At 69.6% G+C, this 54,817-nt stretch carries 56 protein-coding genes, 1 tRNA gene and 1 pseudogene (2 of these 58 cut by a window edge); 25 read left to right on the top strand and 33 right to left on the bottom strand.

What is annotated here, in order from left to right:
- Positions 1-1,148, bottom strand: the 5' portion of a protein-coding gene (gene fliF / locus HNR28_RS02000) for a flagellar basal-body MS-ring/collar protein FliF (RefSeq protein ID WP_184142476.1). The gene continues 559 nt to the left of window position 1, outside the view; only the first 1,148 of its 1,707 coding nucleotides appear in the window; it begins with the start codon at positions 1,146-1,148; its stop codon lies beyond the left edge, outside the window.
- Between the two features lie 332 nt (positions 1,149-1,480).
- Between fliF and fliE the strand changes: the two genes are divergently transcribed.
- Positions 1,481-1,813 (top strand): flagellar hook-basal body complex protein FliE, encoded by a 333-nt coding sequence (gene fliE, locus HNR28_RS01995; RefSeq protein WP_148304951.1) that lies wholly within the window; start codon positions 1,481-1,483, stop codon positions 1,811-1,813.
- Positions 1,814-1,840: 27 nt separating this feature from the next.
- Here the strand turns inward: fliE and HNR28_RS01990 are convergent, their stop codons facing one another.
- The 6 genes from HNR28_RS01990 to HNR28_RS01965 form a co-directional block, all read right to left on the bottom strand.
- On the bottom strand, positions 1,841-2,203 hold the full coding sequence (locus HNR28_RS01990; protein ID WP_151025633.1) for an EscU/YscU/HrcU family type III secretion system export apparatus switch protein: 363 nt from the start codon (positions 2,201-2,203) through the stop codon (positions 1,841-1,843).
- The gene (gene fliK, locus HNR28_RS01985) at positions 2,184-3,560 is read right to left on the bottom strand and encodes a flagellar hook-length control protein FliK (RefSeq protein ID WP_184142474.1); all 1,377 of its coding nucleotides are present in this window, start codon (positions 3,558-3,560) and stop codon (positions 2,184-2,186) included. Before fliK ends, HNR28_RS01990 begins: the two co-directional genes overlap by 20 nt.
- A gap of 34 nt (positions 3,561-3,594) precedes the next feature.
- Entirely contained in the window at positions 3,595-3,930 is a 336-nt protein-coding gene (locus HNR28_RS01980) for a flagellar protein FliT (RefSeq protein ID WP_052355806.1), read from the bottom strand.
- A gap of 14 nt (positions 3,931-3,944) precedes the next feature.
- A complete protein-coding gene (gene fliS / locus HNR28_RS01975) occupies positions 3,945-4,376 on the bottom strand; it encodes a flagellar export chaperone FliS (RefSeq protein ID WP_151025355.1) in 432 nt (143 codons plus the stop codon).
- Positions 4,377-4,397: 21 nt separating this feature from the next.
- Positions 4,398-5,771: a flagellar filament capping protein FliD gene (fliD, locus tag HNR28_RS01970; protein WP_043683091.1), complete on the bottom strand. Its 1,374-nt coding sequence runs from the start codon at positions 5,769-5,771 to the stop codon at positions 4,398-4,400.
- Positions 5,772-5,857: 86 nt separating this feature from the next.
- A complete protein-coding gene (locus HNR28_RS01965; RefSeq protein ID WP_242404191.1) occupies positions 5,858-6,244 on the bottom strand; it encodes a flagellar protein FlaG in 387 nt (128 codons plus the stop codon).
- Positions 6,245-6,513: 269 nt separating this feature from the next.
- Between HNR28_RS01965 and HNR28_RS01960 the strand changes: the two genes are divergently transcribed.
- The 7 genes from HNR28_RS01960 to trmD all read left to right on the top strand — a co-directional run bounded on the left by HNR28_RS01960 (position 6,514) and on the right by trmD (position 12,765).
- On the top strand, positions 6,514-7,266 hold the full coding sequence (locus HNR28_RS01960) for an RNA polymerase sigma factor FliA (RefSeq protein WP_043683086.1): 753 nt from the start codon (positions 6,514-6,516) through the stop codon (positions 7,264-7,266).
- Between the two features lie 107 nt (positions 7,267-7,373).
- Positions 7,374-7,784 (top strand): hemerythrin domain-containing protein, encoded by a 411-nt coding sequence (locus tag HNR28_RS01955; protein WP_043683084.1) that lies wholly within the window; start codon positions 7,374-7,376, stop codon positions 7,782-7,784.
- A 171-nt stretch (positions 7,785-7,955) separates the two neighbouring features.
- Entirely contained in the window at positions 7,956-10,580 is a 2,625-nt protein-coding gene (gene alaS, locus HNR28_RS01950; RefSeq protein WP_043683082.1) for an alanine--tRNA ligase, read from the top strand.
- Positions 10,581-10,596: 16 nt separating this feature from the next.
- Entirely contained in the window at positions 10,597-10,842 is a 246-nt protein-coding gene (locus tag HNR28_RS01945; RefSeq protein WP_043683079.1) for a sulfurtransferase TusA family protein, read from the top strand.
- Between the two features lie 109 nt (positions 10,843-10,951).
- Positions 10,952-11,212 (top strand): 30S ribosomal protein S16, encoded by a 261-nt coding sequence (rpsP, locus tag HNR28_RS01940; RefSeq protein WP_043683076.1) that lies wholly within the window; start codon positions 10,952-10,954, stop codon positions 11,210-11,212.
- A gap of 21 nt (positions 11,213-11,233) precedes the next feature.
- On the top strand, positions 11,234-11,857 hold the full coding sequence (gene rimM / locus HNR28_RS01935; RefSeq protein WP_043683073.1) for a ribosome maturation factor RimM: 624 nt from the start codon (positions 11,234-11,236) through the stop codon (positions 11,855-11,857).
- A gap of 92 nt (positions 11,858-11,949) precedes the next feature.
- Entirely contained in the window at positions 11,950-12,765 is an 816-nt protein-coding gene (trmD, locus tag HNR28_RS01930; RefSeq protein WP_052355805.1) for a tRNA (guanosine(37)-N1)-methyltransferase TrmD, read from the top strand.
- On the opposite strand, the gene HNR28_RS01925 is transcribed toward trmD, so the two are convergent.
- From HNR28_RS01925 to HNR28_RS18640, 3 genes are all read right to left on the bottom strand, one after another.
- Entirely contained in the window at positions 12,762-13,799 is a 1,038-nt protein-coding gene (locus HNR28_RS01925) for a PIG-L family deacetylase (RefSeq protein WP_052355804.1), read from the bottom strand. The two genes, trmD and HNR28_RS01925, sit on opposite strands and share 4 nt — an antisense overlap.
- Entirely contained in the window at positions 13,796-15,217 is a 1,422-nt protein-coding gene (locus HNR28_RS01920; protein WP_084330654.1) for a methyl-accepting chemotaxis protein, read from the bottom strand. Before HNR28_RS01920 ends, HNR28_RS01925 begins: the two co-directional genes overlap by 4 nt.
- A 206-nt stretch (positions 15,218-15,423) precedes the next feature.
- Positions 15,424-17,469 (bottom strand): methyl-accepting chemotaxis protein, encoded by a 2,046-nt coding sequence (locus HNR28_RS18640; RefSeq protein WP_170288489.1) that lies wholly within the window; start codon positions 17,467-17,469, stop codon positions 15,424-15,426.
- A 200-nt stretch (positions 17,470-17,669) separates the two neighbouring features.
- Here HNR28_RS18640 and HNR28_RS18225 point away from each other — a divergent pair.
- A pseudogene (locus tag HNR28_RS18225) lies at positions 17,670-18,578 on the top strand (HD-GYP domain-containing protein); the annotation flags it as partial.
- A gap of 509 nt (positions 18,579-19,087) precedes the next feature.
- Here HNR28_RS18225 and HNR28_RS01905 read toward each other — a convergent pair.
- The 5 genes from HNR28_RS01905 to HNR28_RS01885 all read right to left on the bottom strand — a co-directional run bounded on the left by HNR28_RS01905 (position 19,088) and on the right by HNR28_RS01885 (position 24,289).
- On the bottom strand, positions 19,088-20,326 hold the full coding sequence (locus tag HNR28_RS01905) for an MFS transporter (protein WP_211369322.1): 1,239 nt from the start codon (positions 20,324-20,326) through the stop codon (positions 19,088-19,090).
- 103 nt (positions 20,327-20,429) lie between these two features.
- Entirely contained in the window at positions 20,430-20,882 is a 453-nt protein-coding gene (locus tag HNR28_RS01900) for a MarR family winged helix-turn-helix transcriptional regulator (protein WP_043683071.1), read from the bottom strand.
- Positions 20,883-21,074: 192 nt separating this feature from the next.
- Positions 21,075-21,842 (bottom strand): SDR family NAD(P)-dependent oxidoreductase, encoded by a 768-nt coding sequence (locus HNR28_RS01895; protein ID WP_052355802.1) that lies wholly within the window; start codon positions 21,840-21,842, stop codon positions 21,075-21,077.
- Between the two features lie 78 nt (positions 21,843-21,920).
- Positions 21,921-22,859: an alpha/beta hydrolase family protein gene (locus HNR28_RS01890; RefSeq protein WP_043683068.1), complete on the bottom strand. Its 939-nt coding sequence runs from the start codon at positions 22,857-22,859 to the stop codon at positions 21,921-21,923.
- 8 nt (positions 22,860-22,867) lie between these two features.
- A complete protein-coding gene (locus HNR28_RS01885; protein ID WP_043683065.1) occupies positions 22,868-24,289 on the bottom strand; it encodes an aminotransferase-like domain-containing protein in 1,422 nt (473 codons plus the stop codon).
- Between the two features lie 290 nt (positions 24,290-24,579).
- Here HNR28_RS01885 and HNR28_RS01880 point away from each other — a divergent pair, with 290 nt between their 5' ends.
- From HNR28_RS01880 to HNR28_RS01865, 4 genes are read left to right on the top strand one after another with little or no spacing between them, the layout of a single operon-like run.
- The gene (locus HNR28_RS01880) at positions 24,580-25,194 is read left to right on the top strand and encodes a LysE family translocator (RefSeq protein ID WP_043686936.1); all 615 of its coding nucleotides are present in this window, start codon (positions 24,580-24,582) and stop codon (positions 25,192-25,194) included.
- Positions 25,195-25,244: 50 nt separating this feature from the next.
- The gene (locus HNR28_RS01875; protein ID WP_052355801.1) at positions 25,245-26,480 is read left to right on the top strand and encodes an MFS transporter; all 1,236 of its coding nucleotides are present in this window, start codon (positions 25,245-25,247) and stop codon (positions 26,478-26,480) included.
- Positions 26,477-26,620, top strand: a complete 144-nt coding sequence (locus tag HNR28_RS01870) for a hypothetical protein (RefSeq protein ID WP_158386285.1) — start codon at positions 26,477-26,479, stop codon at positions 26,618-26,620. The genes HNR28_RS01875 and HNR28_RS01870 overlap by 4 nt, the downstream gene beginning before the upstream one ends.
- 20 nt (positions 26,621-26,640) lie before the next feature.
- Positions 26,641-26,964 (top strand): hypothetical protein, encoded by a 324-nt coding sequence (locus HNR28_RS01865; RefSeq protein WP_148304950.1) that lies wholly within the window; start codon positions 26,641-26,643, stop codon positions 26,962-26,964.
- A 32-nt stretch (positions 26,965-26,996) separates the two neighbouring features.
- Here HNR28_RS01865 and HNR28_RS01860 read toward each other — a convergent pair whose 3' ends face one another.
- The 4 genes from HNR28_RS01860 to HNR28_RS01845 form a co-directional block, all read right to left on the bottom strand.
- On the bottom strand, positions 26,997-28,586 hold the full coding sequence (locus HNR28_RS01860) for an HVO_A0114 family putative DNA-binding protein (protein WP_170288490.1): 1,590 nt from the start codon (positions 28,584-28,586) through the stop codon (positions 26,997-26,999).
- The gene (locus tag HNR28_RS01855) at positions 28,579-28,902 is read right to left on the bottom strand and encodes a toxin-antitoxin system TumE family protein (RefSeq protein WP_151024953.1); all 324 of its coding nucleotides are present in this window, start codon (positions 28,900-28,902) and stop codon (positions 28,579-28,581) included. Before HNR28_RS01855 ends, HNR28_RS01860 begins: the two co-directional genes overlap by 8 nt.
- 166 nt (positions 28,903-29,068) lie before the next feature.
- Positions 29,069-29,144: transfer RNA gene (locus HNR28_RS01850), tRNA-Ala, on the bottom strand.
- Between the two features lie 67 nt (positions 29,145-29,211).
- Complete coding sequence (locus HNR28_RS01845) at positions 29,212-29,799, bottom strand: peroxidase-related enzyme (protein ID WP_043683055.1); 588 nt, start codon at positions 29,797-29,799, stop codon at positions 29,212-29,214.
- Between the two features lie 150 nt (positions 29,800-29,949).
- On the opposite strand from HNR28_RS01845, the gene HNR28_RS01840 reads away from it, so the two are divergent.
- Complete coding sequence (locus tag HNR28_RS01840) at positions 29,950-31,173, top strand: alpha/beta hydrolase family protein (protein ID WP_043683053.1); 1,224 nt, start codon at positions 29,950-29,952, stop codon at positions 31,171-31,173.
- 131 nt (positions 31,174-31,304) lie between these two features.
- Positions 31,305-32,648, top strand: coding sequence for an argininosuccinate synthase (gene argG / locus HNR28_RS01835; protein ID WP_043683050.1), 1,344 nt, complete (start codon positions 31,305-31,307; stop codon positions 32,646-32,648).
- Between the two features lie 107 nt (positions 32,649-32,755).
- Here argG and ada read toward each other — a convergent pair whose 3' ends face one another.
- The 3 genes from ada to HNR28_RS01820 form a co-directional block, all read right to left on the bottom strand.
- On the bottom strand, positions 32,756-33,706 hold the full coding sequence (ada, locus tag HNR28_RS01830; protein ID WP_084330651.1) for a bifunctional DNA-binding transcriptional regulator/O6-methylguanine-DNA methyltransferase Ada: 951 nt from the start codon (positions 33,704-33,706) through the stop codon (positions 32,756-32,758).
- 127 nt (positions 33,707-33,833) lie between these two features.
- On the bottom strand, positions 33,834-34,484 hold the full coding sequence (gene alkB, locus HNR28_RS01825) for a DNA oxidative demethylase AlkB (RefSeq protein WP_043683047.1): 651 nt from the start codon (positions 34,482-34,484) through the stop codon (positions 33,834-33,836).
- A gap of 201 nt (positions 34,485-34,685) precedes the next feature.
- Entirely contained in the window at positions 34,686-35,021 is a 336-nt protein-coding gene (locus HNR28_RS01820) for a DUF3579 domain-containing protein (protein ID WP_052355800.1), read from the bottom strand.
- A 187-nt stretch (positions 35,022-35,208) separates the two neighbouring features.
- Between HNR28_RS01820 and argF the strand changes: the two genes are divergently transcribed.
- A complete protein-coding gene (argF, locus tag HNR28_RS01815) occupies positions 35,209-36,147 on the top strand; it encodes an ornithine carbamoyltransferase (RefSeq protein WP_043683044.1) in 939 nt (312 codons plus the stop codon).
- Positions 36,148-36,374: 227 nt separating this feature from the next.
- Here the strand turns inward: argF and rpsT are convergent, their stop codons facing one another.
- The 9 genes from rpsT to HNR28_RS01770 all read right to left on the bottom strand — a co-directional run bounded on the left by rpsT (position 36,375) and on the right by HNR28_RS01770 (position 43,140).
- Positions 36,375-36,638 (bottom strand): 30S ribosomal protein S20, encoded by a 264-nt coding sequence (rpsT, locus tag HNR28_RS01810; protein ID WP_043683041.1) that lies wholly within the window; start codon positions 36,636-36,638, stop codon positions 36,375-36,377.
- A 46-nt stretch (positions 36,639-36,684) separates the two neighbouring features.
- Positions 36,685-38,241: a murein biosynthesis integral membrane protein MurJ gene (murJ, locus tag HNR28_RS01805; RefSeq protein WP_043683038.1), complete on the bottom strand. Its 1,557-nt coding sequence runs from the start codon at positions 38,239-38,241 to the stop codon at positions 36,685-36,687.
- Position 38,242: 1 nt separating this feature from the next.
- Positions 38,243-39,001, bottom strand: a complete 759-nt coding sequence (locus HNR28_RS01800; RefSeq protein ID WP_043683036.1) for a 3-hydroxyacyl-CoA dehydrogenase — start codon at positions 38,999-39,001, stop codon at positions 38,243-38,245.
- A gap of 18 nt (positions 39,002-39,019) precedes the next feature.
- Positions 39,020-39,688, bottom strand: a complete 669-nt coding sequence (gene adk, locus HNR28_RS01795; RefSeq protein ID WP_043683033.1) for an adenylate kinase — start codon at positions 39,686-39,688, stop codon at positions 39,020-39,022.
- A gap of 72 nt (positions 39,689-39,760) precedes the next feature.
- Positions 39,761-40,543, bottom strand: a complete 783-nt coding sequence (kdsB, locus tag HNR28_RS01790) for a 3-deoxy-manno-octulosonate cytidylyltransferase (RefSeq protein ID WP_043683030.1) — start codon at positions 40,541-40,543, stop codon at positions 39,761-39,763.
- Between the two features lie 67 nt (positions 40,544-40,610).
- Positions 40,611-40,820 (bottom strand): Trm112 family protein, encoded by a 210-nt coding sequence (locus HNR28_RS01785; protein WP_043683027.1) that lies wholly within the window; start codon positions 40,818-40,820, stop codon positions 40,611-40,613.
- Positions 40,821-40,977: 157 nt separating this feature from the next.
- On the bottom strand, positions 40,978-42,087 hold the full coding sequence (lpxK, locus tag HNR28_RS01780; RefSeq protein WP_184142471.1) for a tetraacyldisaccharide 4'-kinase: 1,110 nt from the start codon (positions 42,085-42,087) through the stop codon (positions 40,978-40,980).
- A gap of 34 nt (positions 42,088-42,121) precedes the next feature.
- The gene (locus HNR28_RS01775; RefSeq protein ID WP_043683021.1) at positions 42,122-42,535 is read right to left on the bottom strand and encodes an ExbD/TolR family protein; all 414 of its coding nucleotides are present in this window, start codon (positions 42,533-42,535) and stop codon (positions 42,122-42,124) included.
- On the bottom strand, positions 42,532-43,140 hold the full coding sequence (locus HNR28_RS01770; protein ID WP_043683018.1) for a MotA/TolQ/ExbB proton channel family protein: 609 nt from the start codon (positions 43,138-43,140) through the stop codon (positions 42,532-42,534). Before HNR28_RS01770 ends, HNR28_RS01775 begins: the two co-directional genes overlap by 4 nt.
- A gap of 437 nt (positions 43,141-43,577) precedes the next feature.
- Here HNR28_RS01770 and xseA point away from each other — a divergent pair, with 437 nt between their 5' ends.
- The 3 genes from xseA (at position 43,578) to HNR28_RS01755 (ending at position 46,942) form a co-directional block, all read left to right on the top strand.
- Positions 43,578-44,882 carry an exodeoxyribonuclease VII large subunit gene (gene xseA, locus HNR28_RS01765; protein WP_043683016.1) on the top strand — a complete coding sequence of 435 codons (1,305 nt, stop codon included), beginning with the start codon at positions 43,578-43,580 and terminating at the stop codon, positions 44,880-44,882.
- 110 nt (positions 44,883-44,992) lie between these two features.
- Positions 44,993-45,574 (top strand): superoxide dismutase [Fe], encoded by a 582-nt coding sequence (gene sodB / locus HNR28_RS01760; protein ID WP_043683013.1) that lies wholly within the window; start codon positions 44,993-44,995, stop codon positions 45,572-45,574.
- A 117-nt stretch (positions 45,575-45,691) separates the two neighbouring features.
- Positions 45,692-46,942, top strand: a complete 1,251-nt coding sequence (locus tag HNR28_RS01755; RefSeq protein ID WP_151024558.1) for an MFS transporter — start codon at positions 45,692-45,694, stop codon at positions 46,940-46,942.
- 8 nt (positions 46,943-46,950) lie between these two features.
- Here HNR28_RS01755 and HNR28_RS01750 read toward each other — a convergent pair whose 3' ends face one another.
- Both HNR28_RS01750 and HNR28_RS01745 read right to left on the bottom strand, forming a co-directional pair.
- Positions 46,951-47,334, bottom strand: coding sequence for a DUF192 domain-containing protein (locus HNR28_RS01750; protein ID WP_244978159.1), 384 nt, complete (start codon positions 47,332-47,334; stop codon positions 46,951-46,953).
- A 182-nt stretch (positions 47,335-47,516) separates the two neighbouring features.
- Positions 47,517-47,756: a cold-shock protein gene (locus HNR28_RS01745; protein WP_043683009.1), complete on the bottom strand. Its 240-nt coding sequence runs from the start codon at positions 47,754-47,756 to the stop codon at positions 47,517-47,519.
- A gap of 134 nt (positions 47,757-47,890) precedes the next feature.
- On the opposite strand from HNR28_RS01745, the gene clpS reads away from it, so the two are divergent.
- From clpS to putA, 6 genes are all read left to right on the top strand, one after another.
- A complete protein-coding gene (gene clpS, locus HNR28_RS01740; RefSeq protein WP_043683007.1) occupies positions 47,891-48,214 on the top strand; it encodes an ATP-dependent Clp protease adapter ClpS in 324 nt (107 codons plus the stop codon).
- 220 nt (positions 48,215-48,434) lie between these two features.
- Positions 48,435-50,753 carry an ATP-dependent Clp protease ATP-binding subunit ClpA gene (gene clpA / locus HNR28_RS01735; RefSeq protein WP_043683004.1) on the top strand — a complete coding sequence of 773 codons (2,319 nt, stop codon included), beginning with the start codon at positions 48,435-48,437 and terminating at the stop codon, positions 50,751-50,753.
- Positions 50,754-50,777: 24 nt separating this feature from the next.
- Positions 50,778-52,019 (top strand): paraquat-inducible protein A, encoded by a 1,242-nt coding sequence (locus tag HNR28_RS01730; RefSeq protein ID WP_043683001.1) that lies wholly within the window; start codon positions 50,778-50,780, stop codon positions 52,017-52,019.
- On the top strand, positions 52,009-53,733 hold the full coding sequence (locus HNR28_RS01725) for a PqiB family protein (protein WP_151024559.1): 1,725 nt from the start codon (positions 52,009-52,011) through the stop codon (positions 53,731-53,733). Before HNR28_RS01730 ends, HNR28_RS01725 begins: the two co-directional genes overlap by 11 nt.
- Positions 53,734-53,752: 19 nt before the next feature.
- Positions 53,753-54,475 (top strand): PqiC family protein, encoded by a 723-nt coding sequence (locus HNR28_RS01720; protein WP_151024560.1) that lies wholly within the window; start codon positions 53,753-53,755, stop codon positions 54,473-54,475.
- A gap of 107 nt (positions 54,476-54,582) precedes the next feature.
- Positions 54,583-54,817: the 5' end (the start) of a trifunctional transcriptional regulator/proline dehydrogenase/L-glutamate gamma-semialdehyde dehydrogenase gene (gene putA, locus HNR28_RS01715; RefSeq protein WP_151024561.1), read on the top strand. 3,554 nt of this gene lie beyond the right edge of the window; only the first 235 of its 3,789 coding nucleotides appear in the window; it begins with the start codon at positions 54,583-54,585; its stop codon lies off the right edge, out of view.

Below are 54,817 nucleotides of genomic sequence, written 5' to 3'. Positions count from 1 at the left end.
TTGACGGTGGCGTCGTTGCGCAGGGAGCCCTGGCGGGGGGCGGCGCCGGAGGCGACGGGCGTGCCGTTGATCGCGGTGGGGCCGCCGGCGGGCTGGGCCGCGGCGCCCTGCTGGGCGCCTGGCGCGCCAGTCTGGCCCTGCGCGCCCTGGGCCGGCGGGGTGGCCGGCGCCGTTTGGATCGCGGCCGTGGCGTTGGTCGGCGGTTCGTTCGACAGGGCGCCGGGGACGCCGGCGGGGGGCTGCATGCCGTTCTGCGCCGAGTCGCTGGTCTGCTTGCTGCGGATGGCGGCCGTGCCGGGCGTCTCGTTGGGGCGGTAGACCTCGGAGGTCTGCTCGCGCTGGGAGAAGTCCACGGCGGCGCTGACCTGGGCGCGCACGTTGCCCGGCCCGACGATGGGGTTGAGCAGGGTCAGGATGCGCTGGGCCGTGCGCTGTTCGATGTCGTTGATGAAGTTGCGCCGGGTGCCGTCCATGGCGGCTTCGCCGCCCGGCGAGGACATCAGGCGGCCGTCCTGGTCGACGATGGAGACCGATTCGGCATTGAGCTTGGGCACGCTGGAGGACACCAGCCAGGCGATCGCCGAGACCTGGGATTCGCTCAGGGTGCGCGACGGATAGAGCGTCAGCAGCACAGAGGCGGTGGGGGTTTCGCGCTCGCGCACGAACAGGGACTGGCGCGGGATGGCGAGGTGCACCCGGGCGGATTTGACCGGCTGCAGGGCCTCGATGGAGCGGGCGAGTTCGCCTTCGAGGGCGCGCTGGTAGGTGATCTGCTCAGAGAACTGGCTGGCGCCGAATTTCGGTTCGTCCAGCAGCTCGAAGCCCACGCTGCCGCCGCGCGGCAGGCCCTGTTCGGCCAGCTGCAGGCGCAGCGCGTAGACCTGGTCGGCCGGCACCAGGATGGTGGCGCCGTTGTCGGCGAACTTGTAGGGGACGTTGCGCTGGTTGAGGATGGAGACGATGGCGCCGCCGTCGCGTGCTTCCACGTTCGAGAACAGCGCGCGGTATTCCGGTTCGCGCATCCACAGGGCGGCGACGACGAACAGGGCCACGATCGCGGCGCCCAGGCCCAGCAGTACCGGCCGGGGCAGGGCAGCCATCCGCGCCAGGGCGGGGTTGCGGTTCATCCAGTCGGTAATGGGATTCATCGGATGGAAATTGCAGAGGGGGCCGCCAGGGCGCGCCCGGGCCAGAAACCGATGGTCTGGATGATGTGCATGCTGTTACGGCAGAATGATGGGATGTTGGCGGCCATTATGGCGGCGATTGGCGTTCGGGCAAGCCCTGAAAAACCCCGTTTTTGGGGCTTAGTTAGGATGATCCGTCCGGTGCGCGCGCCGGTTCGGGCAAACGGCGGAAGTATCCGTCCTTATCCCCGCTATTGCGGGGCTTGCCGCCGCGCGGCAGGCCGTATAGTACATCGTCGGCCCGACGTGTGATCGATGGCCGGCGTTTCCGTCTTCTTCCCGTTCCGTCCGCCATGATCACTTCCCAGGCTCTTGCCAGCGTCGAAAACCTGCTTGCCCAGATGCGCGCCGTGGCGCGCGAGTCCCAGGGATTGTCGGCGCAGCCGGCCGCCTCCACCGAGGGCGGCGGCTTCGCCGCCGAGCTGGCCCGCTCCCTGGACCGCGTGTCCCAGGCGCAGAATGCCGCCAATACCCAGGCGAAGGCCTTCGAACTGGGCGATCCGGACATTTCCCTGAGCAACGTGATGATCGACCTGCAAAAGGCCGGCCTGGCGTTCCAGGCGACGGTGCAGGTCCGCAACCGCCTGGTGGACGCCTACAAGGAAATCGCCAACATGGCCGTCTGACGACGGTTCAGACCGTCTGACGGCGGCTCAGAATGCGGGCGGCGGCCTGGACGCCGCTGCCGGCGCAGCCGCCGCAGGCTGCGGCGCTTCGTCGTCGGGGGCGCGCCGCACGACGCCGCCATCGGTGTCCAGCGCATACAGCCACGCCAGCAGTTCCGCGATGGCGACGTAGAGCTGGGGGGGAATGTGCGCGTCCAGGTCCACCTGCATCAGCAGGCCGACCAGTTCGGGCGATTCATGCACGTACAGGCCGTGTTCGCGCGCGGTGCGCACGATGGTGTCCGCCAGCGTGCCATAGCCTTTGGCCACGACCCGGGGTGCGGCATCCGCCGGATCGTAGGTGACGGCGACGGCGCTGGGCCGGTGGGGGTCAGGATGCGGCGATTTCATTTTCCCGGGGGGCCGGCATGGAGGTGTCGGGGTCGCCGTCGCGGGCCTGGACGGACAGCTGGCTGGCCTGCAGGCCGTGGGCCAGCAGCCGGGCGCGCAGCGGCTCGATGGCCTGCCCCAGCCGCTCGGCGGACTGGGGTGCCGTCAGCCGCATGACGAGCTGGTCGCCGGACAGGCTGAGGCGCGCCTCGACGTCTCCCAGGCTCGGCAAGTGCAGATTCAGGCGGGTGGACCAGTGGTCGCCCTCGAAATCCCGTTCGCCGTCTTCGTCCTGCGGGCGGCGGCGGACCTCCCATTGCATGCCGGCGCCCGGCCAGGCCTCGCCCTGCCAGACGAAGGCCTGGTTGGCGAGGACTTCGAGCTGCTGGCGCACCAGCAGCTGGGCCTGCGGATCGATGCCCGGCACGGGTGCGGTGTGGGTCTGGCCGGCGGCCGTGTGGGCCTGGGCGGCTTCCGGGCCGGCGCCGCCCGCCGCCGCGGCCGGCGCCCCGGGCGCAGGCGCCGCCTGCTGGGCATTCTGGGGCTGGGCGTTCTGGAGCAGGGCGTTCGGGGCGTGGTTCGGAGCGCTCCGGGCCGTGGGGAGGTTCTGGGCGGCGGCGTTCTGGGCCGTGGGGGCGGCGTCCCGGGGGGCGCCGCCCGCAGGCGTGGGATGGGGCGGGATGCGGCCCTGCGGCTCCTGGCGCAGATCCTGCGGCGTGGTCTTGCCCGCGGCCAGCTGCGTCAGATGGGATTCGTAGAACAGGCCGCTCGTCTGCACCGATTGCGACAGCGCCTGGGCGAAGCGGGCGGCCAGGGCGCCGGGCTGTCCCAGCGAGGTGGCCAGCTGGGCCCAGGTCTGGGTGACTCCGCCCGCCTGTGCGGACGAGCCGCCGGCCGTCGGTGCGCCCGTGCCCGTGCCGCCGGGCAGTCCGGAGGCGGCGGCGCCGGCGCCCGGGCGGCCGCCGGCATTGGGCAGCAGCGGCGATTGCCCGCGCACGGCCTGGCCGTCGTGGGGGAAGTGGTTCAGCAGCGCGAGAATGATGCGGGCGGCGTAGCCCAGGGTGGTCGGCGCGGACTGGGTGGTGCCATGGAAGGTCGTCCCGCGGCCCAGCAGGTTGTCCAGCCGCATGTCCCGCACGGCCTTGCCGACGGCGGCCTGCTGGCGGCCCTGCTGGTTGGCCTGGTCGACAGCTTCGCGGGGGTGGCGCTGGGCCGGATTCTGCAGCGCGCTGGGGTTTTCGGGGTTGGCCGGCTGCGGCACGGCCTGGGGGCCCGCGCCGGAGGCGAGGTTGGCCTGCTGGCCCAGCGTGGTGCCCAGTACGGCGTCCAGGCGCTGGATCAGCAGTGTGCCGAGGTTGGAGGGGGCCCCGATGCTCATGGCTGCGTGATTCCTGGGCGGGCGTGGCCGACCCTCAGTGCGGGCGCACCGTGCTGTAGTAGGCCTGCAGGACCGTGCGCTGGCGTTTGAACGTGCCCAGCAGGTGGCTCAGGCGTTCGAGTTCCGGGGCGATCAGCTGGCGGATCCGGGCGTCGTCTTCCAGGATGCGGGTGAGCAGTTCGCGCCGGGCGTTTTTCTGGTCGTCGTCCAGCGGGTCCAGTGTCTTCAGCCGCTCGACCGCGTCCTGGTAGCGGGCGCCGAGGGCCACCAGATCGTCCCATTCTTGAGTCTGGGCCTTGATCAGCATCTGGCCGGACAGGTCGGCGATTTCCTGGTAGCGCTCGAGGATGGATGCGTGCGGCGTGCTCAATGGCGGGATTCCGGTCAGTGGCTGGGGGGCGGATCGCTGAATTGAGGGTCGACGGCCGTGTGCCAGGCGCCGGCCAGGTCGATCAGCATTTTTTCGGCCGTATCGAGCTTGGCCTCGTCGCTGCGCAGATTGGCCTGCATCAGGTCGCGGATGATGAGCTCATAGGAGGCGATCAGCAGGCGGGCGACCTCGCCGCCGCGTTCCGTGTCCACGCCCGCCTTCAGGCCCGAATCCACGATGTCGATCGCTTTGGACAGGGCCTTGCCGCGTTCCTGGATATTGCCGTTGCTCAGGTGGTGGCGGGCCTGGGAGATGGCCGTGAGGGCGCCCCGGAACAGCAGCGAGATCAGGCGCTCGGGCGAGGCGCCGAGCACTTCGGTTTCGAGCCCGATGTTGGCGTAGGAGCCGGTGGCGCGGGCGGAGCGGGAGCGGGGCGCGTAGGTCATGGTGGATCAGCTCTTAGTGGATCAACTCTTGCTGCTGCTCAGTGCGCTGAGCTGCTGCGACAGGTAGCTGCTGAGCGTGTTCATCTGGCTGACCATGGTGTCCAGCTGGGTGAACTGGGCGCGGTAGGTCTCCATGCGCTGATCGATGCGGTCGGAGGTCGCGTCGTATTGTTTCTTGATGTCTTCGATGGTCTTGCTCAGGCCGGTGGTGGTGGTGCTGAAGATCCCGTCGGTCTTGGTGAAGGCGGTGGCGGCGGCGTCCACCCGGCTGCCGATGCCGGTGCCGCTGGTGAACAGGGACTTCACGCCGTCGAGGTTGTCGGACAGCGCCTGGGTGAGCTTGGTGTCGTCGATGCTCAGCTGGCCGGTCGTGGGGTTGGTCGTGATGCCGATTTTCGACAGGCTCGTGCCGTTGGTGGCATCGAACGCCCCCGAAATCGCGTCGCGCATGCGGGTCTGCACCGTGCGGGCGAGCGAGTCGCCGGTCAGGGCGGACGAGGTCTGGGCGTCGGTGTCGTAGGCCGTCAGCGTCTTGATCGTGCTCAACAGGCTGTTGTAGGACGAGACGAAGTCCTGCACGGCCTTCTTGGCGGCGCTGTCGTCGCGGGTCAGGGCGAGGTTGGCGGCGCTGGTCGTGGTCTGGTTCAGCGTGAGCTTGACGCCGTCGATCACGTTTTCGATGGTGTTGCTCTGGCTGGTGACGGCGATGCCGTTGATGGAGAGCTCGGCGTTGGTGGCGTCCTGGACCGTGACGCCCGCCGTGGAGCCGCCGCCCGAGTAGCCGAGGAAGGCGTCCAGGTCGGCGTTGTCATCGACCGTGATGTTGGTGACGGCGTTCTGGGTGCCCGTCTCGCGGCTGGTGAGCAGCAGGCGGTACTGGCTGCCCGGCGTGCCGTCGTTGACGACGGTGGCGTTGACCCCGATGTCCTTGTCGGCGTTGATGGCGGCCACCAGGTCGTTCAGGGACGTGCCCTTGCCGCTCAGGTCGAGGGACTTTTCCGTGCCGTCGATCGTGATCTTCAGGGTGCCGCCGGTGCCGATGTCGGCGGTGCGGTCGGCCCGGCCGGCGTAGACCAGGGTCTGGTTCGAGGCGAGCTTGTCGACCTGGATGGAATACTGGCCCGGGATGGCCGTGCTGTCGGCCGATGCGGAGATCGCATCCGAGCCGGATTTCGCGGCGACCGCGCCGAAGGCGCTTTCCTTGCCGACGGCCTGGGCCGCCTTCTGGAACGTATCGACGGCGGATTTCAGCTTGCTGTAGGCGGAGAGTTTGGCTTCCGCCGCCGTCTGCCGGCTCTTGATCGTGTTCAGGACCTGGCTTTCGTTGGTCTTCAGCTTGTCGAGCAGGTCGGTGAGCGGCAGGCCGGACAGGCCGAGGGAAGAGACTGATGCCATGATGTGGTTCTCCGTTCAGCCATTATGCCCCGGTTCGGCGGCGGCAAAGGCGATGTGTGGGGCGGGATTTCGTTTCTGTTCGGTGATCAGGCCTGGGTATCCACGCCGGCGCCCTGGAGCTGGACGATCATTTTCGCGACGCGCAGCACGGCTTCGGACGGGATGGTGCGCAGGACTTCGCCGGTGCTGCTGTCGATGATCGAGACGACCAGGCGCTGGGCGTCTTCGTCCATTTCGAAGCGCATGCCCGTGGACCAGGCCTTGAGGCTGTCGTTGACGGATTCGAGCGCCTTTTCCAGGGAGGATTTGGGCTGCTCGATCGGCTGTTTCAGGCCGAGCTCGCGCGCATCGGCCTGCTTGTTGAAGCGGCCGGACCGGGCATCGTCGACGGGCGTGACCTGCACGGCCGGCTCGGGCTGAGCGGGCAGCCGTTCGGAAACGGGAGCCGCCAGACCCAGGCTCGAGGATGCCAACTGGTTTCCAATAGGGTGAATCATGCGTGCTCCTGTCCGGATGAGCGTGTCCTGTTATGGGAGGCGCCCGGGTCTCATCCCCCCCGGATCGGGCGGATCCTGGATTTTCACTCTGACATAACGGCGATGTCCGGAAAAACTTTAGGGTTGGAATCCCGGAGGATCGATCGCGTCCGGAGGGGATTCCCCGCGCGGAGGGTTCCGGGGAGAACATCCGCAGCGTTCATAGGGCATACTTGCATTTTATGACGTGTTTCACGGATTGTGCGATGCCTCTTTCCGAGGACCAGCTGATCGCCCGCCATGCGCCGCTCGTGCGCCGGCAGGCGCTGGCGCTGATCGGCAAGCTGCCGGCCAGCGTCGAACTCGACGACCTGATGCAGGCCGGCATGATGGGGCTGCTGGACGCGGTGCGGCGCTACCAGCAGCAGGCCGACGCCCAATTCGAGACCTATGCGGTCACGCGCATCCGCGGCGCCATGCTGGACGAACTGCGCGCCCAGGACTGGCTGCCGCGCAGCGTGCGCGCCAAGGCGCGCAGCATCGAGGACGCCATCCAGACGCTGCGCCACCGCCTGCTGCGCCCGGCCACCGAATCCGAGATCGCCGCTGAAATGGGGCTGGATCTGGCCGCCTACCAGGCCCTGCTCGAAGAGGCGCGCGGCGTCCAGGTGCTGATGTACGAAGACCTCGCCCTGCACCGGGAAGACCACGACGGCGAGGGCATGCTCGACGCGGTGGCGGCCGGGCGGGGCGGCAATCCCCTGGACTGGCTGATGCGCGAAGGCCTGCGCTCGGTGCTGATCGAGGCGATCCGCAACCTGCCGGAACGCGAGCAGCTGCTGCTGTCGCTGCAGTTCGAGCAGGACCTGAACCAGAAGGAAATCGCCGCGGTCCTGGAAATCACCGAGGGCCGCGTGTCCCAGCTGCGCTCCCAGGCCGTGGCGCGCATCCGGGCCTGGCTGTCCAGCCATTCCTGGGAACCGGACGCCGATACCGACGACTACGAACACCTGCTGTAGGCGGGCCGCAGGGACCCTCCGCCGCCTTGCGTCCGCAATAAGATTCATTTAATATATATCTTATACGGCACAGGCTGCCGGAAACACAATGGCGAGGGAACCTCATCATGAACATCGATCGTTTCAAGCACCAGCACGTCGAAATCCTCAGCGGCATCAGCATGCTGCGCCGGCTGTCCCACCAGGGGATCGCCGATCACGCCGTGGACATCGCCCACGAACTGAGGGCGCTGTCCCAGGTCGTCACCCAGCACCTGGCCATCGAGGACCGCATCCTGTACCCCTCACTGGAGCAAAGCGGCAACGACCGCATGGCGCGCATGAGCGTGACCTACCAGAGCGACATGAAAGGCATCGCCAGCGCCTTCATCAATTTCGCGCGCCGCTGGGGCAACGCCACGCTGCTGAGCCGCAGCCCGGAAGAATTCCGCGCCGAGGCCAATACGGTGCTGAAGAACGTGCATGACCGGATGCTGCGCGAAAACCGCGAGTTCTATCCGGCCATCGAGGCGCTGTAGATGAGTCCGGACACGGAATGGTCCCCGCGGACTGTTCCGTGCCTGGCGAACCGGAGCGCCTCGCAAGGCGCGAGGCATGGAGATGTCTGGCAGTCCGCTGCGGGCTGTTGCGCCGTTCGTGGCATCAAAACGCATATAATGGCCGGCTAGTTTCCCCCAGCGGCCAAACGAATGAAAACCTCCGAGATCCGTCAGAAATTCCTGTCCTTTTTCGAGTCCAAGGGACACCAGATCGTGCCGTCCTCGCCGCTGGTGCCGGGCAACGACCCCACGCTGCTGTTCACCAACGCCGGCATGGTCCAGTTCAAGGACGTCTTCACCGGCAAGGACACCCGCCCCTATCATCGGGCGACCACGGCGCAGCGCTGCGTGCGCGCCGGGGGCAAGCACAACGACCTGGAAAACGTCGGCTACACCGCGCGGCACCACACGTTTTTCGAGATGCTGGGCAATTTCAGCTTCGGGGACTATTTCAAGCGCGACGCCATCGCCTACGCCTGGACCCTGCTGACTGAAGTCTATGGCCTGCCCAAGGAAAAGCTGTGGGTCACCGTCTACCAGGAAGACGACGAGGCCTACGACATCTGGGCGCAGGAGATCGGGGTGCCGCGCGAGCGCATCATCCGCATCGGCGACAACAAGGGCGCGCGCTATGCCTCGGACAACTTCTGGCAGATGGCCGACACCGGTCCCTGCGGCCCCTGTTCCGAAATCTTCTATGACCACGGCCCGGAGATCTGGGGCGGCCCCCCGGGCTCGCCCGAGGAAGACGGCGACCGCTACATCGAGATCTGGAACCTGGTGTTCATGCAGTTCGAGCGCGACGCCCAGGGCACGATGCATCCGCTGCCCAAGCCCTGCGTGGACACCGGCATGGGGCTGGAGCGCATTTCCGCCGTGCTGCAGCACGTCCATTCCAATTACGAGATCGACCTGTTCCAGAGCCTGATCCGCGCCGCCGCGCGCGAGACCGGCTGCACGGACCTGGCCGACAATTCCCTCAAGGTCATCGCCGACCACATCCGCGCCTGCGGCTTCCTGGTGGTCGACGGCGTGATTCCCGGCAACGAGGGCCGCGGCTACGTGCTGCGCCGCATCATCCGGCGCGCGCTGCGCCACGGCCACAAGCTGGGCCAGAAGGGCCTGTTCTTCCATCGCCTGGTGGCCGACCTGGTCGGACAGATGGGCGAGGCCTATCCCGAACTGGCCGCGCAGCAGGCGCGGGTCGAGCAGGTGCTGCGCCAGGAAGAAGAACGCTTCGGCGAAACCCTGGAAAACGGCATGCGCATCCTGGAATCCGCCCTGGCGGCCCTGCCGGCCGGCCAGGCGCTGGACGGCCAGACGCTGTTCACGCTCTATGACACCTACGGCTTTCCGCTGGACCTGACGGCCGACATCTGCCGCGAGCGTTCCATCCCCGTGGACCTGGACGGCTTCGAGCAGGCCATGGCGCACCAGCGCGAGCAGGCGCGCGCCGCCGGCAAGTTCAAGGCGGCGGCCGACCTCAGCTACGACGGCGTGGCCACGCGCTTCGACGGCTACGACCACCTGGAAGGCGAGGCCGCCGTCACAGCGCTGTACGTGGACGGCGTCTCGGTGCCTTCCATCGCCCAGGGCCAGCAGGCCGTGGTGGTGCTGGACGCGACGCCGTTCTATGCCGAATCCGGCGGCCAGGTGGGCGACACCGGCCTGCTGGCCGGCGCGTCGGCGCGCTTCCAGGTGGCCGACACCCAGAAGATCCAGGCCGACGTCTTCGGCCATCACGGCACGCTGGAGCAGGGCGCGCTGGCGGTGGGCGACACGGTGCGGGCGCAGGTCGATGCGCGGCGCCGCGCCGACACCATGCGCAACCACTCGGCCACCCACCTGATGCACAAGGCCCTGCGCCAGGTGCTGGGGGATCACGTGCAGCAGCGCGGCTCGCTGGTCGATCCCGACAAGACCCGCTTCGACTTCGCGCACGATGCGCCCATGACGGCCGAGCAGATCGCGCGGGTCGAGGCCATCGTCAACGATGAAATCCTCGCCAACCAGGCCGTGCGCACCCAGCATCTCAGCTACGACGAGGCCGTGGCCGGCGGCGCCATGGCGCTCTTCGGCGAAAAATACGGCGACGTGGTGCGGGTGCTGGACATCGGCTTCTCGCGCGAACTGTGCGGCGGCACCCACGTGGCGCGCACGGGCGACATCGGCCTGTTCAAGATCGTGTCCGAGGGCGGCGTGGCCGCCGGCATCCGCCGCGTCGAGGCCATCACCGGGCACGGCGCCCTGGCCTGGGTGCGGCGCACCTGCGAGACGCTGGACCAGGCGGCCGGGCTGCTCAAGGCCCAGCCCGCCGGCGTGCCCGAGCGCATCCAGGCGCTGCAGCAGCAGACGCGCCAGATCGAGCGCGAACTGGAACGCCTGCAGGACAAGCTGGCCGCCGCGGCGGGTTCCGATCTGGCCGGCCAGGCCGTGGAGGTCGCCGGCGTGAAGTTGCTGGCCACGCGGCTCAACGGCGTCGATCCCAAGTCGCTGCGCGGCATGGTGGACCAGCTCAAGTCGAAGCTGTCCGGCGCGGTGATCCTGCTGGCCGCCGTGGCGGACGACAAGATCAGCCTGGTGGCCGGTGTCAGCCCCGAACTGACCGCGCGGGTCAAGGCCGGCGACCTGGTGGGGGCCGTGGCCGCCCGGGTGGGCGGCAAGGGCGGCGGCCGTCCGGACATGGCCATGGGCGGCGGCTCCGACGTGGCCGCGCTCGACGGCGCCCTGGCGGGCGTGCCGGCCTGGCTGACCGAGCGGCTGGGCGCCGCATGAGCGCCAGGGAGGCCGCATGACCGCGGAATCGCCGCACGCGGACGAGGAAGTCGACGCGCGGGGGCTGAACTGCCCCCTGCCGATCCTGCGCACCAAGAAGGCCCTGGCGCGGCTGGAAAGCGGCCAGGTGCTGGCCGTGCTGACCACCGACCCGCACGCGGGCCGGGATTTCCAGGCGTTCTGCCAGCAGACGGGCAATGCGCTGCTGGCGCAGCGGATGCGCGAGGACGCCGTCCAGGTGCATTACGTGCAGCGCCGCTGATGTGTTGTTTTTCCCGGCATTCGCAGGCCGTTCGCCCGCATCCATTGCGGACACGGCCTGTGTGATGCTAAAATTTTGCGTTTTTCACAGCATTTTCAAAGGATTATCAATGGTTGTGATTCGTCTGGCCCGCGGCGGCTCGAAGAAGCGTCCCTTCTACAATGTCGTTGCTGCCGATTCGCGTAATCGCCGCGATGGCCGTTTCATCGAACGCGTGGGTTTCTACAACCCGCTCGCCGGTGAAGGTCAGGAAAACCTGCGCCTGGCCCTGGATCGCGTCCAGCACTGGGTGGACCAGGGCGCCCAGCTGTCCGACACGGCGGCCCGCCTGGTGAAGGAATACTCCGCCAAGGTCGCTTCCGCCGCCTGATCGCGGCCCGTCGTGCCGGCGATGGCCGATCCCGCCTTCCTGGATGACGCACCGCCGGACGATCTGGTCGAGGTCGGCCGGGTGGCCGCCGCCCACGGCGTGCGCGGCTGGCTGAAGATCCAGCCCTATTCGCCCCAGGCGGACGCCCTGCTGGGCGCCCCGGTCTGGTGGCTCAAGGCGCCCGATCCTGTCGCGGGATCGGGTGCCTTGCCGCGTCCGCGCGGCCTGCGCATCCGCGCCTGCCGCCGCCAGGCGGGGCAATTCCTGGCGGCCCAGGCCGACGGGATCGCCGACCGCGACACGGCCGAGTCGCTGCGGGGGTACACCGTCTGGGTGCCCCGGGCGGCATTTCCCTCGGCCGGCGACGACGAATACTATTGGATCGATCTGATCGGCTGCGATTTCCACGGCATGGGGGACGACGGGCCGCGCCTGCTGGGGCGCGTCGATCAGGTTCTGGACAACGGCGCCCATGCCGTGCTGCAGGTGGCCCTGGGCGCGCCGGATGCCGAAGGCGTCTTCCAGCCGTTCAGCGATGCGCGGGGCCGGCCGCGCCACGTTCTGGTTCCTTTCGTGGCGGCGCACGTGCAGCACGTCGATCTGCAGGCGCGCCGCATCGACAGCGACTGGCCGGCCGATTTCTGACATCCGGATATCCGGATGTCCGGGCATCGGGATGCCTCCGCCCGGGCCGCGCCCCGCCTTCCTTTTCCCGTTCTCCTCCCCCGGATCGTGCGATGCGATTTGACCTGATCACGCTGTTTCCCGAGATGTTCGCCGCCGTGCGCGACCACGGGGTCAGCGGCCGCGCGCACGCCCGGGGCCTCTGGTCCCTGGAGACCTGGAATCCGCGCGACTTCACGACCGACGTGCACCGCACGGTGGACGACCGCCCCTACGGCGGCGGCCCGGGCATGGTGATGCTGGCCGAGCCCCTGGCGCTGGCCGTCGAGGCCGCCCGCGCGGCCCGCCTGCGGGCGGGCGCCGATGCCGCGGACGCGCCGGCCCCCGTCGTGCTGCTGTCGCCGGCCGGCCGCACGCACGACCAGGCGCGCGCGCGGCGCGCGGCGCAGGGCACCGGCGCCATCCTGATCTGCGGCCGCTACGAAGGCGTCGACCAGCGCTTCATCGACCGCTGCGTGGACGAGGAAGTGTCGCTGGGGGATTTCGTGCTGTCGGGCGGCGAGCTGGGCGCCATGGTCCTGATGGACAGCGTGGTGCGCCTGCTGCCCGGCGTGCTGCACGATGCCGAGTCCGCCGCGCAGGACTCCTTCAATCCCGCCCTGAGCGGCCTGCTGGACAGCCCGCACTACACGCGCCCCGAAGTCTGGCGCGGCGAGGCCGTGCCCGAGGCCCTGCTGTCCGGCCACCATGCCCGCATCGCCGTCTGGCGGCGGGACCGGTCCCTGGCGCTGACGGCGGCACGCCGGCCCGAACTGATCGAGCGCGCGCGCGCGGCGGGCGGGCTGGACGCGCGCGACGAGCGCGCGCTGGAACAGCGGGCGGCCGCGTCCGCGGCGGTCCCGTCCGCGAAGCCGGCCGGCGCGGACTAGGGCCGCGGCCGCGCCGCCTGGACCGCGCGCGCCTGCAGCGGCTGGGCGGCATTCCGGGCGTAGTATTGCCGCCCGACCCAGGCGGCTTCGGGGCCCAGGGGCCGGGAGCAGTCGGTTCCGGGCGGGCAGGTGCGCGGATCGTCCTTGGCATAGCGCAGGTAGATCCGCGTCTTGCGGTTCGTCTGCGCGGCGTCCAGGTTGGCCTGGAGCTCCTGGCTGGGATAGTTCAGGTAGGCCGTGCGGGAATACGCGCCGGGGGCGAGCGCCGTGGCGGCCTCGACCAGCCGGGCGCCGGCGATGTGGTCGGGATGGTCGTGCCCGGCGCAGCGCCAGCACAGCGACCGGTAGGGAATGGTGATCGAGGGGTCCATCAGGCGGACGGCCTGCGGGCGTTCCTGGCGGATCAGGTCGGCCAGCAGGCGGACCAGTTCGCCGCGCGTGTAGGTGTCCGGGTAGGGGGCGTAGGACCGCACGCGGGCGTGGGGCACGGATTCCAGCCGGCTCAGGGGCGTCAGGCTGCCCCAGCCCTCGCCCAGCCAGGGGTCGGGCAGGCGCAGCATGATGAGCTGGACGCGGGGATTGGCGCGCAGGGTGTGGCGCACCAGGGTGTGCTGGCCGACCACCAGGCCGTCGGTGCTCCAGGCGTCCGCCACGCCGGCCATGTCGGCGTAGGCGGCCATGATGCCGCGCTCGCGCGCCAGGGTGTATCCCAGGCCCTCGCCCCGGTCGCCGGCCGTCAGGTAGACGGTGTGCACGCAGCGGCCCTGGCGGATCGCATCGTCCTGGTCGGGGTTCATGAACAGCAGGTCGTCGTCGGGATGGGCGACGAAGCTGAGCACCTTGCCGGCCGCGCAGCCCGCGGGCGGGGGAACGGGTGCGGCGGCGGGCGTGGCGGGGGGTGGGGCGGTCCGCGCGGCGGCTTCGGGCATGGCCGGCGGCGGCGCCGGCAGGGCGGCCCGCGCGGCCGGCGCCGCGAGCAGCGCCAGGCACGGCAGGATCAGCGCGCACAGGCGCAGGAGCGGGCGCGGGATCATGAGATCAGCCCGACCGCCTGGTTCAGGCGCCGGGCGCCCTGGTCCAGGTGTCCCACCAGGGCGCCGGCGTCCTGCGCCTGGTGCAGGGTGTCCCGGGCGATGTCCTGGATCTTGCCGATGGCTCGCTCCAGGTCTTGGATCTGTCCGGACTGGCTGGCGTTGGCCTGGCGCAGGTGCTCCAGCATGCCGTGCAGCGAGCCGATGCCGTCGGCCAGCCGCGTCATGATGCGGCCGCTGTGTTCGATGAGGTCGGTGCCTTCGGCGACCTGGCGCACGGATTCGTCGATCAGGTTGCGGATCTGGCGCGAGGCGTCGGCGCTGCGCTGCGCCAGGGTGCGGACCTCGCCGGCCACCACGGCGAAGCCCCGGCCGTGCTCGCCGGCACGGGCGGCCTCGACCGAGGCGTTGAGCGCGAGGATGTTGGTCTGGAAGGCGATGCCGTCGATCAGGGTGGTGATTTCCGTGATCCGCTGGGACAGCGCGCGCATCTCGCGCATGCTTTCGACCGAGCGCGTCATGGTCTGGCTGCCTTCGCCGGCCAGCGCGACGGTCTGATCGACGTCCTGCTGCGCCGCCTGGGCGCGTTGCTGGTCGTCGGCCAGGGAAGCGCCGATGGCCTGGATCGATGCGGCCGCCTGGCCGATGGCGGCCGCCTGGTCGTGGGCGCCGGCGCTGACGGCTTCGTTGGATGCCGTGATCCGTTCCAGGGACTGGTCGATGGCCAGCGCGTTCTCGCGCACCCGGGCGACCGCGCCGGCGATGGCCTGCAGCACCTGGTGCAGGGCGACGCCCATCGGGCTGGCCGGGGCCGGGCCGTCCAGGCCGAGGCGGATGTGGCCGCCCTCGGTGACCCGGGCGACCATGCTGGTCAGCTCGTGCGTCTGGCGCGCGTCGCGCCGCATCCAGCGGGCGATGTAGCACAGGGCGGCGGTTTCGATGACCACGTAGGTGGCGTGCGCGATGACCCGGCCCAGGCCGGGTTCGACGAAGCAGTAGGTGGGAAAGCCGGCTTCCTGGAGGAAGTTGAAGCTGAGGTGGTGGACGGCGATCACGGCGGCGCCCAGCAGGATCACGCGCATGTCGCGGTAGCACAGCAGCACGGCCAGCAGCACGAAGATGCCGAAGTGCAGTTCGATGGTGCCCAGGGACTGGTGGATGTGCAGCGCGCAGAACAGCATGAAGGCGGTCGCCACCGCCAGGCGCGTGACCAGCTGGCCGGGCTGCCAGAAGATCAGGGCGGTGGGGATCAGGGCCAGCGGCAGGCCGATCCACAGCGCCAGGTGCCAGGTATCGTGCCAGGGGGCCAGGCCCAGGGCCGTGGCGAACAGGATCCACAGCAAGGGCAGCATGATGCGGTCGGCCTGACGGCCGTACGAGGACGAACGGGCGCGCGGGAAGTCGGTTTCGGATGAAGTCATTGGAATGGGGACGCGGCCGGGCGGCGCAGCGAAAGGAACCGGAAGGCGGATGGGGCCGCCGGGGGCGTCCGGAGGCGGACAGGGAATTTTACGGCAATACCCGACTGAAAGTTAAGGTTTGAAGCAGATTGAAAGCGAACGCCGCCGCCCGGGTGTCGCGCGTCGGACACAGGGGCGGCGGCGCCGCGGGGGGAGACGGGGCCGGATCAGGATCTGGCGGGCAGCAGCCGGGGCGCCTGGGCGCGGCGCGACTGGACGTGCGCGCCGCCCGGCTGTCCCGTCGGGTCGGCGTGGTCCGCCGTGTCGAGGCGGAAGAACGCCACCAGTTCGACCAGGGTGTCGGCCTGCTCCTGCAGGCTGGCCGCGGCGGCGGCGGATTCTTCCACCAGGCTGGCGTTCTGGCGCGTGACGTCGTCCATCTGCGTGACGGCGGCATTGATCTCCTCGATGCCGGTGGTCTGCTCGCGGCTGGCCGCGCTGATCTCGCTCATGATGTCGGTGACGCGGTGGATGCCGTCGACGATCTGCTGCATCGTGGCCCCGGCGCGCGCGGCCTGCTCGTTGCCCCTGGCGGTGGATTCCACCGAGGTCTCGATGAGGGTCTTGATTTCCTTGGCGGCGCCGGCCGAGCGCTGGGCGAGCGCGCGTACTTCGGCGGCCACCACGGCGAAGCCGCGGCCCTGTTCGCCGGCGCGCGCGGCCTCGACCGCGGCGTTGAGCGCCAGGATGTTGGTCTGGAAGGCGATGGAGTCGATCACGCCGATGATGTCGGCCACCTGCTGCCCGCGGGCGTTGATCTCGCCCATGGTGGAGACCAGCTCGGCGACGATGGCGCCGCCCTCGGTGGCCGTGCGGCCCGCCGAGACGGCCAGGGTGTTGGCCTGCTGGGCGTTGTCGGCGTTCTGGCGCACGGTGGCGGTGATCTGTTCCGTGGTGGCGGCGGTCTCGGCCAGGGAACTGGCCTGCTGCTCGGTGCGCGAGGCCAGATCCAGGTTGCCCGCGGTGATCTGGCTCGACGCCGAGGCGATGGAGGTCGATCCGCCGCGCACCTTGCTGACGATCTCGGCCAGGCGGTCGCGCATGTCCCGCATGGCGAACAGCAGGCTGGTGCGGTCCTGGGCCTTCAGTTCGATGGGGACGGCCAGGTCGCCGGTGGCGATGCGGTTGAGGATGGCCGTGGCATAGGCCGGCTCGCCGCCCAGCTGGCGCAGCAGCGCGCGGGTGATGAGGAAGTTGGCCAGCGCCGCCAGCAGGCTGAGCAGCACGATGCCGCCGCCGAGCAGCATGCGGGTGCGGGACAGGCTTGCGGCGCGCTCGTCGAGCACCGATTCCAGCTGCGCCAGGGCGACCTGGTTGAGCTGGTACTGGCTGTCGATGGCCTGCGTGTAGCGGGCGAAGAAATCGGCGGCCGGGTAGCGGGGGGCTTGCGCCTGGATGATTTCCTTCTGTGCCAGTTCGATGGCCTGGCGGGCTTCACGCAGCGCCGCCTTGCCGGGCTCGCCCAGGCTGGCGGCGAGCTCGGGGTATTGCCGGACGGCGCTTTCCAGCGCGTCGTTCAGGCTGATGTAGTGCTCCTCGGCGCGGTTGATCAGCACCATGATCCGCAGCCGCTCGGCCTCGGACGCCTCGTGGCGCGTCAGCAGGCCGGCGCCCATGGCGCGGGTCTGGCCGAACAGCTCGGTCAGCATGGGCACCTGGTTCAGCGCCGTGTCCACCAGGTAATAGCCCTGGGCCTGCGGGTCGAAGCTCAGGCCGTAGTGCTGCAGCAGCAGGGACTTGACCCGCAGCAGGCGGCCGATCAGCTCGACGTGGCCCTGGAAGCTGTCGGCGGGCGCGAGGCTCTTGCGCGCGACCTGGCCTTCGAGCGAATTCCAGCCCTGGAGGACTTCCTGCCAGGCGCTCAGGAGCCCCGGCGCCTGGACGTCCCGGCGCAGCGCGGCGTCCAGCGCCTCGAAGGCGCGGTCGGCGTCGCCCTGCAGGGTGGCGCGCCGGGCTTCGGCGGAAGCGTCGCCATTGAGCGTGATCATCGACAGGCCGCGGTGCTGCTGCGTGAGCTGCAGGGCCTTCATCAGCAGGCGCATGGGCTCCAGGCCGCTCGATTCCAGCCGGGTGGCCTGGATCGTCTTGCCGGACTCGTTCACGTACAGGATGAAGGGCATGGCGACCAGCACCACGCCGAAGAGCGCCAGCACGGCGAATTTCTGCCAGAGGCGCAGGCGGTTCAGGACGGTGTCGAGAGCGCTTTGTTTCATGGGGGCGTTCCGGTCGGTGGGGCGCCCCGGGGCGGAGCGCAGGCAATGTTTCAATTGGTTAGATAATTTTAAAGTTGGGCCTGCAAGAAAAGCGTCGTCCATGAGGGAATGACCCGGAAGAGTGAAGGGCCTTTAATCTGGATCAAGTCTTTTGACCGGAGCAGGGCCGATCCTGAGTCTTTGGCACCACAAATCGGCGGATGTGCCGATGGACTTTACCTGTTACATGCAGAAGAATGTCGATGACCGGTACCGATTGCGCAGCGATCGCCCGGGATTTGCGGGTGCGAGACATGCCAATCAAGCGTGTTTCCCTGTCCGAGCTACGGCTCGGAATGTATATCCACCGGCTGAAGGGAGACTGGTTTCGCCATCCTTTCTGGCGCGGCAGCTTCCTGCTGAGCCGGCAGCAGGATCTGGAAGCCATCCAGGCCGCGGGCATCCAGAGCGTCTGGATCGATACGGACAAGGGCCGCAGCCCGCCCGATCCGGCCGTGGCGCAGGCCAATGCCCGCCGCGACGCGCAGGCGCGGCAGGGCGACGGGTTCGCTCCGGTGGAGCCCTCCCCGACGGCGGTGTCCCTGGAAGAAGAGATCGACCAGGCCCGCCGCCTGTGCCTGGCCGCGCAGGATCAGGTCATGGGGATGTTCGAGGAAGCCCGGATGGGCCGCGCCATCGACCCGGAGGCCACCCTGCCGCTGGTGCGCCAGATCGCCGATTCGGTCGGCCGCCATCCGCAGGCCCTGTTCAGCGTGGCGCGGCTCAAGACGCGCGACAACTACACCTATCTGCATTCGGTGGCGGTCTGCGCGCTGATGCTGGCGCTGTCCCGCCAGCTGCGGCTGGACGGCATCCTGACCCGCCACGCGGGCCTGGGCGGGCTGATGCACGACGTGGGCAAGGCGGCCATTCCGCTGAGCATCCTGAACAAGCCCGGCCAGCTGACGGACGACGAGTTCGACATCATGAAGACCCATGCGTTCCTCGGCGCGGCGATGCTGCGCGAGGGCGGGGCGGACGAGGCGATCCAGTCCATCGCGCTGCATCACCACGAAAAATTCGACGGGACGGGCTATCCCGACCGGCTCGCCGGCAAGGACATCCCGCTGCTGGCCCGCATGGGCGCCGTGTGCGACGTCTACGACGCCGTGACCTCCGAGCGGCGCCTACAAGGAGCCCTGGAATCCCGCCGAGACCATGCGCCGCATGGCGAGCTGGACGGGGCATTTCGATCGTCCCGTCTTCGAGGCCTTCGTCAAGACGGTGGGCATCTATCCGATCGGCTCGCTGGTGCAGCTGAAATCCCGGCGCCTGGCGGTCGTGGTGGGGTCGGACACCCCTTCGCTGCTGCGGCCGAAGGTCAAGGTCTTTTTCTGCCTGCAGACCCGCAGGCTGTGCGCCGAGGAATTCCTCGACCTGAGCCTGCCGGAATGCGAGGACCGCATCCTGCAGGCGGAGGATCCGGCCGCCTGGAATCTCACCGGGCTGGAGGCGTACTGGATGCCGGCCGAGTCCCTCTCGTAGCGGCCGGCGGCGCGGCGCGCGGGCGCATTCCGGGCCCGCGGGTGCGGGGCCGGCAGGCGCAGGAGACGGCGGCGCGCGCCTATGCCGCCCGCGCCTATGCCGCCCGCGCCATGGACGTGTCGCGCGTTTCCGCCGCGCCGTCCTGGGCGGGGGCCGCGGAGGCCGCGGGGATCGTGTGCGATTCGTCGATGTGGCTCAGGTGCCGCCGGCTCGCGGCCAGCACCAGGACGCCCAGCATCACGGCGGCGGTGCCGACCCAGTACGGCACGTGGTCGCCGAAGGTTTCGCCCAGGTAGCCCGCCAGCCAGGGGGCGACCGCGCCGCCGCTGAAACGCACGAAGCTGTAGGCCGCCGAGGCCACGCCCCGTTCGACCGGGGCGGCCTTCATCACGGTTTCGGTCACCAGCGTATTGTTGATCCCCAGGAACAGGCCGGCCACGACCACGCCGGCCACCAGGACCGGCTTGTGATCGGTCCAGATCGCCATCATGGCCAGCACCAGAGCGAAGCCCGTGAGCGCGATGAGGATCGAGCGGATCGTGCCGAAGCCGCCCTGCAGCCGGGGTGCCAGAAACACCGAGGCGAAGGCCAGCATCGCGCCCCAGCCGAAGAAGACCAGCCCGACCTGCTGGGCGCTCATGTCCAGCGGAAACGGGGTATAGGCGAGCAGGGTGAAGAAGCCGAAGTTGTAGAACAGCGCGGTCAGGGCCACGCCCAGCAGGCCCGGGTGCCTGAGCGCGCGGAACGGATCGCGCAGCGAACTGGGCCTGGGACGGGCGGCCGCGTTCGGCAGCAGCAGGAGGGTGACCAGGAAGGCGAGCGCCATCAGCACGGAAACCCCGAAGAACGGCCCGCGCCACGAGATCGAGCCCAGCACCCCGCCGATCAGCGGGCCGGCGGCGATGCCGACGCCCAGCGCCGCTTCGTAGAAGATGATGGCGTCGCGCACCGAGCCCGACGAGGCGCTGACGATGGCGGCCAGCGCGGTGGCGACGAACAGGGCGTTGCCCAGGCCCCAGAGGGCGCGGTAGCCGACGATGGCGCGGATCGAATCGGACAGGCCGGCCAGCCCCGCGCCTGCGATGATGACCGCCAGCCCGAGCAGCAGGGTCGGTTTGACGCCCAGCCGGCTGGACACGGCGCTGGTGATCAGCATCGCCAGGCCCATGACGGCCATGTAGCTGGTGAAGAGCAGCGAGGTCTGGGATGGCGTGGCGCCCAGGGAGTCGGCGATGGGCTTGAGGATGGGATCGACCAGCCCGATGCCCATGAAGGCGATGACACAGGCGAACGCCACCGCCAGCACGGCTTTCGGTTGTCGCAGCAGGTTCATGATGAATGGGGTTCCTCGAGGTTGATGGGGGTGTCCGGCCGATGCGCGATCGGCCGGCGTGCGGCCGTCCGCGACCGGCCGGCCGCCGGGGGGAGGCGGCCGGTCAGCGGCCGGGCTCCTGGCGATAGGCGGCGTCCAGCAGCGCCGACAGCGCCCGCACCGCCTCGTGCAGGCGCGCGCGGTCGGCCGCATCCAGCTGTTCGACCAGGGATTCGACGATGCCGGCGCGGGCCCGGCGGATGTCGGCCAGCGTGCGCCGGCCCTGTTCCGTCAGGGAAATCCGCGCGGCCCGGGCGTCTTCGGGATCGGGGGCGCGGCTGACCAGCCCCTGCGCCTGCAGCCGATGCACCTGCGCGGTCATGGTGGGCTGGGTGCAGCGTTCGGCGCGCGCCAGATCGCCGATGCGGGCGGTTTCCAGCTCGTCGACGAGCGACAGGACGCGCGCCTGGGCCAGCGGCAGGGTCCAGGCCGTGTGGCGCGTCACCCAGCGGTTGAGCCGGACGATGCGGTCCAGCAGTTCGGCGCCTGCAGGGTGGTTCGGCGTTCGGTCCGGCATGCCGAGGGGTCTCCGATGAATTAATTACATAGACTATCTATGTAAATTATAGGAGAAAAACCGGGAAGACGGAAAGGGGTGCGAAGGCGGGCGGAGCCGCGTGTCGCCGGCACGCGACGGGCCGTTCGCACACGAGACCGGGGCGGGCGCGCCGCGCCCGTCCCGGGGTGCCGGGCGTCGGGCGCAGCGGGTCTAGAGCCCGCCGGCGCAGGCGAGCGTGGTGCCCGTCACGTAGGAGGCCGCGGGGGACGCCAGCCAGACGATGGCTGCCGCGATCTCGGCCGGCTCGGCCAGGCGCCCCAGGGGGATCCGGGGCGCGACGCGGGCGGGCCGGTCCGGTTCGCCGGCAGCCGCGTGGATGTCCGTCAGGGTGCTGCCCGGGGCCACGCCGCAGACCCGGATGCCTTCGGCGGCCGCTTCCCGGGCCAGGCCCAGGGTGAAGGCCTCCAGTGCGGCCTTGCTGGCGGCGTAGTGCACGTACTCGCCGGGACTGCCCGTCCGGGCCGCGACCGAGGACACGTTGACGATCACGCCGCGCGTGCCGTGGCGCCTGAAATGGGTCAGCGCCTCGCGCGCGCATTGCATGGCCCCCAGCACGTTGACCCGGAACACCCGTTCGATGGTCGCCTCGGTCGTGTCCATGAACGGTCCGATCGGTCCGGTGATGCCCGCGTTGTTGACCAGGCCGAGGAGCGGTCCGGCTTCGGCGTCGATCGCGGCGAACATCCGCCGGACGTCCTCGCTGCGGCCGACGTCGGCCTGGATGACGGCGGCCCTGCGCCCCATGGCGCGGATGGACTCCGCCACGGCGCGGGCCGCCTGTTCGTCGCGGGCGTAGTTCAGGACGATGTCGTGGCCCAGGCGCGCCGCGGCCAGCGCGGTCGCCGCGCCGATGCCGCGGCCGGCGCCGGTGATGAGCAGGGTGTTCGGCCGGCGGTCGTCCGGATGTCGATCGTTCATGGTCTGGAGCTCCTGTGGCGTGGGTGTGCCCGGGCCGGCTTTGGATGAGGCGTCCCGGTGATGCAGGGGGCAGGGCGTTCAGTATCCGGGCGGCATGATCTTCAGCCGTCCGGGGAGTCCTGCCGGCAGGGCCGCGCTGCGCAGCCATTCCAGGGCGTAGGGCCACAGGACGTCGCGGAAGCGCTCGTGGAAGAACGCGAAATGGCCGATCGCGTCCAGGCCGACGTCCCGCGGGCTGAGGCGCAGGTGGCTGCGCCGGCTGGCGCTGTAATACCGCAGCAGGCGATCCAGCGCCGCCTCGGTGCCGTAGGGATCGTCCTCGACTCCGAATGCGAGGATCGGCGCGCCGATGGTCCTGAAGTTGCGGGCCAGTTCGAGCGCCTGCGGCAGGCCGTCCGCCGTCCGGACGCCTCGGCGGACCGAGTCCTCGAAGCGCGGGGCCATGCGCGCCCAGTCCAGCGCCACGCCTTTGGGCGTGTCTTCCATCCAGCCCAGCCGCTTGGCCGGGACGTGGCCCAGCAGCGTCGCCAGCAGGGGCATCAGGACATGCCATTTCAGGAACATGGCGCGCCGTTTTTCCGCCTGGTAATCCCGCCAGTAGGCGAACTGCGCGCCCATGGTGAAGATCCGGCGCACGCGATGCGCCGATGGCGCCAGGCCGATGACGAAGCCGCCGACGGAGTGCCCGATCACATCGACCGGCTGGCCGGGGAAATTCAGGGCAGCGTAGCGCAGCACGCCTTCGAAATCGTGTTCCCCCCAGTCGATCCAGTCGGCCCCGAAGCGGCGCAGGGAGCCGCGGCGCGATTCGCCGATGCCGCGATAGTCGTAGGTCAGGACGTCCCAGCCCTGCGCATGCAGGTACTCGGCGAATCGCGCGTAGTATCGGCTGCGCACCGAGGTCGCGGGATTGATGAGGGCCACCGGAGGCGGGGAGCCCGCCGTCCGCGCGTGGCGCCATTGGCAGCCGCCCAGCGTGTAGCCGTCGGTGGCGGGGATTTCGATGGATTCCGGCATGGCGGGCCTCAGTGGTGCGTGCGGAGCATTTCGCCGATGGCCTCGCCGATCCTGCGGACCGCCCATTCGGTGCGCGGGGTGAAGACCGAGGCGTGGCTCAGGCGCATGCAGTTGCGGTATTTGCCGGCTGCCGAGAAGATGTTGCCGTGCGCGATGACGATGCCGTTTTCCCTCAGCATGGGATCGAGCGCGTGCGTGTCGAACGATTCCGGCAATTCGATCCACAGGGTGAAGCCGCCCTGCGGATGACTGATGCGCGTTCCTGCGGGAAAATGGCGCTGCACCCAGTCGGTCATGACGTCGCGCTGGCGCTGGTACTGGCGCCGCATCCGGCGCAGGTGCGCCGGGTAGTGCCCCTTGCGCAGGAACTCGGCGACGGCGATCTGCGGCAGGGGCGCGGTCGGGCCGGAACTGGTGTACTTCATGCGCAGCACCTTGTCGAAATAGCGTCCCGGCGCGATCCAGCCCACCCGCAGCCCGGGCGCCAGGGTCTTGGAAAACGAGCTGCACAGCAGGACCCGGCCGTCCTCGTCGAGCGCCTTCAGGGCGTGGGGCCGGGGCCAGCCATAGACCAGGTCGCCGTAGATGTCGTCTTCGATGATGGGGACGTCGAAGCGCTGGGCCAGGCGAATCAGGCCCAGCCGGCGGTGTTCCGGCATGGTGTAGCCCAGGGGGTTGCTGGCGTTGGGGATCACCTGGATGGCCTTGACGGGCCAGCGTTCCAGCGCGAGTTCGAGGGCCTCCAGGCTGATGCCCCGGACCGGGTCCGAAGGAATCTCGAAGGCCTGGACGCCGGCTTCCTTCAGGATCTGCATCATGCCGTGGTAGCTGGGGGATGCGACGGCCACGATGTCGCCCGGCGCGCACAGGGCCCGGACCGCGCACGACAGCGCCTCCTGGCAGCCGGTCGTGACGATCAGCGCGTCGGGCGCGGCCCGGTAGCCCGCGTCCACGGCCAGCCGGGACAGCTGTTCCCGCAGGGCGGGGACCCCCTGCATGTCGTTGTAGTGCAGGCTGGCGATGCCGGCATGGCGGCTTTCCCGCGCGAGCGCCGCCTGCAGGGGCCGCAGGCTGGGGCTTTCCACGTCCGGCATGCCCCGGCCCAGCTGGATCGTCTTCCCCTCGCGCTCCAGGTCGAGCAGATCCTGGACCTGCCCCCAGTCCGACACGTCGATCGGCCGCAGGTTGGGCTTGCCCATGCTGGGCAGTCCGGGCGCCGGGCGGGCCGTCGGCACGTACCAGCCCGAACGGGGCCGCGCTTGCGCCAGGCCGGACATTTCCAGCCAGCGGTAGGCCTGCTGGACGGTCGTCAGGCTGACGCCGTGCTCGGTGCTCAGGGCGCGTACGGAGGGCAGGCGGCTGCCGGCTTCGTACAGACCCTGTTCGATGCGGCTGCCCAGGGTATCGGCAAGGTCGAGATAACGGCTCATTGGACTGTCTTCATGCGGTGCGCTCCGGTATCGGCGCCGGGGGCGGCCCGGCGGGCCCATCGATCGCGGGGACGGTGCGATGGGGTCTCGCAGGACCGCCTGTCACTGTAGGGTCGATCCGGTACGGGGAAAAGATACAGATCCAGGAATTTTTTGAAATTCAGCGGATTCATTATCCCGTGTGTATCGAAAAAACTCATGATGACTGTGTATTCAATACACAGGCGCCATCCGTGAAGATGTTCTGCCGGCCCGTGGGGGCCGGACCGCCCGCAGAACAGAACGTGATCATGCTGCCTTCCTCCGACCTGCTCCTGGCCTTTTCCCTGTTCGCCCTGATCTCCTCCATCACGCCGGGGCCGAACAACACCATGCTGCTGGCTTCCGGCGCCGTCTTCGGGTTTCGCCGGACCTTGCCGCACATGCTGGGCGTGACGGGCGGCTTCTTCCTGATGGTGCTGTCCATCGGCCTGGGCTTCGGCGCATTGTTCAGGACCTTTCCCGGCCTGCATGGCTGGCTGCGCCATCTGGGGGCGGCCTACCTGGTCTATCTCGCCTGGAGGATCGCAAGCGCGTCGTCCGCCGCACCCGGCGAGGGCCGCCGCGGCGCCGGCGCGCCGCTCGGCTTTCTCGGCGCGGCCGCCTTCCAGTGGGTCAATCCGAAAGCCTGGACCATGGCCGTTGCCGCCGTCAGCACCTATATGCCGCAGCAAGGCCATCTGGCGAACGTGTTCGTCATCGCCGCGCTGTTCGCCGCCATCAACCTGCCGTGCGTCGGCCTCTGGGCCGGCTGCGGCAGCCTGATCCGCCGCGTGCTCGACGATCCGTCGCGGCAGCGCGGATTCAACCGGGCGATGGCGGTCCTGCTGCTCGCTTCCCTGTACCCGATGCTGGGCCAGGCCTGACGCGCCGCAGGACGGACCGCCCACGCATTTCGATCCCATGGAGCCTTCTAATGAACGCCAACGCTTCCCCGACCGCCGCATCCCGCTGGGCGATCGTCATTTCCGGCGGCGTCCTCATGGGCCTGTCCCTGGGGATCAGGCATACGCAGGGCCTGTTCATGCAGCCGGTGACGTCCAGCCATGGCTGGCCCCTGGAAACGTTCGGCCTGGCCCTGGCTGTGCAGAACCTCGTCTGGGGCCTGGCGCAGCCCGTGACCGGCCTGGTGGCCGACCGCTACGGTTCCGGCAGGGTGCTGTGCCTCGGGATCCTGGCGTATGGCCTGGGCCTGTATCTGATGGCCCAAGCCGGGGGACCCGCCGGCTTCATCGCCAGCCACGGCGTGTTAATCGGCATCGCTCTGTCGGGTACGGCCTTCGGCACCGTCTACGGCGCCTTGTCCCGCATTTTCGAGCCGCGGCGGCGCGGCTGGGCATTGGCCGTCGCCGGCGCCATCGGCGGCCTGGGGCAGTTCTGCCTGGTGCCCTTCGTTCAGCACCTGCTCGCCGGAGCGGGTTGGCAGAACGCCGCGACCGTCCTGGGCCTGCTGGTGCTGGCGAGCCTGCCGCTGGCCCTGCCGCTGCGTGCCCGTGTCCTGGAAAAGCAGGCGGGGCTTCCGGGCCGTCCGCCCGGCGCTTCCGTTCGGGACGCCTTGCGCCGCCGGGGCTTCTGGCTGCTGAACCTGGGGTTCTTCGCCTGCGGTTTCCAACTGGCCTTCATTGCGGCCTATCTGCCCGCCTACCTGCTGCAGCATGGGCTGGGCCTGGAGCAGGCCGGCACGGCCCTGGCCCTGATCGCGCTGGCGAACATCTTCGGCACCTATGCCTGCAGCCGATCGGCCGGGCTCTGGCGCATCAAGCACCTGCTGGCGGGCCTGTACGCGGTCAGGGTGGCGGCCATGCTGCTGTTCCTGTCGATGCCGGTCACGGCGGCGAGCGCCTATGCCTTCGCCCTGGTCATGGGGTTCCTGTGGCTGGGCACCGCGCCGATGACCAACGAGCTGGTGCTGCGGATGTTCGGCCTGCGCTACGTCGCGACCCTGTTCGGCATCGTCTTCCTCGGCCATCAGGTCGGCGGCTTCTTCGGTGTGTGGCTGGGGGCGTGGGTTTACGACCGCACGCATTCCTACGAATGGCTCTGGATCGGCGCGATCGCCATCGGATGCGTGGCCGCCGCCGCGCATTGGCTGATCGACGACACCCCTCTGGCGGCGTCGGACGGGCCGGGGCTGCGCCTGGTGCGGCCATGAGCAGGGCGTCGTGGCCCGGCGTGCCCGGGCGCGTCCTGCTGGCCGGGGCGGGCGCCTGGGCGCTGGGCTGGCTGTTCCGCGCCTGGCTGGAGGCCGACGTGCTGTTCGCCTGGGCGAACGGCGCCTATGGATGCGGATGATGCGGATGATGGAGATGCGGATGATGAACGACGCTTTCGATACGGTGCGGGCGGTTTTCCGTGCGCAGCCCGTGGCGCCCCGGCTCCGGGGCATCCTTCCGTCCTTTCGGTGCCGGTTCGGCGATCGTTGGGGGTACCGATGCCGGTCCGGCGGCCGCCGGGCGCTGCGGCATCTGCTCGAGCTGGACGACTATCTGCTGGAGGACATGGGCCTGCCGCGCGACTGGTTCATCGCCGAGCGGCGCAGGCTGGGCATCCCCACCGGGTACCGGGACATGGGCGGCCGCCATCCGGCGCGCAGCGGCGTCCGCCCTGCGCAGGGGATGCGCGACGGCTTCTGGTGACGCGCTGCAATGCCCATCGCAATCCGCGCGAGTCAGGCGGGCGATGAAAACCTGCGAAAGCTGTTTTCATACTGATGCTGCACGACCGAGGTCTGGACGCCGAAATGGTCGGCGACCGTTGCGATTGGATGATCCTCCTCCTCCATCATCCGGACCACCGCATCCCTTGGCGCCATGAATTCGGCGGCAAAGGCGCGGCCCACTGCCTGGCGGTCGGTGTAGAGATCAGCCACGCAGGCTGCGCGGCTGCCGAAGGCAATGAAATCCCCCATGCCGCGTGCCAGGACAAAGGCGCTCGCGTGCGGCCCTTCGTCCTCTATGATGAGGGTGGGTACGTCGCCTTCCATGCTCTGGAACGCGCGCAGCGACCCTGGTGCCTTGGTACTGAGGCCGATCGTATCGATGGCGCCGAGTAGCCTCGACAGCCCTTCGATGCCGCCGACGGGCTGATCTTCGGCGAGATTCAACAGGGCGCGTGTTTCGCGTGCCAGGGCATAACCGTGCTGGTAAGGCCGTGTCGCGGTGTTTGGCTGTTTCGCGCAACGGGTGTGTAGCTGCCTGAGGACGGGCATCGCGTTGCGCCGTCGAAACACTTCAAGCTGCTGGCTCGTCCAAAGCCAGCCTTTATCCAACGCTTCGGAGAGAACCGCCGAACTGAAATCGAGGCGGGCGTCTTCTTCCGGGATGAGTTCCAGAAGCGCCCGGATCCGGGCGGCGCGGTCATCCCTGAGGTCGTAAGGTGTCATGCCGAGCGCGCCAGCGGTGCGGCAGAAAGCGCGTTCGGCGGGCTGGCCGCGCGAATCCTCGATTCGCCGCAGCAATGCGTGCAATGGACGCGCGCTCCGGCCCCTGGAAAGATGGTGGGTGGCGAGCGGGTGCAGAAATTCGTCGAGCAGAAGCTGCTCGAACGTGGAAACGGGAAAAGTCTGCGATTCGCGTTCAAGGTGCAGCGGGTCGTTGGTGCTGCTCCTGGCTTGGAGTTCGATGCGTGAGCCGGGGACTGTGGCGAGCAACGCATAGCTTCCGGCCGCATGATCCTCCAGTGAAAAATCCCACAGGCGAAACGGCGCGCCGCGCCGATAAAAAATGCGCCACCAATTTTCCAGCAACTGGCGTCCCAGCGCATCCAGATCTCCGGAAGTCCGGGCGGCGATCTCTTCTTTGTGTGAAGAAAACCGGAGTCGTGCCGTCAGACGGCCTTCGATCACATCATTGGAGAAGGCTTCATCTGTAGGGCGAGACTCGATCTCGACCGTCAAGAGCCTATCTGTTTTGGCATCGGGTGCGGTCGGCGCTTCGCTCGCTGGAAGCAGTCCAAGTTCACGTGCCTTGGATATGCCCATTTCGGTCATTCGTGGCACGGAGCGACGTCCGTCTGAAACGACCTCGATCAAACCGGCGGAGTGCAGGGCGGACAGAGTCCTGCTGACGTTGGGTTGTGCGCGTCCGGCGAGTTCTGCGAGTGCGCCGATGCTGGGGGGCGCATGGCGCGCGATGAGACCGAGCAATTCCCGATGTCCAGGTGTTCCGAGCACACGGACCCAGTCGTCATGCTTTGGCGCCGCCTGGACGCGGGCCAGCAGCCGATCGCGCATCGCGGAAGCCGAGATGACCTTACTCATGTTCATCGTCCGAAATAAAGTTCGCTGTGACGCCGTGCAGCGTGCAATAGCTATTGAGCATCTCGAAAAAGTCGGTAATCAATTGCGAGCCCGAAACGAAGTCATAGCGAAACCGCTGCCCGACACGACCGACCTTGTGTTCATGGTCCCAGCAATCCTCGGCCTGTGCATTGTCATAGGCGTGTGCATTGTCGAAACCGAAGATGCGGTTGCCGTGCTCGTCTTGCAGGATGAGCGCGTAGTCGATGCCGTGCGGCTGCTGGGATGTATTGGTGGATGCAACATCATTTGTCGCATGCTGTGCGCAGGATTTCAAGCAGAACGGTACCGTTGCCCAACATGCAATTCCACGAAGCCCCACATGGCCATGGTGATGGGACGGGTATTTGGGAGGATCGTCATTGGTTTGCTCCCGATTCCGCTACCGTCCGAAAAGACGGACGAAAAAAAACCGCCTGAAAAATCAAGCGGTTTTGGTGTTCTGGTGGAGACGAGGAGGATCGAACTCCCGACCTTCGCATTGCGAACGCGACGCTCTCCCAGCTGAGCTACGTCCCCGAAAGACGTGCATTCTAGCACAGAAAATAACGGTGCGCGCTTTCGCTTTGCGCCGATGCGCTCGTGGCTAATGCGTCCCCTTGGGCAGCCGCCCCATCAGGTAGAACTCGTCGTTGGGACGCATGGACATGAAGTTCACCATCCGGTTGCTCAGGCCGAAGAAGGCGGCGATGGCGGCGATGTCCCAGATGTCCTCGTCGTCGAAGCCGTGGGGATACAGGGCCTGGTAGTCGGATTCGTCGATGTCCTGGGCGTCCAGCGAGACCTTCAGGGCGAAGTCCAGCATGGCCATTTCGCGGGGGCTCAGGTCGGCCTTGCGGTGGTTGATGGCAACCTGGTCGGCGATCAGCGGGTTGCGGGCGCGGATGCGCAGGATGGCGCCGTGGGCGATCACGCAATACTGGCAGTTGTTCGCCCCGGAGGTCGCCACCACGATCATTTCCCGCTCGGCGGGAGTCAGGCCGCCTTCCTTTTCCATCAGGGCGTCGTGATAGGCGAAGAAGGCGCGGAATTCGGCCGGGCGGTGGGCCAGGGCGAGGAACACGTTGGGGATGAAGCCGGCCTTTTCCTGGACGGCGAGGATGCGGTCGCGGATGTCCTCGGGCAGGGTGTCGATGTCGGGGATCGGAAAGCGGCTGATGGGAGGCGTGCTCATGCGCGGAGTCCTTGTGGGAATTGGCCGGGAGGGCGTCGAATTAAAGTAGCATACCGTCACATGCGGCGTCACAGCGGGGCGGCGGGGCACGGGCCGCGGCGGGGCGCGAAAACCAACGATCGGCAGGCCTGCGCGGCCGCGGGAGGAGACATGGTCGAAGCACTGGAGCGCGGACATACCCGGGTGCAGGGCTTCCGGGACCCTGAAATGGATCACCAGCTCATGCGCCAGCTGGGCTCGGTCCGGTACGGCGGCGCCTCGATCGGGGAATGCCTGGCGGCGGCGGCGCGGATCCGCGATGCCGATCCGGCCTCGTGGACCGAGGTCTTCGCCGAGGCCGGCCGGCGCCAGTCCGAGGATGCGGCGGTGCGCGCGCGCAACGGGCACGCGGTCAGCGCGCGGGACCAATACCTGGTGGCCTGCAACAGCTACCGCGCGGCGGAATACTACTGCCCGGTGGACGATCCCCGCCATCGGGAATACGGCCTGGCCAGCCGCCAGGCTTTCCTGTCGGCGATGCAGTGGGACGAGGCTTCCTGCGCCGAACTCTGGTTCTCGCATGACGGCCTGCGCCTGCCCGCCTACCACATCCGCGGCGCGCGCAGCGCCGGGGGGCGCGTGCTGATGATCGTCAGCGGATTCGACGGCACGCTCGAGGAATCCCATCTCGCCTACGGCCGGGCGGCGCTCGAGCGCGGCTACGATCTGCTGCTGTTCACCGGGCCGGGCCAGATGGACACCTGGCGCTTCAACGCGGCCAGCCATTTCGCGCCCGAATTCGAGGGGGTCGGCCGGCAGGCGGTGGACTACGTCCTCGCGCAGCCGGGCGTGGACCCGCGCCGCCTGGCCCTGATGGGCATCAGCTTCGGCGGGTATTTCGCCTCCCGCATCGCGGCGCACGAGCCGCGGATCCGGGCGCTGATCCCCAATTCGCCGATCACCGACCTGCACGCCTACATGGTCTCCTTTGCCGGGATCGACCCGGCGACGCTGCCCGAGTCGGACGATTTCGGCGTGGCCGACCTCGAGCACATCCCCGATGCGGTGATGAACGCCCAGACGCGCGCGATGTCACGCAACCTCATGCTGCGCTTCGGCCGGCCGACCTTCGTCCAGACCTATCGCCGCATCAAGGACTTCAGCTTGAGCGCGGACGAACTGGCCGCGATCCGCTGCCCGTCGCTCGCGCTGGTGGGCGATGGCGAGGGCGCCGAGCCCCTGCGGCAATGGCGGGCATTCCAGGACGGGGTCGGCGGGCCCTGCACGCCCCGGCTGTTCACCGCCCTGGAGGGCGCGGATGCGCATTGCCAGACCAGCAACCTGGCCTTTTCGGCGGCGGTGACCATGGATTGGCTCGACGAAACGCTGGGGTGAGGGCGCGCGGGCGGCGCATGCCGGGGCCGGCGCGCAGCCCGGCCCGCCCCGGGCGCAGCGGCCGGGGCGGGCCGCCGCGGACGATATAATGCCGGATCGATTTCAATCTCAGGCTTCTCCGGACCCTTTCCATGAGCACAACCATTCTCGAAAACCTGCCGGTCGGGCAGAAGGTCGGCATCGCCTTTTCGGGCGGGCTGGACACCAGCGCCGCGCTGCTGTGGATGAAGAACAAGGGCGCGCTGCCCTACGCCTACACGGCCAATCTGGGGCAGCCCGACGAGCCGGATTACGACGAGATCCCCCGCAAGGCCCTGCGCTACGGCGCCCAGGGCGCGCGCCTGGTGGACTGCCGCGCGCAGCTGGTGGCCGAGGGCATCGCCGCCCTGCAATGCAGCGCCTTCCACATCTCCACCGGCGGGGTCACGTATTTCAACACCACGCCCATCGGCCGCGCGGTGACGGGCACCATGCTGGTGTCGGCCATGCGCGAGGACGACGTCCACATCTGGGGCGACGGCAGCACGTTCAAGGGCAACGACATCGAGCGTTTCTACCGCTACGGCCTGCTGACCAATCCGGACCTGAAGATCTACAAGCCCTGGCTGGACCAGCAGTTCATCGACGAACTCGGCGGCCGTGCCGAGATGTCGCAGTACATGCAGGAAAACGGCTTCGACTACAAGATGTCGGCGGAAAAGGCCTATTCCACGGACTCCAACATGCTCGGCGCCACGCACGAGGCCAAGGACCTGGAGCGCCTGGATTCCGGCATCCGCATCGTCCAGCCCATCATGGGCGTGGCGTTCTGGAAGCAGGATGTCGAGGTCAAGGCCGAGGAAGTCACGGTGCGCTTCGAGCAGGGCCAGCCCGTGGCCCTGAACGGCGTGGAATATTCCGATCCGGTCGAACTGATGCTGGAGGCCAACCGCATCGGCGGACGCCACGGCCTGGGCATGAGCGACCAGATCGAGAACCGCATCATCGAGGCCAAGAGCCGCGGCATCTACGAAGCCCCGGGCATGGCGCTGCTGCACGCCGCCTACGAGCGCCTGGTCACCGGCATCCACAACGAGGACACGATCGAGCAGTACCGCATCAACGGCCTGCGCCTGGGCCGCCTGTTGTACCAGGGCCGCTGGTTCGATCCCCAGGCCATCATGCTGCGCGAAACCGCGCAGCGCTGGGTGGCGCGCGCCATCACCGGCGAGGTCGCCCTGGAACTGCGCCGCGGCAACGACTACTCCATCCTGGACACGCGCTCGCCCAACCTGACCTACCACCCGGATCGCCTGACGATGGAAAAGGGCGAGTCCATGTTCTCGCCGCTGGACCGCATCGGCCAGCTGACGATGCGCAACCTCGACATCGTGGACACGCGCGCCAAGCTGTTCACCTACACCCAGGCCGGCCTGCTGACCAAGAGCGGCCAGTCGGACATCCCCCAGCTCAAGCAGGACACGCCGGCGAAGTGATCCGGACGCGGCGCGCGGGGTGCTTCCCGCCCGCCGCGGAACGCGGGATGCGCGCTGCGCAACGCGGGATAGGTGACGCGGGGCTCCCTTCGGGGAGCCCCGTTCGTTTATTGCGGGCTGTCTTGCCGGATTTTCCCGGGCTGTTTCCCGTCTTCCTCGCGCCGCAGCAGTTCGCGCTTGCGCGCCACGCCCCAGCGGTAGCCCGGCACGTCGCCGTCGCGCCGCACCACGCGGTGGCAGGGGATGGCGACGGCCAGGGGATTGGCGCCGCAGGCCCGCGCCACGGCCCGCGCCGCCCTGGGCGCGCCGATGCGCGCGGCGATCTCGGCGTAGCTGGCGGTGGCGCCCGCCGGGATCTCGCGCAGCGCCTGCCAGACCCGCTGCTGGAAAGCGGTGCCGCGCACGTCCAGCGGCAGGTCCAGCCCCACGGCGGGCGCCTCGACGAAGCCCACCACCTGGGCGACCAGCCGCTCGAAGCCGGGGTCTCCGCCGATCAGCTCGGCCCGGGGGAACTGGTCCTGCAAGTCCCGCACCAGCTGGTCCGGGTCGTCGCCCAGCAGGATGGCGCACAGGCCGATCCGGCTTTGCGCGACCAGGATGGCGCCCAGTGCGCACTGGCCGACCGCGAAGCGGATCACGGCGCCGGCGCCCCCGGCGCGGTAGTCCCGCGCGCGCATGCCCAGCATCCGCCCGGCGTTCTCGTAATAGCGGCTGCTGGAGTTGAAGCCGGCATCGTAGATCGCATCCGTGACCGAACCGCCGGCCGCGTCCAGCGCCTCGCGCAGGCGGCGCGCACGAAACGCGGCGGCGTAGGCTTTCGGGGTCAGGCCCGTGGCGGCCTTGAAGACGCGATGGAAGTGCCAGGGGCTCAGGCCCGCCTGCGCGGCCAGCTCGTCCAGCGACGGGGGCGTGGCGGCCGATTCGATGGCGCGGCAGGCCCGCGCCGCCACGGCGGCATGGCGGGCCTGCGCGGTGGCGCGGGGCGTAGGGGCGTGCGGGTCCTGCCGGCGCGCGTCGTCGGCGCCGGACTCGTCCGGGGCGAGGAAAGAGGTATTCATGGCGTCGTCCTGGTGTGTCGCAATGCCTGTCAGCTTAGACGGGATGCGCGGCGCGGGCACTCCGTTTCTTGCGGTGGCGGGGCCGTCGGCGGGCCGCGTCGTTCCTGCGGGGGGCCGGAGCGCGGCTTCACCCCGCCTGGCGGAAGGTCAGGTTGATGCGTCGGGCGCCCATCAGGGGATGGGGCTGGGCGCCCAGCGGCAGGATTCCATGGTAGCGCAGCCGGTCCGCGCCGCCCCAGACGGCGACGTCGCCATGGTGGAGCGGCACCCGGGCCGCCTTGTCCGCGCGCGCATGGCCGCCGAACAGGAAGACGGCGCTCATGCCCAGGGACACCGAGACGATGGGCGCGTCGAAGTCGCGCTCGTTCTTGTCCTGGTGCAGCGACATCCGGGCGCCGGGCAGGTAGCGGTTGATCAGGCAGGCGTCCGGCGCGAAGCCCTCGAATCCGGCCGCGGCGGCGGCTTCGCGCGCCAGGCGGACGAAGACCTCGGGCATGGGCGGCCAGGGGCGGCCGCTGTCGGGGTCCAGGGAGCTGTAGCGGTAGCCGCGCCGGTCGCTCGTCCAGCCGAGCGCGCCGCAGCTGCTCAGGGCGGCGGACATGGTGAAGCCGCCCGGCGTCTTCATCTGGCGAAAGGGCGCCTCGGCCTCGATATCGGCCAGGGCCGCCAGCAGCGCATCGACGCGGGGCAGGGCGTAGCCGCGCAGCACCCAGGCCTGCGGCCCCAGGCGCGTGCGCCGTCCGGGGTCGAGATCGCCGAACAGATCCAGGGTCGTCATGAGATGATTTTGGCACAGCCGCAGGGGAATGGAGCTCGCGGCGCGGAACGGAACCCAGGACTTGGGAACCAGGACTCGGAATCCAGGGCTCGGAACCGGGATTCGGGACTCAGGACTCGGAGCGCGGAACCCCCGACTCGGGGATCCGGAGCCGCCGGGTCCACGCCGCCGCGCCGCGCGGCGGGCCGCCCGCCCGGCGCTTCAGGCGGCCGACGAGGCCGGCGGCACGGCGTCCGCGTCCTCGTTGCGCGCGGCCGTGTCGGTGGTCTGTAGCCGGTTGCTGTGGGCGAAGTCGCAGGCGAATTTCCAGGCCAGCGGTTCCAGCTGGCGCAGGCGGTGGTCGATCATCACGCAGGGCAGGCCGTTCAGCGTGCGCGGCATGGCGTAGGGGGAATAGGACAGGGGGTTGGCGATGGAACCGGCCGGCCGGAACTGGGACAGGACCCCCGCCAGGCGCTCGGCCCAGTCGCTGGGCCGAAACCGCTGGCCCTCCAGGGTCTTGCCATGGATGATCAAATGCTGGACAGGGTCGCTCATGTGGTGATTCCAAAGACGGGACTCGTCCTGTGCGGCGCGCGGTTCGCTGGTGCGGCGGGCCGGGCGGCATGCGAGGTCAAGGACGGGTGTCATCCCCTTCGCCGCGCATTGTATCCGATCGGGGAGCCCAGGGTTTTGCACGCGCCCCGGGCGCACGGTAATATGGCCGTTTTACTCAGGGTTTGACATGTCTGCCGCCAATCCGACCGGGCCTTTGCGTCATTTTCTGCAGTTGCGCGATTTTTCCGAGGACGAGATCCTCTACGTCATCGACCGGGCGCGCCTCATCAAGGACAAGTTCAAACGCTATCTGCCGCACCACACCCTGCACGACCGCAACCTGGCGATGGTGTTCGAGAAGGCCAGCACCCGCACCCGGGTGTCGTTCGAGGCGGGCATGTACCAGCTGGGCGGCTCGGTCATCTACCTGACCACCGAAGGCTCCCAGCTCGGCCGCGCCGAGCCCATCGAGGATACCGCCCGCGTGGTGTCGCGCATGGTGGACCTGGTGATGATCCGCACCTTCGAACAGACGCGCATCGAACGCTTCGCCGCCCATTCGCGGGTGCCGGTCATCAACGGCCTGACCAACGAATACCACCCCTGCCAGATCCTGGCCGACATCCTGACCTTCATCGAGCATCGCGGCCCGATCCGCGGCCGGACGGTCGCCTGGATCGGCGACGCCAACAACATGTCCTACACCTGGCTGCAGGCGGCCGAGCTGCTGGGCTTCACGCTGCACGTGTCGGCGCCGGCCGGCTACCGCCTGGATCCGCTGCGCGTGGGCGGCCAGCCGGAAACCATCCTGCGCGAATTCGACGATCCGCTGGAAGCCTGCAAGGGCGCCGACCTGGTCACCACGGACGTCTGGACCAGCATGGGCTACGAAGCCGAGAACGAGGCCCGGCGCCTGGCCTTCGCCGACTGGTGCGTGGACGCCCGCATGATGGCGGCCGCCAACCCCGACGCGCTGTTCATGCATTGCCTGCCGGCGCACCGCGGCGAGGAAGTCACCGGCGAGGTCATCGACGGCCCGCAGAGCGTGGTCTGGGACGAGGCGGAAAATCGCCTGCATGTGCAGAAGGCGCTGATGGAGTTCCTGCTGCTGGGGAGATTGGAATGAGACGGGACTGAGCATGGTCCCTGCGGACCATGCTCAGCCTGTCGAATCCGAGCGCCTTGCAAGGCGCGAGGTGGAGGGATGCCACGGCTGGAGACAGGCCCGTGCCTGTCGAATCCGGGTGCCTTGTCTGACAAACTCATGCATCCCAGCCTCCCGATGCCTGCATCGTGCAAAGCAAAAAGGACGCCGAAGCGTCCTTTTTCTTGCGCAAGCCCCCGGGGCTTGGATCAGGCCAGGGCCTTGATCGCGGCCGACAGGCGGCTCTTGTGGCGGGCGGCCTTGTTCTTGTGAATGATCTGCTTGTCGGCCACGCGGTCGATGACGCTGCTGGCCTTGCGGAAGACTTCGTTGGCGGCGGCTTGGTCGCCCGCTTCGATGGCCTGGCGCACGCGCTTGATTGCGGTGCGCAGCATCGAGCGCATGCTGGCGTTGTGTTTGTTGTGAGCGACGGCCTGGCGGGCGCGCTTGCGGGCTTGAGCGGAATTGGCCATAAAGGTTATCTGTATTCGGGGTTGCGTCAAAGACAGCGATTCTAGCCTATGCACGCCGGCGTGTAAAGTCTCTGGGGCGAAAACCGAATAAAAACAAGGCGCTGAAATAGGCCAGGACGGCCAGGGCCAGGACCGCCGCCAGCCAGGCCGCGCGGATGCCCGGATGAGCGGCCAGGGCGATCCAGTCCAGGTAGCGGTCGGCGGCCAGCAGCACGGCGGCCAGGGCGGCCAGGGCCGGCAGCAGGCGCAGGCAGAAGCCGGACCAGCCGGCCAGGGGGGCGTACAGCCCGCGGCGGCGCAGCAGGACCACCAGGGTCAGGGCGTTGGCGCTGGCGCCCAGGCCGATGGACAGGGCGAGCCCGGCATGGGCCAGCCAGGGTACCAGGATCAGGTTCATCAGCTGGGTGAACACCAGCACCGCGATGGCGATGCGCACCGGGGTGCGGATGTCCTGCTTGGCGTAGAAGCCGGGCGCCAGGATCTTGATGGCCAGCAGGCCGAGCAGACCGACCGCGTAGGCCATCACGGCCAGCCGGGTCTGGGCCACGTCGGCGGCGGAAAAGGCGCCGTAGTTGAACAGGACGGCGACCAGCCCGTCGGACAGCAGGGCCATGCCCAGCGCGGCGGGCAGGCCCAGCAGCAGCACCAGCCGCAGGCCCCAGTCCAGCAGGGCGTTGTAGGCGGCGTGGTCCTCGCGGGCATGGGCGGCCGACAGGCTGGGCAGCAGCACCGTGCCCAGGGCCACGCCCAGCAGGGCGGTCGGGAATTCCATCAGCCGGTCGGCGAAGGACAGCCAGGTGACGCTGCCGGGGGCGAGCCAGGTGGCGATGTTGGTATTGATCAGCAGGGACAGCTGGGCGACCGACACCCCCAGGGTGGCCGGCAGCATCTGCCGCAGGATGCGGCGCACCAGCGGGTCGCGCCACGCCGCCCGCAGGCCGTGGCCCCAGCGCGGCAGCAGCCCCAGGCGCCCCAGGGCGACCCACTGCACCGCAAGCTGCAGCGCGCCGCCGATCATCACGCCCACCGCCAGGGCGTGGATGGGCTGCGCCATGTGCCCGGCCAGCAGCAGGCTGGCTCCGATCATCGACAGGTTCAGCAGGACCGGGGTGAAGGCCGGGACGGCGAAGCGGCTGAAGGTGTTGAGCACGCCCGAGGCGAAGGCCACCAGCGACATGCAGAGGATGTAGGGGAACATCACCCGGGTCATCCACACGGCTTCGCCGAATTCGTGGGCGCGGGCGGGGTCGCGCATGCCGCTGGCCATGGCCGTGACGACCCAGGCGGCTCCCAGCATGCCGACGAGCGTCACGCCGCACAGGGCGACGAACAGCAGCAGGGCCACCCGGTCCAGCAGGCGGCGCAGGGATTCGTGGTCGCCGCGCTGCCGGACTTCGCCCAGGATGGGCACGAAGGCCTGGGAAAAGGCGCCCTCGGCGAACAGGCGGCGCAGCAGGTTGGGGATGCGGAAGGCGACCCAGAACGCGTCCGTGAGCGGCCCGGCGCCGAACATGCCCGCGATGAGCACGTCGCGCAGCATGCCGGTGACGCGGGAAAACAGGGTCAGGCCGCTGATGGTGGCGGCCGAACGGAGAAGGCTCAAACTACTTCGGCGCCATGCGGATGGCGCCGTCCAGGCGGATCGTTTCGCCGTTGAGCATGTCGTTCTCGAAGATCGAGAGCACCAGCTTGGCGTAGTCCTCGGGGCGGCCCAGGCGCGGCGGGAAAGGCACGCTGGCGGCCAGGGAGTCCTGCACTTCCTGGGGCATGCCGAACATCATGGGGGTGCCGAAGATGCCCGGGGCGATCGTCATGCAGCGGATGCCCAGGCGCGAGAGGTCGCGCGCGATGGCGAGCGTCATGCCGACGATGCCGGCCTTGGAGGCGGCGTAGGCGGACTGGCCGATCTGGCCGTCGTAGGCGGCGACCGAGGCCGTGTTGACGAGCACGCCGCGTTCGCCGGTGACCTGCGGTTCGTTGGCCGACATGGCCTGGGCGGCCAGCCGGGCCATGTTGAAGGTGCCGATCAGGTTGATGTCGATCACGCGGCGAAACAGGGACAGTTCGTGCGGGCCGTTCTTGCCGACGATGCGTGAGGCCGGCGCGATGCCGGCGCAGTTGACCAGGCCGCGCAGCGTGCCCTGCGCCGTGGCGGCGTCGACGGCCGCCTGGGCGTCGGCCTCGGCGGTGACGTCGCAGTGTACGTAGGTCTGGCCGAGTTCGGCGGCCAGCGCCTGGCCGGCTTCGTCCTGGACATCGGCCAGGACCACGCGGGCGCCCTGGGCCGTCAAGGCGCGGGCCGTGCCCGCCCCTAGGCCCGAAGCGCCGCCGGTGATGAGGATGACTTGGTTGCGGATGTCCATGGCGGGGTCCGGTGACGGTCAGGCGGCGTGGTGCGCGCGCAGGATGCCGAGGATGCGGTCGCGGATTTCCTCGACCGAGCCCACGCCCGAGATCTGGGCGTAGCGCGGCGCCTCGGCCGCGCCGGTGGCCGCCCAGCTGGAGTAGTAGTCCACCAGCGGACGGGTCTGGTCGCGGTAGACCGACAGGCGGTGGCGCACGGTTTCCTCGCGGTCGTCGTCGCGCTGGATCAGCGGCTCGCCGGTCTCGTCGTCCAGGCCTTCGCGCCGGGGCGGATTGAACTTGACGTGGTAGGTGCGGCCGCTGGCCACGTGCACGCGCCGGCCGCTCATGCGTTCGATGATGTTTTCCTCGGGGACGGCGATCTCGATCACGTAGTCCAGCGGCACGTGCGCGTTTTTCAGGGCGTCGGCCTGGGGAATGGTGCGCGGGAAGCCGTCGAACAGGTAGCCGGCCCGGCAGTCGGGCTGCCGCAGGCGGTCCTGCACCAGGCCGATGATGATGTCGTCGGAAACCAGCCCGCCGCTGTCCATGATCTTCTTGGCTTCCAGACCGAGCGGAGTCTGCGCCTTGACCGCCGCGCGCAGCATGTCGCCGGTCGAAATCTGCGGGATGCCGAATGCCTCGGTGATGTAGGCCGCCTGGGTGCCTTTTCCCGCCCCCGGGGGGCCTAGCAGAATCAAACGCATGATTTCCTCCGATCAATCACTATTTTTCAAATTTTTCCGATTATGCCGCAATGCAGCAGATTCTGCAGGGTTTCAAGCCGATGCGGACGGGGCTTCACCCTCGTCAAACAGGGCGCGCACCCGGGCCAGGTCTTCGGGCGTGTCCACGCCGCGCGCCGGGACGGCGCCGGTGGCGTGCACCACGATGGGAAAGCCCTGTTCCAGCGCGCGCAGCTGTTCCAGGGATTCGACGCGTTCGAGCCGGCCCGGGGGCAGTTCCGGGAATTGCCGCAGGAAGCCGGCGCGGTAGGCGTACAGGCCGATGTGCAGCCAGGCCGGCAGCCCGGGGGCCAGGCGCTGCCGGCCGTCGGCCAGCGCGTCGCGGGCCCAGGGGATGGGGGCGCGGGAAAAATACAGGGCGCGGTCGTTGGCGCCGCAGACCACCTTCACCGCGTTCGGGTCGAACAGGGTGCCGGCGTCCAGGATGGGCGCCGCGCAGGTGGCGATGGCGGCGTCGGCATGCCGCGCCAGCAGGGCCGCCACGGCGTCGATCAGGGCGGGATCGATGAGCGGCTCGTCGCCCTGGACGTTGACCACGATGGCGTCGTCGTCCAGGCCCAGCACCGTGGCGACTTCGGCCAGGCGGTCGGTGCCGGTGGGGTGGTCGGGGCGCGTCATCAGGACTTCGATGCCGTGCTCGGCCGCGGCGCGGGCGACGTCGGCGTGGTCGGTGGCGATCAGGACCCGGCCGGCCGATGAAAGCGCGGCCTGCCGCGCGGTGCGCACGACCATCGGCAGGCCGCCCAGGTCGAGCAGCGGCTTGCCCGGCAGGCGGGTGGAGGCGGCGCGCGCCGGGACGACGACGGTGAAGCTCATGAGGCCCCCCTGGCGCGGCGTGCCGTTCCCCGGAGGAGGCGTTCGGGCGCGGGGCGGGCTGGTGCGTTCATGCCGCGGGCGCCGGGGCCGGGGCCGGGGCCGGTGCCGGTGCAGCGTCCAGCGGGCGGGCTTCGGCGGGCAGCATGATGGGCACGCCGTCGCGGATGGGATAGGCCAGGCGGTCGGCGGCGCAGACCAGTTCCTGGCGTTCGCGGTCGTGGCGCAGCGCGCTCTTGCACACGGGGCAGACGAGGATCTGCAGCAGGCGGGTTTCCATGGGCGGCGGGGATCCGGAAGGGATGGCAAAGCATAGAGTGTAATGCCTGCCGCCGTGCTTGTGCGGCTGGTTTCCGCATCCCGGGGAGGGGTTTGCATGGGGTGCATGCGGGTCCGCCATTGGGCCCTGGCACGCGGCCCCTTCCGGTACGCGGCCCTTATTCGCCGTCCGCCCCGGCGCGCCCGGCCGCCGCCCGCAGCGCCTGGTCGAGCGCATCGAGCCAGCCCGGGTCGGAAAAGACCGGCGCCGCGCGCACGGCCCACAGGCGGGGATCGTGTGGGGCGGCGCATTTGACGGCGTCCTTGGGGGTGATGAGGATAGGGCCGGGCGGCAGGCCGCGCAATGCCTCCGCCGGGATCGCCTGGTGGTCGGGGACGCGCAGGGTGCGGGCCAGGACGACGCCGGCGGCGCGCAGCATGGCGAAGAAGCGCTCGGGCCGGCCGATGCCCGCCGCCGCGGAGCAGGGCGCCGCGCCCTGTTCGGCCCGCCAGGCGTCCCAGGGCAGGTCGCGGCCGCTGGCCAGGTGCGTGGCGCCTTTGGGCTCCAGGCGCATGACGACGGCGCGGGGCGCGCGCGCCGCGCCCGCCGGGGAAGCGGGAGAGGCGCGGGAGTTCAGGAGAGCGGGGACGGCGGAGGCGGCGGGCGGCGCCGGCTCGCCCGCCGCCAGGTGGGTGACGAGCCAGTCGGCCCGCGCCAGGCGTTCGGGAGGCTCGCGCAGGGGGCCGGCCGGCAGCAGGCGGCCGTTGCCGGTGCCGCGCCTGTCCTGGACGATGATTTCCAGGTCCCGCGCCAGCGCCGTGTGCTGCAGGCCGTCGTCGGCGATCAGCACGTCCACGTCGGGATGGGCCGCCAGCAGGGCGGCCGCCGCCAGGGCGCGGCGGGGGTGGACGGCGACCGGCGCGCCGGTGGCGGCGTGGATCAGCGCCGGTTCGTCGCCTAGGCGGGCGGCGGCGGCGCCCTCGTCGCTCAGGCGCGGCCGCGGCCCGACGGCGGCGCCGTAGCCCCGGCTGACGATGCCTGGCCGCCAGCCGCGGGCCTGCAGCGCCTGGCAGACGGCGATCGTGACGGGCGTCTTGCCGGTGCCGCCGACCAGGATGTTGCCGACCACCACGACCGGCACGGGCGCCCGCCAGGCGGCGCGCGCCCCGGCGCGCAGGCGCCGCGCCGACAGCAGGCCGTAGAGGCGGGACAGGGGCAGCAGCAGCGTGCTCAGGCCGCCGCGCCGGCTCCAGGCCGCCAGCATGAAATCCTCCAGCCTGCGGTTCATGAGCCCCCCGCACGCTTGGGGTGGCCCGGCGCGTTCATGGCCGGGCCTGGGTCAGGAAATGGACCTTGCCGATGTGCGCCAGGCGGGCGGCTTCCAGGGCGCGGACGACGGCGGCGTGCGCGGCCTGGCCGTCGGCGTCGATGCGCAGGGCGAGGTCGGGCCGGCCGGCCGCCGCCTGGCGCAGGCTTTCGGCCAGGGCGGCGTCGTCCGTCGCGTCGACGTAGTGGCCGTCGAGCGCGTACAGGCCGTCGCGGCTGATCGCCAGTTCGAGGAAGGGCGAGGCGTCCGGCGCCTCGGCCTGGGCCTGGGGCAGCGCGACCTGCAGCTGGCGGTGGCGGGTGAACGAGGTGGAGGCCGCCAGGAAGATCAGGATCACCAGCAGCACGTCGATCAGCGGGATCAGGTTGATCTCGGGCTCGTCGTGGGCGCGGCGGTGGTGGAAGTTCATGTCGCGGCGCGCCGGCTGATCAGGCGGTTCAGGGTTTCGGCCTCGCGCTCCATGGTGTGCAGGAAGTATTCGACGCGGGAGCGGAAGTAGCGGTGGAAGGCCAGCGCGGGAATGGCGATGAGGATGCCGAAGCCGGTGTTGTAGAGGGCGATCGAGATGCCGCGGGCGAGCTGGGCCGGGTCCCCGCCGGCGGGGTCGTAGGCGCCGAAGATCTCGATCATGCCGACCACGGTGCCGAACAGGCCCAGCAGCGGCGCGATCACGGAGATCGTCGCCAGGGCGGGCAGGTAGCGGTTCAGGCGCCAGGACACGTCGCGGCCGACGGCCTCGACGGCGGCCAGCCGCCAGGTGTCGTCCTGGTGGCGGTGGGCGGCGATCTCGGCGAGGATGCGGCCCATGGGGCTGCCGCGCGCCAGGCGCAGGATGGCGTCGGGCTCGTCCTGCTGGCGGCGCACGAGTTCGAGCACCTGTTCGGGCAGGCCGGCGGGCATGACGTGGCGGGCGCGCAGGGCCAGGAATCGTTCTATGATGATCGCCAGCGTGATGACCGAGGTGGCGACGAGCAGCCAGATCGGCCAGCCGGCCGCGTGAATGATGTCCAGCACAGTCCTGATCCTTGGGGTGCGGGGCCGGGAATCGGCGCAAATGCGTATTTTATGCCAAGGTCATGCCAAGGCCCCAAGGCCGCCGCCGGGCATGCCGGGGGTGCCCGGCGGCGGGCCGGCCGCCGGCTTGCGCGGGTGCGTCCGGCGCGCAGGCCGCGTCCGCGGGCCTTCCAGGGGCCGAGCGCAAGACGGGACGCGGCTTTCGCGGCGGTATCCACAGTTTCTGTGGATAATTCTGTGCACAAGAGTCCGGATGCGCACGTTTCATGGCCCTTCGTACTGGATTGGTTATTTTTTGCACACCGGTCGATGGAATTTCAATTTATTGAAAATCAAAGACTTACGTGTATTTTTTGAAGTGAATATTGATGAGTCCCCCTGGCAGGCCCGAAAATAGGCGGGTTTGACAAAGCAGGGCTTTCTGTGGATAGGTTTCGATGAGTTTTTCTGTTCCGAGGCTTGCCGAAGGCGGTTTTTCGGCCGGCGACGCCGTCCTGACGGTGTCGCAGCTCAATCGCCGGGTGGCGCGGCTGCTGGAGGAGGGCGTGCCGCGCCTGTGGGTGGCGGGCGAGATTTCCAACTTCACCCGGGCCGCGTCCGGACACTGGTATTTTTCCATCAAGGACGAGGCCGCCGCCGTGCGCGCGGTGATGTTCCGTGGGCGCGCCCAGGCGGTGGGGTTCGTGCCCGAGGCCGGCGGCCGCTACGAATTCCGCGTCCAGGTCTCGCTCTACGAGCCCCGGGGCGACTACCAGGTGCAGGTCGAGTCCCTGCGCCAGGCGGGCCGGGGCGACCTGCACGAGGCCTTCCTGCGCCTGCGCGACCGGCTCACGGAAGAAGGCCTGATCGATCCGGCCCGGCGGCGCCCGCTGCCCGTGCTGCCCCGGGCGGTGGGGGTCGTGACCTCGCTGTCGGCGGCCGCCCTGCGCGACGTGCTGTCGGTCATGGCGCGGCGCGCACCCCACGTGCGGGTGATCGTCTACCCGGCCCAGGTCCAGGGGCGCGACGCCGCGCCGCAGCTGTGCGCCGCGCTGGACCGGGCCGCCGAACGGGCCGAGGTCGATACGCTGCTGCTGGTGCGCGGCGGCGGCAGCCTGGAGGACCTGTGGTGCTTCAATGACGAGACCCTGGCGCGGCGCATCGCCGCCTGCCCCATGCCGGTCGTCAGCGGCGTGGGGCACGAGACGGATTTCACCATCGCCGATTTCGTCGCCGACCTGCGCGCGCCCACGCCGACGGCAGCGGCCGAACTGTGCTGCGAGGACCGCGGCCAGGCGCTGGGCCGCCTGCTGGCCGCGCGCGACCTGCTGGTGCGGGGCCAGCAGCGGCGCCTGGAGCATGCGGCCATCCGCCTGGACCGGGCCCGCGCCCAGCTCGTGTCCCCGGCCCAGCGCCTGCAGCTGCGGCGCCAGCGCCTGGAATTCGCCGCCCGGCGGCTGCAGGCCGGCCTGGACCGGCGGCTGCGGGAACGCCGCTTGCTCCCGCAGGCGGCGCTCGATCGGCTGTCCGCGGGCCTGGACGGCCTGCTGCAGCGCCGCCACCGGCGGCTGGACGCGGTCCTGGCCGCCCTCGGCGCGCTGGATCCGCACCGCGTGCTGGGACGGGGCTATGCCCTGGTCCGCCGCGGCGACGGGACAATCGTCAAAAATGCGTTAGACTTGAAGATTCATGAGCCCATCGAGATCGAGTTCGGCCAGGGCAGGGCCCAGGCCGAGGTCACCCGAACCGATGCGCTGCTCTAGGGACACCAGGGGCGTCCTGGTCCGCTCCGCCCGGCGGAATCGCTGCCGGACGGGCCGTTTCCAGGACGTGCCGAACGTGGTGCATGCAACATCTTTTTGAAGGAACTGTCATGGCTTTCACCCTGCCGCCGCTGCCCTACGCGATGGACGCACTGGCCCCCCACATTTCCCAGGAAACCCTGGAATACCACTACGGCAAGCATCATCAGGCCTACGTGACGAACCTGAACAAGGCGATCGAAGGCACCGAGCTGGCCTCCCTGAGCCTGGAAGAGGTGATCCGCAAGTCCAGCGGCGGCGTGTTCAACAACGCCGCCCAGGTCTGGAACCACACCTTCTACTGGAGCAGCCTGTCGCCCAAGGGCGGCGGCGAGCCCGCCGGCGCGCTGCGCCAGGCCATCGAGGCCAAGTGGGGCAGCGTCGATGCCTTCAAGACCGCCTTCACCCAGTCCGCCGCCGGCAACTTCGGTTCCGGCTGGACCTGGCTGGTGAAGAAGCCCGACGGCAGCCTGGACATCGTCAACACCAGCAACGCCGGCACCACCGTCAACACCGACGACAAGGCCCTGCTGACCTGTGACGTGTGGGAACACGCCTACTACATCGACTACCGCAACGCCCGTCCCAAGTACCTGGAAAACTTCTGGAACCTGGTGAACTGGGACTTCGCGGCGGCCAACCTGGCTTCCTGATCCTCCGCGACGCGGCGCGCGCGGCGCGCCGGTCCCGGCCCCCTGCGGGGCCGCTCCCGCGAAGACGGCGGCGCAGCGATGCGTCCGCCGTCTTTCCATGACGACGACGGAAAGAGCATGACGCACGACAGCTCGGCCGCATCCGCGCACGACTCCGCCGGCCTCCTGCCCGTGGAAGTCCAGAACGGAAACATCTGGCGGCTTGCCATCGCGCAGGCGCTGGCCGGCGCGAACGCGGTGGTGGTCTACGCCACCGGCGCCATCGTCGGCGACCAGCTCGCGCCCTCGCCGGTGCTGGCGACCCTGCCCATCTCCATCTTCGTGGTGGGGATGGCGGCCTGCATCCTGCCCGCGGGCGCGATCGCGCGGCGCCATGGCCGGCGCGCCGCCTTCCTGGCCGGCACGGGCGCCGGCGTGCTGGCGGGGCTGCTCGCCATGTGCGCCGTCCTGCTGGGATGGTTCTGGCTGTTCTGCCTGGGGACCTTCTTCGGCGGCGGCTATGCGGCCGTGGTGCTGTCCTTCCGCTTCGCGGCCGCCGACGGCGTCGCGCCCGGCCGGCGCGCCCGCGCGCTCTCGCTGGTCATGGCCGGAGGCGTCGCCGCGGGCGTCGTGGGACCGCAACTGGTCACCTACACCATGGACCTGTGGCCGCCGCATCGCTTCACGGCCACCTTCCTCATGCAGGCGGTCGTGGCGGCCCTGTCCGCCCTCATCCTGCTGGGGGTGAGGCTGCCGCTGCCCACGACGCAGGAGATCGCCGGCGGCCGGCCGCTGGGGCGGATCGCGCGCCAGCCGCGCTTCATCGCGGCGGCGACCTGTGGGGCGGTGTCCTACCTGCTGATGAATTTCCTGATGACGGCCGCGCCGCTGGCGATGCATCTGTGCGGCCATTCCCAGGAATCGGCCAACTGGGGCCTGCAGTGGCACGTGATCGCCATGTACGGGCCCAGCTTCTTCACCGGCGACCTGATCGCGCGCTGGGGCGCCGGGCGCGTGGTGACGGCGGGCCTGGTGCTCACCGGCCTGTCGGCCGCGATCGGGCTGGGGGGCGTGGACGTGGCGCATTTCTGGGCGACGCTGATCCTGCTCGGGCTGGGCTGGAATTTCGGCTTCCTGGGCGCGTCCACCCTGGTGCTCGAATGTCACCGGCCCGAAGAAAAGACGCGGGTGCAGTCGCTCAACGACTTCATCGTCTTCGGCCTGATGGCGGTCGGTTCTTTTTCTTCGGGCGGCCTGCTCGCGGCCTACGGCTGGGACGTGGTCCTGTGGGTGTCCTTCGTGCCGCTGGCGCTGGCCTTCGCGGCGCTGGCGGTGATGGCCCGGCGCGCGGACCGCGAGCCGGCGGAGCGGGAAAGCGCGGCCTCGTAAGCGGCGGCTCAGCGCGTCACCCGGTCGCCCGCGCGCACCCCGGCCCGGGCGAACCAGCCCTGGTTCATTTCCAGGGCCTGGGTCGCCGGCGCCGCCGGGCAGTGCGGCTCCAGGCTGCGCGGCTGCATGTCCTGGATGTCCACGATGCGCCCGTCCCGGCCGATGAAGGCGATGGACAGCGGGATGAGGGTGTTCTTCATCCAGAAGCAGTGGATGTCGGGCTCGCCCAGCTCGAACAGCATGCCGGCATCGGCCGCCAGCGCGGTCCGGTGCATCAGCCCTTCGCGCAGGGCCTCGGGCGTGGCGGCGTATTCCGCCTGGACCGGATGGCCGCCCACGCGCAGCGCCACGGTGGGCAGGGGCGGCTGCGCCGCCGCCCGAAGGCACGGCAACCCCGCCAGGACGAGGTCGGCAAGGATGATGGCAAAAGAGGGCCCCCACGCCGCGCAGCCTGCGGCCGCTCGCTGCTCCCGGCGGGGACGCTTTTTGCCTTGGGACGGCCCGGCGGCAAAAAAACAGGGCCCGCCCCGGGCCCCGCATCGCGTTAAAATGGAAAAGAACACCCGCGCCTCGATCAGGCGGCGGTGATGTTCAGGGCTTGTTTGCCTTTCGGACCCTGCGCGATATCGAAAACGACCTTCTGCCCTTCTTTCAGGGTCTTGAAGCCGTTCATCTGGATGGACGAAAAATGTGCGAAAAGGTCTTCACCCCCATTGTCGGGGGTAATGAAGCCAAAGCCCTTGGCGTCATTGAACCATTTGACCGTTCCTGTCAGCTTTTGTGACTCTCCGGTGTTTTCGATGGATTCCGACATGCAAACTGCCTCTCGACTATAGTGTGGGGTTTGAACGGCCCCGGCCATCCGTGAGGGCGGCCTGCGGGACACGACGATCATGCTGAATTCCAAGTCATTCAGTCAACTATGGAAACCACTAGGTTCTGATTCGCATGCCGACCGACATCCAAAATCAGCAGCAACTGGTGCGTGAAACCGCGCCGGTGCGCCTCGCGCCGCCGCCGATGTATCAGGTCGTGCTGCTGAACGATGACTACACGCCGATGGATTTCGTGGTGCACGTGCTGCAGCGAGTCTTCCACAAGGGCGGCGAAGAGGCCGAGCGCATCATGCTGCAGGTCCACCACGAAGGCCGCGGCATCTGTGGCATCTATACGCGCGACGTGGCCGCCACCCGGGTCGACGCCGTGCTGCGCCTGGCCCATGCCGATCAGCATCCGCTGCAATGCCTGATGGAGCCTGTGCCTTTTTTTTGACGCCGGGCCGCCCCAAGGCAAAAAGCGCCCCCTTGGGGGCAGCAAGCGGCCGCAGGCTGCGCAGCGTGGGGGTATTTTCTGACATATCGGCGCTTCTCCGCCCCTCGCGCCCGCGCTTAGGGACGATCCCGAGCCCCGGAGCCTCAAACGGCGGGCGGTTTTAGTCATAGAATAGGCATAACGGATTGCTTGATCCGCTCCGATATGCAATGGAGGAAGCGTGATTTCCGAAGAGCTCGAAGTCAGCCTGCACATGGCGTTCGTCGAGGCCCGCGCCGCCCGACACGAATTCATCACCGTGGAGCACTTGCTGCTGTCCTTGCTGGACAATGCCTCGGCCGTCGAAGTCCTGCGCGCCTGCGCCGCGGACATCGAGCTGCTGCGTCAGGATCTGCGCAAATTCATCGTCGAGAACACGCCGGTCTTCCCCGGCGAGGGCGACGTCGATACCCAGCCCACGCTCGGGTTTCAGCGGGTGATCCAGCGCGCCATCATGCACGTGTCCTCCAACGGCTCCAGCAAGAACGCCGTGACCGGCGCCAACGTGCTGGTCGCCATGTATGGCGAAAAGGACTCGCACGCGGTGTATTTCCTGGTGCAGCAGGGCGTGTCCCGGCTGGACGTGGTCAATTACCTGTCGCACGGCATCACCAAGGTGTCCGAGGACCCGCCGGCCGCGGACAATCCGCGCCTGGAGCCGCCCGTGGCCGATCCCAAGTCCGAGCAGCAGAAATCCCCCCTGGAAACCTACGCCACGGACCTCAACGCCGAGGCCCTCAAGGGCCGCATCGACCCGCTGATCGGCCGCGAGGACGAGGTCGAGCGCGTCATCCAGGTGCTGTGCCGCCGGCGCAAGAACAATCCCCTGCTGGTGGGCGAGGCCGGCGTCGGCAAGACGGCCATCGCCGAAGGCCTGGCCTGGCGCATCACCCAGGGCGACGTGCCCGAGGTCCTGCACCAGACCCAGGTCTACGCGCTGGACATGGGCGCGCTGCTGGCGGGCACCAAGTACCGCGGCGATTTCGAGCAGCGCCTGAAGCTGGTGCTCAAGACCCTGAAGGACAACCGCCACGCGGTGCTGTTCATCGACGAGATCCACACGCTGATCGGCGCGGGCTCCGCCTCGGGCGGCACGCTGGACGCGTCCAACCTGCTCAAGCCGGCGCTGTCCTCCGGGCACCTGAAGTGCATCGGGGCCACCACCTACACCGAATATCGCGGCGTCTTCGAGAAGGACCACGCGCTGGCGCGGCGCTTCCAGAAGATCGACATCCCCGAGCCCACGGTGGAGCAGACCATCCAGATCCTGCGCGGCCTGAAGGCGCGCTTCGAGGCCCACCACCAGGTGCGCTACTCGGGGGCGGCGATCACGGCGGCGGCGGAACTGGCCGCGCGCCACATCAGCGACCGCTTCCTGCCCGACAAGGCGATCGACGTGATCGACGAGGCCGGCGCCGCCCAGCGCCTGCTGCCCAAGTCGCGCCAGAAAAAGCTCATCGGCCGCGCCGAGATCCAGACCACCGTCGCGCGCATCGCCCGCATCCCGCCGCAGAACGTCTCCACGGACGACCGCAACAAGCTCGCCACGCTGGAGCGCGACCTGAAAGCCGTGGTGTTCGGCCAGGACCAGGCCATCTCCGCCCTGGCCGCCTCGATCAAGATGGCGCGCTCGGGCCTGGGGCGCCCCGACAAGCCCATCGGCTGCTTCCTGTTTTCCGGCCCCACGGGCGTGGGCAAGACCGAGGTCGCGCGCCAGCTGGCCTTCGTCCTGGGGATCGAACTGCTGCGCTTCGACATGTCCGAATACATGGAACGCCACACCGTGTCGCGCCTGATCGGCGCGCCGCCGGGCTACGTCGGCTTCGACCAGGGCGGCCTGCTGACCGAGGCCGTGACCAAGCAGCCGCATTGCGTGCTGCTGCTCGACGAAATCGAAAAGGCGCATCCGGACGTCTACAACATCCTGCTGCAGGTCATGGACCACGGCACGCTCACCGACAACAACGGGCGCAAGGCGGATTTCCGCAACGTGATCCTGGTGATGACCACCAACGCGGGCGCCGACACGCTGAACCGCAATGCCATCGGCTTTGCCGCGCCGCAGCGCACGGGCGACGAGATGGCGGAAATCAAGCGCCAGTTCACGCCCGAATTCCGCAACCGGCTGGACGCCATCATCGGCTTCTCGCCCCTGCCGCGCGAGGTCATCCTGCAGGTGGTGGACAAGTTCCTCATGCAGCTCGAAGACCAGCTCCACGACAAGCACGTCGAGGTGGTGTTCACCCAGGCGCTGCGCGATCATCTGGCGCGCGCCGGCTTCGACCCGGCCATGGGCGCCCGGCCCATGCAGCGCCTGATCCAGGACACCATCCGCCGCGCCCTGGCCGACGAGCTGCTGTTCGGCCGCCTGGTGCACGGCGGGCGGGTCGAGGTCGACCTGGATGCCCAGGAGCGGGTGGTGCTCAACTTCCCCGAGGGCGACGAGGGCCCGGGCGTGGTGCCGGAGCCTTCCCGGCCCGAGCCCGAGCTCGTGGACTAGGGCTCTCCGCATGAACAGGCCCTGATGGCGCGCGGGCCCCTGATCGCCTGCCCTCATTGCGACACGCTGCACGTCCGGCTCGACCCGGGCGCGCGCGGCAGGGCCGAATGCCGCTGCTGCGGCACGGTGCTGTACCGGCGCGGCTGGCTGTCGCTGGAACAATGGGTCGCGCTCGCCTGGGCCTGCCTGGCGGTGTTCGCCATCGCCCAGTGGTTCCCCATCGTCCGCGTGTCGCTCCAGGGCCTGGACCTCGACCTGACCTACTGGCAGGCGCTGCGCCTGTGCTGGGATCGCGGCTATTACGGCGTCTCGGTCATGACCGGGCTGGCCGGATTCTGGTTCCCGCTGCTGCAGATCGCGCTGACGCTGTGGGTGATGCAGGCGATCGCCGCGCGGCGCCTGCCGCCCGACCTGGGGCCCACGCTGCGGGTGCTGGGGTGGCTGGCGCCCTGGTCCATGGCGACGGTGCTGATCCTGGCCATCCTGGTGTCCGTCGTCAAGGTCGCGGGCCTGGCGCACCTGCAGGTGGCGCCCGGCCTGCTGGGCTTTCTCGCGCTCTGCTTCCTGCTGACCGGCCTGGGGCGCTGGGATGCGCACGCCCTGTGGCGCCAGGCCGAGGACGCGGGCCTGGTGCCGGTGTCCGGCGCGCAGGGGCGGGGCCGGGTGTGCGACGCCTGCGGCTGCGTCCAGCCCCCGCAGCCTTCCGGCCGCTGCCTGCGCTGCGGGGCGGCGCTGGGCCCCGCCCGCCACGGCGGCGCGGCGCAGGTCTGGGCCTTGCTGCTGGCGGCGGCCATCTTCTACGTTCCGGCCAATCTCCTGCCGATCATGGAGGTCCGCACCGCGCTGGGCCGCAGCAACCACACCATCCTGGGCGGCGTGATCGAGCTCTGGCGCTACGGCTCCTGGGACCTGGCGGTGATCGTCTTCGTCGCCAGCGTGCTGGTGCCGGTGACCAAGCTGCTGGCGCTGGCCTTCCTGCTGCTGCGCGACCGCCCCCTGGGCGCGCGGGTCCAGCGGCAGCGCACGCGGCTGTACGCCGGGGTCGAATTCGTCGGCCAGTGGTCCATGCTGGACGTCTTCGTCGTCGTCCTGATGGCCGCCATGGCCAATTTCCCGGGCCTGTCGCAGATCAGCGTCGGGCCGGCCGCGCTGAATTTCGGCGCCGTGGTCGTGCTCACGATGGCGGCGGCCATGCGCTATGATCCGCGTCGAGGCTGGGATGTCCTGCGGGGCGCCCGGCCGGCAAAGGAGACCCATGGACACTGAGGACCCACCGCCCCGCCCCGAGCACGATCCAGCCGGCGCCGAAGGCGCCTATCCCGCCGGGGCCACGCGCCCCTCCGGGGACGCTGCGGCGCCCGTCATCCGGCCGGGCCGCTCCCTGCGCTGGTCCTGGGTCTGGCTGGTGCCCCTGCTGGCGCTGGCGGTGGGGCTGTCGCTGCTGGCCTCGGTCTGGGTGCGCAACGGGCCGGTGATCACCATCAGCTTCCTGTCGGCGGCCGGCGTCGAGGCCGGCCAGACCAAGCTGCGCTACCGCGACGTGGTGGTGGGCGAGGTGTCCGACGTGCGCGTGGCGGAAGACCGCCAGCACGTGCTGGTGGACGTGCAGCTCAGGCGCGAGGGCTCGGAATACATCACGCAGAAGGACTCCAAGTTCTGGATCGTCCGTCCGCAGGTGAGTCTCGCGGGCGTCTCGGGGCTGGACACGCTGCTGTCGGGGGTCTACATCGACGTGGATGCGCCCGTCGCGCGGTCCGAGGACGGATCGGTGCGCGAATTCGAGGGCCTGGCCAACCCGCCGGAGGTGCTCAGCGGCCAGGTCGGCACCCGCTACGTGCTGCGGGCGGATTCGCTGGGCTCGCTGCGCGTGGGGTCCCGCATCCATTACCGCCGCATCGAGGTCGGCCGCGTCGTCAGCTACGACATGGCGCCCGACGGCCGCTCGGTCGGCCTGCACGTCTTCGTCGAGGCGCCCTACGACCGCTACGTGACGCCGGACACGCGCTTCTGGAACGACAGCGGCGTGGACCTGACGGTATCGACCGACGGCGTCCAGATGCGCACCAGCGGCCTGGCGGCGATCCTGGACGGCGGCATCGCCTTCGCCCAGGCCGACGAGTCCAGCTCCTACGACGGCCCCGCCGACAGCACGCCGGCCGCCGCGGGCGCCGAGTACCGACTGTTCGGTTCGCGCGACCAGGCCCTGGCCGACCCGGACGGCGATCCGGTGTCGGTCGAACTGCGCTTCGACCAGTCGGTGCGGGGCCTGCGCGTGGGCGCCGACATCGATTTCCGCGGCATGTCGATCGGCAAGGTGGTGGACATCGACCTGGAATTCGACCGCGCGCGCCGGCGCTTCTTCTCCCGCGTGCGGGGCCTGCTCTATCCGGTGCGCTTCGGCAGCGCCTACCGCCAGCTGCACGACGGCGTGGCGGGCGGCCTGCAGGGCGAGGCGCTGCTCGAGCCGCTGATCGAACGCGGCCTGCGGGCCCAGCTGCGCACCGCCAGCCTGCTGACCGGCCAGCAGTACGTGGCGCTGGACTTCTTCCCCGGCGAGGCCCATGCGGAGCCGAAGATCCCCGGCGACCTCTCCAGCCGCAGCGGCTTCCTGGTGCCCACGGTGCAGGGGGATTTCGACCGGCTGCAAGGGCAGCTCGGCAATATCGTCACCAAGCTGGACAAGGTGCCGATCGATGCGATCGGGCGCGACCTGAGCGCCAGCCTGGAGGCCTTGAACCGCCTGCTGCGCCGCCTGGACACCCAGGTGGCGCCCCAGGCGACGCGGGCCCTGAACTCGGCCAGCAATTCGCTGGACCGCATCGGCGCGGTGCTGGCGCCCGATGCGCCCCTGCTGGGCGGGCTGCGCGACACCCTGAGCGAACTGGACCGCGCGGCGCGCGCCCTGCGCCTGCTGTCCGATGCGCTGCAGGCCCGCCCCGACGCCCTGATCCGGGGGCGTGCGCCCGACGAGCTGCGTTGACGAGGATGAGGAGCGCATCATGAGCGTAAGAGGGACGATTTCGACCTGGGGACGTCTGCTGGGTCTGGCGGCCCTGCTGGCGGGCTGCGCGGTGGCGCCGCCGCGCTACTACAGCCTGGCGGCGCCCGCGGCCGGCCTGCCGGCGTCCACGGCCGGCACGGCCCGGGCGGCCCAGGGGGATCAGGCGGCCCAGGGGGATCGGGGTGTTCAGCCGGCCTCGGCGTCCCCGGCTCCGCGGGCGGCCGGAACCGGCCTGCGCCTCTCCGTCGCGCGGATTCCGGCCGAGGCCGAGCGCCCCCAGCTGGTGGTGCGCGACCCGGCCCGGGGCCCGGCGGTGCAGGTGCTGAACGATTCGCTCTGGGCGGCGCCGCTGGGCGACCAGATCCGCGATGCGCTGGCCGCCGAGGTCGGCCGCCGGCTGGGCGCGGCCGACCTGCAGCGTCTGCCGGACGCCGGATCCCGGCCCGCCCGGCGCATCGAAGTGCGGATCGACCGCTTCGACATGGTCTGGGACCGCTTCGTGGCGCTGGAGGCAGACTGGACGGACCGCGCGCCGGGCGCCGACCGCATCCGCCTGTGCCGGGCCGCCGTGCGCCTGCCCGCCGGCGCGGGTGTGGCCTCGCTGGTGGAAGCACAGCGCGGGGCGCTGGACCGCCTGGCGGCCCTGATCGCCGCCGCGGCCTCGGATTCCACGGCCGATTTACAGGGAAAACCAACCGTGTCAGAATTCGGTTGCACCTGACTGATTTCGGGTTAACCATAATGGCGGGTTCAGGTGCAACCTTTTAGCATGGCGCCTGATGCGAGCCGGGTCCCCGGCCGGCGACACCAACGTGGAATACCTGGAACATGGCTACTGTAACCTTGGGTGTAAAGGTCGATGAGGCGCTGCGCGAGCGCCTGCGGGTCCTGGCGGAATCACTGGGCTGCACGCCGCACTGGCTGCACAAGCAGGCCCTGCTGAGCTACATCGAGGCCATCGAGCGCGGCCAGGTGCCCGCCGAGATCGACCGGCGCGCGGACGCCGATTCCACGGAAGCGTCCGCGGTGGAACCCGAGCCCCTGGCGCCGTTCCACGAGTTCG

This window comes from Castellaniella defragrans (genome assembly GCF_014203015.1).
Taxonomy (GTDB): domain Bacteria; phylum Pseudomonadota; class Gammaproteobacteria; order Burkholderiales; family Burkholderiaceae_B; genus Castellaniella; species Castellaniella defragrans.
The sequence above is the reverse complement of the archived record's forward strand: the minus strand, read 5'-3'. Positions and strand labels throughout refer to the sequence as shown.

Coding starts and splice junctions, on each gene's coding strand:
- fliE (WP_148304951.1), top strand. CDS start 1,481: ATGATCACTTCCCAGGCTCTTGCCAGCGTCGAAAACCTGCTTGCCCAG.
- HNR28_RS01990 (WP_151025633.1), bottom strand. CDS start 2,203: ATGAAATCGCCGCATCCTGACCCCCACCGGCCCAGCGCCGTCGCCGTC.
- fliK (WP_184142474.1), bottom strand. CDS start 3,560: ATGAGCATCGGGGCCCCCTCCAACCTCGGCACACTGCTGATCCAGCGC.
- fliS (WP_151025355.1), bottom strand. CDS start 4,376: ATGACCTACGCGCCCCGCTCCCGCTCCGCCCGCGCCACCGGCTCCTAC.
- fliD (WP_043683091.1), bottom strand. CDS start 5,771: ATGGCATCAGTCTCTTCCCTCGGCCTGTCCGGCCTGCCGCTCACCGAC.
- HNR28_RS01960 (WP_043683086.1), top strand. CDS start 6,514: ATGCCTCTTTCCGAGGACCAGCTGATCGCCCGCCATGCGCCGCTCGTG.
- HNR28_RS01955 (WP_043683084.1), top strand. CDS start 7,374: ATGAACATCGATCGTTTCAAGCACCAGCACGTCGAAATCCTCAGCGGC.
- alaS (WP_043683082.1), top strand. CDS start 7,956: ATGAAAACCTCCGAGATCCGTCAGAAATTCCTGTCCTTTTTCGAGTCC.
- HNR28_RS01945 (WP_043683079.1), top strand. CDS start 10,597: ATGACCGCGGAATCGCCGCACGCGGACGAGGAAGTCGACGCGCGGGGG.
- rpsP (WP_043683076.1), top strand. CDS start 10,952: ATGGTTGTGATTCGTCTGGCCCGCGGCGGCTCGAAGAAGCGTCCCTTC.
- rimM (WP_043683073.1), top strand. CDS start 11,234: ATGGCCGATCCCGCCTTCCTGGATGACGCACCGCCGGACGATCTGGTC.
- trmD (WP_052355805.1), top strand. CDS start 11,950: ATGCGATTTGACCTGATCACGCTGTTTCCCGAGATGTTCGCCGCCGTG.
- HNR28_RS01925 (WP_052355804.1), bottom strand. CDS start 13,799: ATGATCCCGCGCCCGCTCCTGCGCCTGTGCGCGCTGATCCTGCCGTGC.
- HNR28_RS01920 (WP_084330654.1), bottom strand. CDS start 15,217: ATGACTTCATCCGAAACCGACTTCCCGCGCGCCCGTTCGTCCTCGTAC.
- HNR28_RS18640 (WP_170288489.1), bottom strand. CDS start 17,469: ATGAAACAAAGCGCTCTCGACACCGTCCTGAACCGCCTGCGCCTCTGG.
- HNR28_RS01905 (WP_211369322.1), bottom strand. CDS start 20,326: ATGAACCTGCTGCGACAACCGAAAGCCGTGCTGGCGGTGGCGTTCGCC.
- HNR28_RS01900 (WP_043683071.1), bottom strand. CDS start 20,882: ATGCCGGACCGAACGCCGAACCACCCTGCAGGCGCCGAACTGCTGGAC.
- HNR28_RS01895 (WP_052355802.1), bottom strand. CDS start 21,842: ATGAACGATCGACATCCGGACGACCGCCGGCCGAACACCCTGCTCATC.
- HNR28_RS01890 (WP_043683068.1), bottom strand. CDS start 22,859: ATGCCGGAATCCATCGAAATCCCCGCCACCGACGGCTACACGCTGGGC.
- HNR28_RS01885 (WP_043683065.1), bottom strand. CDS start 24,289: ATGAGCCGTTATCTCGACCTTGCCGATACCCTGGGCAGCCGCATCGAA.
- HNR28_RS01880 (WP_043686936.1), top strand. CDS start 24,580: ATGCTGCCTTCCTCCGACCTGCTCCTGGCCTTTTCCCTGTTCGCCCTG.
- HNR28_RS01875 (WP_052355801.1), top strand. CDS start 25,245: ATGAACGCCAACGCTTCCCCGACCGCCGCATCCCGCTGGGCGATCGTC.
- HNR28_RS01870 (WP_158386285.1), top strand. CDS start 26,477: ATGAGCAGGGCGTCGTGGCCCGGCGTGCCCGGGCGCGTCCTGCTGGCC.
- HNR28_RS01865 (WP_148304950.1), top strand. CDS start 26,641: ATGATGAACGACGCTTTCGATACGGTGCGGGCGGTTTTCCGTGCGCAG.
- HNR28_RS01860 (WP_170288490.1), bottom strand. CDS start 28,586: ATGAGTAAGGTCATCTCGGCTTCCGCGATGCGCGATCGGCTGCTGGCC.
- HNR28_RS01845 (WP_043683055.1), bottom strand. CDS start 29,799: ATGAGCACGCCTCCCATCAGCCGCTTTCCGATCCCCGACATCGACACC.
- HNR28_RS01840 (WP_043683053.1), top strand. CDS start 29,950: ATGGTCGAAGCACTGGAGCGCGGACATACCCGGGTGCAGGGCTTCCGG.
- argG (WP_043683050.1), top strand. CDS start 31,305: ATGAGCACAACCATTCTCGAAAACCTGCCGGTCGGGCAGAAGGTCGGC.
- ada (WP_084330651.1), bottom strand. CDS start 33,706: ATGAATACCTCTTTCCTCGCCCCGGACGAGTCCGGCGCCGACGACGCG.
- alkB (WP_043683047.1), bottom strand. CDS start 34,484: ATGACGACCCTGGATCTGTTCGGCGATCTCGACCCCGGACGGCGCACG.
- HNR28_RS01820 (WP_052355800.1), bottom strand. CDS start 35,021: ATGAGCGACCCTGTCCAGCATTTGATCATCCATGGCAAGACCCTGGAG.
- argF (WP_043683044.1), top strand. CDS start 35,209: ATGTCTGCCGCCAATCCGACCGGGCCTTTGCGTCATTTTCTGCAGTTG.
- rpsT (WP_043683041.1), bottom strand. CDS start 36,638: ATGGCCAATTCCGCTCAAGCCCGCAAGCGCGCCCGCCAGGCCGTCGCT.
- HNR28_RS01800 (WP_043683036.1), bottom strand. CDS start 39,001: ATGGACATCCGCAACCAAGTCATCCTCATCACCGGCGGCGCTTCGGGC.
- adk (WP_043683033.1), bottom strand. CDS start 39,688: ATGCGTTTGATTCTGCTAGGCCCCCCGGGGGCGGGAAAAGGCACCCAG.
- kdsB (WP_043683030.1), bottom strand. CDS start 40,543: ATGAGCTTCACCGTCGTCGTCCCGGCGCGCGCCGCCTCCACCCGCCTG.
- HNR28_RS01785 (WP_043683027.1), bottom strand. CDS start 40,820: ATGGAAACCCGCCTGCTGCAGATCCTCGTCTGCCCCGTGTGCAAGAGC.
- lpxK (WP_184142471.1), bottom strand. CDS start 42,087: ATGAACCGCAGGCTGGAGGATTTCATGCTGGCGGCCTGGAGCCGGCGC.
- HNR28_RS01775 (WP_043683021.1), bottom strand. CDS start 42,535: ATGAACTTCCACCACCGCCGCGCCCACGACGAGCCCGAGATCAACCTG.
- xseA (WP_043683016.1), top strand. CDS start 43,578: ATGAGTTTTTCTGTTCCGAGGCTTGCCGAAGGCGGTTTTTCGGCCGGC.
- sodB (WP_043683013.1), top strand. CDS start 44,993: ATGGCTTTCACCCTGCCGCCGCTGCCCTACGCGATGGACGCACTGGCC.
- HNR28_RS01755 (WP_151024558.1), top strand. CDS start 45,692: ATGACGCACGACAGCTCGGCCGCATCCGCGCACGACTCCGCCGGCCTC.
- HNR28_RS01745 (WP_043683009.1), bottom strand. CDS start 47,756: ATGTCGGAATCCATCGAAAACACCGGAGAGTCACAAAAGCTGACAGGA.
- clpS (WP_043683007.1), top strand. CDS start 47,891: ATGCCGACCGACATCCAAAATCAGCAGCAACTGGTGCGTGAAACCGCG.
- HNR28_RS01730 (WP_043683001.1), top strand. CDS start 50,778: ATGGCGCGCGGGCCCCTGATCGCCTGCCCTCATTGCGACACGCTGCAC.
- HNR28_RS01725 (WP_151024559.1), top strand. CDS start 52,009: ATGGACACTGAGGACCCACCGCCCCGCCCCGAGCACGATCCAGCCGGC.
- HNR28_RS01720 (WP_151024560.1), top strand. CDS start 53,753: ATGAGCGTAAGAGGGACGATTTCGACCTGGGGACGTCTGCTGGGTCTG.